This is a genomic window from Sporosarcina limicola (assembly GCF_014873855.1).
In the GTDB taxonomy this organism is placed as follows: Bacteria; Bacillota; Bacilli; order Bacillales_A; family Planococcaceae; genus Sporosarcina; species Sporosarcina limicola.
On sequence record NZ_JADBEL010000005.1, the window covers coordinates 92,603 to 150,273 of the forward strand.

Consider the following 57,671-nt stretch of genomic DNA (forward strand, 5'->3'; position numbering starts at 1 on the left):
CCTGAGCCTCGTACGAAAAATGAATAAAAGTCTAGTCAAACAGCTGTATTAAGTCCCGAGCCTCGTACAGAAAAACAAAAAAGGTTTAGTTAAATAGTCGTTTTAAGTTCCAGGCTTCGCAATTTGACCATTGAGCTTCTCACGGAGCGGGTTAAGCTTCGCACGAATACAGGTACTCATAATATTAATCCGATATTTTTGCTATGGGATACACTAACAATTTACCACTTGGCATTGGAGAAGAGCAGGATTAGACTGTATAATACTAAATTAGGGAAAAGCAAAGACAAAGATCTTATTGACGCTTCTCCGTGATATATTCACGAAAGATTGCGGCAAAATAGAGCAGTCTATACTTTACTCAATTCATTATTTGAACGAATTAAAAGATAGGCAAACGGGGACCTAATATTTGGAATTGATTATGCGTTATATATTTAGCGCTGGTAAATCCTTAACTAAGTGCAACATCAATAAAATGATTCGTCAAATTGAAATAACTTATCCTGAAGGGAGTGAAGTGACCATGACATTGGCAGAAATGTGGATGGAGGAAGGCAGAGAAGAAGGTAGAGCAGAAGGCAGGGAAGAAGGTGGAGTAACGGCTTTATCCGAAACTGCGATTCAACTGTTGATTGAAAAGTTTGGGAAAGTTCCTCAAGACATGAAAGACGGCATCATGAATTCCGACATGGCTACTTTGAAAGTCGTATTGCTCAATATTTTTAGATACGAAAGTGTAGAGGATGTTCGAAGATATATTCAATAAAGCAGTTTACGAATCCGCTGTCACCTAACTAAAAACACTTATGGAATCATAATCATCATTGATTCTATGAGTGTTTTTTGCGAAGCTAACCAGTTATACTTTTTGCATATGCAGAAAGAGATCCGGCACAAATTTTCAGCCTTTGTATTCCTTGTTTAAAGGAGAAGTTAGGTAGACGTATTACACGTCCAAAAATTACTTTGGCATATTCAGAAGAGATACCTACGCATTTTACGCGAACTATATTAAAACCGGTTTTTCCTATCCAGGGGAGTGATTTTTTTGCATTCAAAAAGATATCGAAGGAATTTGAAGTACCTATTATGCAACAATCTATCGTGAAAGTTCAAGCAATCATGATTGCATGCTATGCATGTCCTGAAAATCACTTTTCCTAAAATTATTAATATCGTGTAAAAACCATTTGAGTTTTGGTGCGATAATATAAGACTAGCCAATCTGTTTAAATGTTTTGCTTTAAATAAAGGAATATCACTACTGATTACCGAACGATAGTACTATATGGCACATAATACTATTGTTGGAGGTTAAAGAGATGGACTTAGTGGAAATAGTTCAAGAATATAATGTGAATGGGAAAACACTTAAAGAAATACTGGCAACTGAATTCGAAGGCTATGAACCACTTTGGATGCATAACGGAAACACAGTAACATTTGTGAATAATGCTATGCCATTGATAAAAACTGAACCATTATACATGTGAGCACCCTGCGTGTATAAATGGAAAGTTGTAGATGATAAGGTTACGGCGATGAATTTGCAGGCGATGCAACTCACTCCAAGCTTGGCAGAAGTTTATTTTAAATATGTATTTTATTTACATTCTTTCGAAAAAAGTGAGTGAGGTTATAACTTCTTTGATTCATTTTTTATGTGTTTCTATTATCACAACCCCTGTGTTTTGACAACCTATGATTACAGCCAATGAAATGTACCACTCATGACATATTTTTTACCGCCAAATGACAATAAATATACCAGGAAACGACAGGCTGTTTACCAACTCATACCATTGTATAATTGATACCTGCTTGCGAGAGATAAGGATACACAATGATTGGTGGAGGCTACCGATTCTTCCTCTTACAACTTTATACATTGAGGGGCGGGCATGATCGTCTTGGCGGGGCAAGTCAGCCGCGTAGTGCTGACTTCCTGGCTTGGGACTGATGCCCGTAGAGGCTCCGTGTCAAGTTGTTATCCAGCGCATTCCGCTTTAAGGTCGTACTGAAATTGCTTTATTCCCCAGCTGGTATGCGTCTCCACGTGTTGATACGTACAGTGGCATTACGTGGTAAGTTTCATGACGATAAATGGTGAAAAATTGTCTCGAGTGATGAAATCGAGTAGCCGTATTCATTCTAAAAAGAGAAGTTTAGATGTTAGAATATTTAAGTCGATGGAAGAAGTAGTGAATAGAGAGGAGTAAAAAAATGGCGCATGTAATTGATTTTCGTTCTGCTGACGCACTTTATCAATCTTTTGAAGAACTATGGGGCGTTATAAAATCGACCATCGAGATATATAGACATGAAAACAACAATGAGTGTTACATAAATGACTTTCTAGATGAGTGTGGTATCGACATTGAGGCTGTATTGGAACAAGATATTTGGTTAAAAGGGCTTCATGTTACAACAAGCTGTACCGACTGCCAAACGATTAGAGAAATGGGTTTGTTGAATTTAACAGAATCGGTGACACAAGAGACTGAACTGAAACAGTTCTTACAAGCGCATGGAATAGAAATTCACTTAGCAACGAAAACCGTTCGATGTGGCGACCACATCATTACGTTACAAGCAGAGCGTGGTGGGGATATGGAGCAAGAGTGGATACATCATAAGCTCTTTAAAGACTTTTATATCAATGCATTTTTATTTAAGGAAAATCCGCTTGATTATAGCAATATTCGAGAGTGTCCAGAATTTCTATCAAAGCTAGATGAACGAATCAAAGATGAACTAGGTATCCATCTTGATTTAAAGAAGAAATGGATGCGGTTATCCGATTGCTACATCTTAGAGATACAATTCCCTTCCGAGCAACTGCATGTCGAAAATATACAATGTTTTTTTCGTAAGTATCATGCTGACTTAAGCGACAGAGAGGAACAAATAGAGCGCTTAAAATGGATAATTAAAACGATGTTTTATGGTATTAAGTATAGTGGAGGTTCTGAAATTACAATTCTCCTTGAAGATGACTATGTAGTACCACCACAAGACATTACGATTCACAATGCCCAACAATAGTAAGTAACCGAACCAACTAATATTGCGGGATTAATTAGAATGCTCTGCAACTGAATTAAACAACTTTATTATCTCTAGACATGTACAGTATTATTTCATTTCCAGTATCTCGTACTCTTTAACCATCTTATAAAATGATGTTTTCTTCATACGGGCTTCTTCCATGGCTTTTACTGCCGTGATCTCTTTAGCTTTCCATTTATTATAGGCTTGTAAAAATTCTTCCGTTATTTGATGCGAAGGACGACCAAATCTAATACCATTGGACATGGCTGAATCAATACCTTCACGTTGCCGTTTACGAATACGTTCCCGTTCATCTTCTGCTATCCAAGACAAAACTTGAAGAATGAGGTCGGAAATAAATGTCCCAATACTGTCTTTGTGTTTTGTGGTTTCTAACAAAGGCATGTCCAAAACAACAATATCAACGCCAATTTCCTTTGTCAGTTCTCTCCACTCATTTAAAATGTATTCCTTGTTGCGTCCGAACCGGTCAAGTGAGTGAATATAGAGAAGTATCACTTTTCCTCATCATTCTCTTCATCAATTGATAATTCTCCCGGTCAAAGTTCTTCCCCGATTGTTTATCCACGAATATATCTCGATCACCAATTCCTATTTCTTTCATCGATTCAATCTGTCGATTCTCATTTTGATCTTTTGCGCTTACTCGGACATAGCCAAACTTTCGAGATTCCAAAATAGAACACCCCTTGAAGAACGTTTGTTTCTTATAGTTTACATATCCGTTCGGGAAGTCGCAAATAAATGGGTGAACGTTCGAAAATGGTTTTAATATGTCTACGAATGATATTTTGTTGTGTATTTCATTTTTAAAAGGGTGTTCGTAAAGGTGTACTTTTACGAACCGAAATATATTGATATTTCTTTTGCAGATTTAGTGAGAATGGTAAAGCATCTGTCTTTTTTTTCGATTGTTGAATAAAGGTTGTATAAAAAATCCATACTAAGATCAATTTAATTGATTAATAGTATAGGAGTGTGAAAATATGTTATTAACGGTAGCATGGGCAAAGTATCAGTCTGATAAAAGAATTGAAGGTTATTCCCCTCTTACACTGAAAACGTATGGATTTCAATGTAATCTTTTAAAGCGTTATTTCGGTGATATCAAGATGAGTGAGCTTACAACGGAAAACCTAAAACAATACCTTGGCGAATCTTGCGGACATTTGAAGCCTTCTAGTTTGGGGCATCGGATACGATTCATTAAGTCGTTGCTTAAATGGACACATGAGGAAGGTATTATCCTGAAAAATCCAGCCGCAAAATTAAAAGAGCCAAAGTTAGGCAAGCGGATTCCAAAGTTTCTTTCAAAACATGAAATCGAGCACTTACGAGAAGGGTGCCATACATCAATGGAAAAAGCCATATTTGAATTTTTTTATTCGACAGGCTGTCGTATTGGGGAAGTTGCGAAATTAAATAGAGATGATATTAATTTCATGGAAAACTCGGTAATTGTGCTTGGTAAAGGTGATAAGGAAAGAGAAGTTTATTTTAATATCCGCTGTGCGATTTGGTTGGAAAGGTACTTAGGGGAGGGTGACGATGACGAACCGGGCTTGTTTGTCACAGAGCGTAGACCCAAGAGGCGTATGAGCATAGATACCCTGAGATACATTGTTAAACGTATTTCAAACCGTGCTGGTATGAAAAAACCGATACACCCCCATCAATTACGTCACAGTTATGCGACGCATATGGTAGATAACGGAGCACCCCTTGAAGTAGTTCAAAGCCTTCTAGGTCATGAAAAAAGTGAGACAACAAGAATTTATGCTCATTTAAGCGGAAAGTTAAGACATGACTTTTATAGTAAGTATTTTTGAATCGTGCAAGGTCGTTGAATACTCGCAATGCGGTATCAATACAGAAACTTTTCTGTTAATATTTGAGTGAGGTAGAAAACCGTGAAAATTAAACAGTCTTGTGCAACAATCGGGCCAGATTGTGGAAGAGTCAAAGGGTATTGGCTATGGTTGAGTCCTATATAGTTGAAGATATAATAAATTAATCCGGGGGGGGAGTAATGATTGATATTTTAAAGCTTTTTGCGGCCTTAATTTTGGGATACCTTTTAGGGAGTCTTAATACAGCAGTGATTGTAGGAAAAATATATGGTAAAGACATAAGAAGCCACGGAAGCAAAAGCGCCGGTCTTACCAATACTTTGAGGGTTCTCGGTAAAACTGCAGCGATATTTGTACTTGTTGGAGATATATTAAAAGGGGTAATTGCTTGTCTAATAGGATTGTTACTTCCCGTATACTTTTATTCGGGAGTAGCTATGGATTCCGTAAGCCTTTTAGTAGCAGGCGCCGGGGCAGTTATAGGGCATAATTGGCCAATATATTTTAAGTTTAAAGGGGGAAAGGGCGCACTTACAGCAGTGACTGTCCTGTTTATGGCTGACTGGGTTATGGGCCTTCTATGCATTGGCTTTTTTGTGATAATAATAGCTTTAACACGTTATGTTTCTTTAGGTACTATATGCGCCATAATGCTTATTGTGGCTATTTCATTTATTCCTGTATTTGAGCATACCTTATATTTTAATATATTTGCCTGCGTAATGGCTCTTACAATTATTTTTAAGCATATGAAAAATATACAAAGGCTGCTTTCAGGAACCGAAAATAAACTTACTTTTTGATTTTTTTTGCTCGTTGAGCATCTCCCTTGCTCCTCAATCGGGCGCGGTTCTAGAGTAAGGGCCTGCGCCTATTCAGTATCAAGGCCAATTGGGGGAATAGGATATTTATAGATATATACCGTTATAGGGTATGGTGGAATTCAATTTAATGATAAAATCAAACTATTAAAACTTGTTTATGGTAATGTTATCGAAGATTCGCAAAGTAAAGCATCTTAAACGATGCTTTTTTATATGTGAAAATGTAATGGAAATTAATTGTCGCCAATAATAAAGAGCATCATTGTAAGTTTGATAATTATTTTTAACAAATTGAACCTATTGTGATTTGCTAATCGTCTAATAGGAGAATTTGAGTTAGGTTGAAAGAGAGGGTAGTAGAATGGACAAAACAGAAAAAGACTTTATTTTAGAAAATATGATGATCGAATATGGTAACGAGTTGGTACGATTGGCATATTCTTATGTGAAAGATACCGAGATTGCTAAGGATATGGTTCAAAATACGTTTATCAAATGCTACAAAAACTTGGATTCGTTTCGAAATGACGCACAATTTAAAACATGGCTCTATCGTATAACCATTAACGAATGTAAAGATTACTTAAAAAGTTGGAATTACAAAATGGTCCAAGTAAAAAGTTTTATGAATGAAACGGCAAGGTCCATATCTCCATCAGTAGAAAAAACTATTATTGATAAATACAATAGCGAAGAAATGAAAGACACAATCTTTTCTATTCCAAAAGTATATCGAGAAGTGGTTTTTCTATACTACTATGATTCATTAAATTCAGAAGAAATTGCTACTGTTTTAGATATTCCAGTTAATACAGTGAAAACCCGATTAAGAAGAGCAAAGCAAAAATTACAGTCGATGATAAAGGAGGAAGAATTCAATGGAAGATAAACGATTAGGAGTAAAGTTTACTAATAAGACCATTCAAGAACTAAGATTTACGAAAGAAGACCGTAATGAAGTATTTGAACAAATTCATAAACTGGAGAAAAAGAATAATACACAAAAGAAATCTTTTGTTTCTTCTTCAAAAAAATTCGCCCCACTTACAGTTTCTTTATTAGTGGTAGGCTTGTGTATATTTTTGTTTATTCCCTCGATTCTTCCTGGAAGCTTTATTAATGAAAATAAGGAAACTAATGCAAATAATTCAACTAATGTAAGTGGATCGGTATTTCAAGAAGACGAGTTTTTAACTACTCTATTAACGGTGAAAGATGATAATAATAGAATACCTATTAACCTTTTACTTACTTATAGTAAAGATAAAAGGATGATGAAAGCTCTATCGATCCCCCGTGATACTTATGTTCCTATATTGGATAAAAATGATAGAACTACTCCATATGATAAATTGTCACATGCTTATGTTAACGGTTCGGGAGGAGCTGAAGATGTAAGAACAGCACTTTCTAACCTATTTGACTTAACAATTGATTATTATGCTGTTATGGATTTAAAAACCTTTTCAACAATGATTGATTCAGTGAATGGTATCGATTACGACTTGCAAGAAGATATTCGAGTAAGAGCAATATCTACAGTGGCATTTGAATTCAAAAAGGGGACGCATCGTTTGAATGGAGAAGAGGTTGTGGCACTACTGATGGATGCTACAGTGGGAAGAAGCTTGGGTGAAGAGGACCAATTAAACCTCATCAATGCAGTTATAAATCAAACAATAAACGTATTACCACAAACACAATTAAAACAATTTACTACTAAAATAGAAGGAAATATTCCAATTGAACAATTGTTTGAGAATAAAATGGAACTTCCCTCGATACAATCGGTATCATTAATCGATGGAATGATAGGTGCAAGGATAGATGAGGCTTACTATATTAAATTTAAAAAGGAATTTTTAAATTCTGTTTCAGAAGAGTTAACCACATTTAACTAAATATAAAACGAGAAATTTTGTAAAGACATTAATGAAATACCAAAAACTGTTATGGATATAATTTTATACCTAATCGAGTAGGAGGCTAATCATTAATTAGCCGAGCTCTCACACCACTTATCCCGACTTCTGCATTATTGCGAGAGCTATATAAATGTGCTCAAGAAAAACTTTATGTTGGTTTTAATTGCATTGGTTTTGTTAATCCCAACTTTTTTCATTTGGGCTGGTATTCCATTCTTTATCATCGGTAGTACAGTTGCAAGTACAACCAATAGTAAAATCTTTGTTTATTTAGGTTTTATAGGTTTTATAAGCGGAAAACGAAAGTGTGTGAAAAGAAAGGATGGTTAGTCAGATGAAAACTTTATTGTTACACTTTACAAAGCCTATTTATACCATTGTCGGAATTATGTTTCTCGTCTTGTTGACAGCATGTAGCGCAACAGATGATGTTAGTGTATTAGCTGTACAACAAACTCAGACCGAAACAGTTGTACCGGAAAAATCGCAAACGACGGCACTTGAACCACCGTCGTTTGATGATTACGAGGGGTACATAAATTATATTTCCGATATACCTTCATTTGAGCCCTACTATAAAACCGTGTTTGCTTTTGAAGAGCTTTCAGATGGTGTAGCAAGTGTGCCGATTGAAGAAGTAAAGGCTATGTATGATGAAATGAAAACGGTTTTTGATTATGTTCTTGTGAGTGATAATCCTTTAGCCTATAGGGGATATTATGAGGGTGATACAAGTTTTGTGGATGGATATGAACGGTATCAAAACGCCGATGTTGACATGAAGATTTCAAACCCAGTTAATGTTGTTTACAGCGATCGGGGAGGCAGTGAAATTATGACAACGCCATTAAAGACGGTTTTATTAGGTGAGAGTATTTTCAATCGCTTCGATAGCAGTATTGAGGAGGGCAGAAACCTTCAGATGTCTGATTTTACACTTGCGGCACCGAACGAACCAATTAGTGTTGTGTTGGGAAATGCATATAAGGATATTTATGAACTCGGTGATATTTTTTCCTTGGAATTGATTTCTGAAGTAATGGATTTTAAAGTCGTTGGTTTTTATAAGTCAGGCATTGGTTTTTCAATGGATGTTGGTGCGCTAAAACATGTGAACTTTGATCACACCATCGTTATGCCGCATTTTATACCTGAATACGAACCTGTTGGCGAGGCAGCTGTTTTTCAACATGCTTTTCATATTGCCGAATTGACATCGGGCTATATTAGTATTCCAGAGTCGGTCGAGAAAATAAACGATGATACCTATGACCATACAGTGGCAATTATGGAAGAAATGGCGGAGCGGAATAATCTTTCCGGTCTCTATAAAATTCCACATTGGCCGGTGGGATTTGTTTGGTAAGACGGCGAAAGCGGCTATCAGTATAAAAAAGTTATTTGTAACTATATATGTTGAACTTATGATTTTCCCGTAATCTCCAGCGAAGGCATCCCCAAGCGCCGAGCGTTGTTAGTAGGGTTCTTTATTTCAACATATATAGCTGAAGAGCAATAATTGACAACCATATAAATCAATAAAAAAGACGGCACACAGGATTAGTTTACCCTGTATGCCGTCTTTTTTATATCATCAATCCTTAGAACTGTCCTTCATCGGTACAAAGTTAAAAATATCATGACTCTCAAATACATCAACAAGACGATCTAGCCATTCAAAATAATCTCGGATATAAACCAGTTTCGCGATGTCCAATTGTGCATCTTGTTTTACTTCCTCAATCACAGTAGGATCATTCACCAGACTTTCCAATTCCGCCAAGGACTTTCTAATCGAAACAGAGTGAAGTGAAATAGATCTTCGCCACTTAATTGAAAACAAATCGATGAAGCTTTGATACCAATCATCTGTCGCTTGGTAGAGATCTTTGCGGACGCCTTTTTTCCACGCACGCTCCACTAATTTCAAATCAGTTAATGCTCTGACTGATGTACTCATACTCGTTTTGCTCATTCCGAGTTCTTCGGTCATATCATCCAATGTCAACGGTTCATTATGAAAAAACATCGTGCCATACTGTCTGCCGACAGAAGGTGAGAGACCGTAAAGATGTATGTTTTGTGCAATAGTCTCTATAATTCGCTCACGGGTTTTATTTAGTTTTTCAGTACCGTCCATAAACGTGTTCCCTCCACTGCCATTAGCTAACTTTAGCGTTAACTAGCCACTTTCTTATAGCGTATTCTATCTAGTTTAAAAAAGCAATTTATAATTATTTTAGTTTGTACAGTTTTTTCCGTTCAAACGATTTAATTGGTTAAAACGGTTGTAATGCAAATTTGTTAGGGCTATACTAGTAGACATTCGCAAGTTTTGAAACTGTAAGGAGTGGACGCATGAGTGAGCAAATAGCCATTAAAAAAATTGAAGTGATCAATACGACGAAAATTTTCGGCAAGAATAGTAAGCGGGCGGCACAGCTACTAGGCGAAGGTAAAACAAAGAGTGAGATTTTGAAAGCAACTGGCGCAACTGTTGGTGTGAAAAATGCATCCTTCGATGTATATGAAGGTGAAATATTCGTCATCATGGGCTTGTCGGGAAGTGGGAAATCGACACTGGTTAGGTTATTAAACAGGTTGATTGATCCAACGATGGGCACGATCCTATTAGACGGTGAAAATATTGTCAGGATGAATAAAGAACAGCTTCGTGAAGTAAGACGTAAAAAAATCGGTATGGTCTTTCAAAACTTTGCACTCTTTCCCCACAAAACGATTCTTGAAAATGCAGAGTACGGCTTGGAAATCCAAGGGGTTGCGAAGGCAGAACGTCAAGCCAAAGCAAAAGAATCCTTAGCGTTAGTCGGACTTGCAGGGTATGAAGATCAGTTTCCAAGTCAATTGAGCGGAGGAATGCAGCAGCGCGTGGGTCTAGCTAGGGCGCTTGCCAATGGTCCGGATATTTTATTGATGGACGAAGCGTTCAGTGCACTTGACCCGCTCATTCGTAAAGATATGCAAGATGAGCTCTTACAACTTCATCATGATATGGGGAAAACAATAATTTTCATTACCCATGATCTGGACGAAGCGCTTCGTATTGGAGACCGTATCGCTTTGATGAAAGACGGGGATATCGTTCAAATTGGGACACCGGAAGAAATATTGATGAGTCCATCGAACGAATATGTAGAACGCTTTGTCGAAGACGTGGATCTTTCCAAAGTATTGACAGCGGGTCATATTATGAAAAAAGCGGATACGGTTCAGGTCGATCGTGGAGCGAGGGTAGCACTTCGTATGATGAAACAGCTCGGGATATCTTCAATTTATGTTGTTGACAAGGCAAACCGTCTTTTAGGTGCAGTCACTGCTCAAGATGCTGGTTCAGCTATTGAAACAGGGAAGTTACTTGAAGAAATAATGATTTCTGACCTTCCGATGATTCCTCCAGATACCGTACTGACTGATCTTTTTGATATCGTATCGACAGCTGTTATCCCAGTTGCAGTCGTAGATGAAAATAAAAGGCTACAGGGAATTATTATTCGTGGTGCACTGATTGGCGCATTATCAGGTGACAATCAGTTTATAAATAATAACGGAAATTTCGATTCTGATGAACAAACGGATACGGAGGTGAAGACAGATGGATAAACTTTTACCTCGATTGCCATTTGCAGAATGGATTGACGCTGGTGTCGATTGGCTTGTAGTGACTTTTGGTGCGTTGTTTGACGGGATTGCAGATTTCCTTAAAGGTATTGTTGAAGGGTCAGTGGAGTGGCTCGATATGGTGCCATCCATTTTACTTGCCGTGCTGTTTGCCTTGCTCGCGTGGTTCATTTCCACCCGGCGCATTGCTTTATTCACATTAATCGGCTTGCTGTTTATCGATTACTTGGGCTACTGGCACCCGATGTTGCAAATGCTTGCGCTTGTACTCACCTCTGTGTTCTTCGCGTTGGTGATTGGAATTCCGGTAGGCATATGGGGTTCGCAACAAGCGACAGCCCGTAAAATTATTAATCCGATATTGGATCTCATGCAAACCATGCCAGCATTTGTCTATTTGCTGCCAGCGATATTCTTTTTCAATATCGGTGTTGTTCCAGGTGTCGTGGCGTCAGTCATTTTTTCAATGCCGCCCACAATCCGTTTGACAATGCTTGGTATTCAGCAAGTACCAAAGGATTTGATTGAAGCAACGGAAGCATTCGGTTCGACGACTTGGCAAAGGTTGAGCAAGGTGCAAATTCCACTTGCCAAACCGACAATCATGGCAGGTGTCAATCAAAGCATCATGCTGGCCTTATCGATGGTAGTCATCGCTTCGATGGTTGGTGCACCAGGGCTTGGTCAAAAAGTGTATCAGGCTGTAACACAATTGAAAACGGGCGTTGGTTTTGAGACCGGACTGTCCATCGTAATCGTTGCCATCATCCTTGACCGGATTACGCAACATGCAGGAAAGAAAAAACAAGGGGGAACTACATTATGAAATTGACTAAAAAAGTTTTAGGACTTGGAGCTGTCGCTCTACTCGCAGTCGGACTTGCCGCATGTGGTAATGATGACAAGAAAGAAACAGGTAAAGAAGAGACGAAATCTGTCGGCGAATCACTTAATTATAAAATCACAGGTATTGACCCAGGCGCAGGTATTATGGAAGCAACTGAAAAAGTGATTGAAGAATACGAACTCAAGGATTGGGAACTTACAACGGGGTCAGGTTCTGCAATGACAGCATCTTTGAAAAAGGCTTATGATAAAGAACAACCGATCATCGTGACAGGTTGGACGCCGCATTGGAAATTTGCGAAGTACGATTTGAAGTATCTTGAAGATCCAAAAGGTGTGTATGGTGGGGAAGAACAGATTCGTACGATTGGTAGACTTGGATTAGCGGATGACCTACCAGAAGCACATAAGATCTTATCACAGTTCAAATGGACTGAAGAAGATATGGGTGAAATAATGGTAGCGATTCAAGACGGTGAAAAAGAGGATGTAGCAGCACAAAATTGGGTTGATGCAAACAAAGATAAAGTAGCTGAATGGACAAACGGCGTAGAAAAAGTGGACGGAGACAAAGTCAATCTTGCCTATGTTGCATGGGATAGTGAAATTGCTAGCCATAATGTTATGACAATCGTTTTAGAAGATATGGGTTTCAAAGTCACGTTAACACAGGTCGAAGCGGGTCCGCTGTGGACGGCTGTCGCTGATGGTAGTGTAGATGCTTCACTTGCAGCTTGGATGCCGGTGACACATAAAACATATGCCGATAAGTTCGAAGGTGAATTTGAGGAGCTCGGCGTCAATATGGAAGGTGTCAAAATTGGTCTTGTGGTACCGGAGTATATGGATATCAAGTCAATTGAAGATTTGAATAATAAGTAAAATTCTCTATGAGACTCAGTCCCGTTCAATCGGGCTGAGTCTTTTTTGATTTAATCAAAGAATTATGCTAACTTAAAATAGGTACGCATAAACATACTCTTCGGGGCAAGGTGAAATTCCTTACCGGCGGTGATCGAGCAATGCTCGTCAGTCCGTGACCCGTCCTTCCTTTTAATAGAAGGCGGTGGAGCTGGTGTAATTCCGGCGCCGACAGTTAGAGTCTGGATGGGAGAAGTTGTTTGGATATGCGTGCCATGCCCACATTGTTCTGCCCTCTAGTATTTTTGAAAGGGGGAATGGCAATGGACCATGAATTTTATATGAAACTAGCTCTTGACCTGGCAGGGACAGCAGAGGGACAAACCTCACCGAATCCACTAGTCGGCGCTGTATGTGTAAAAGATGGACAAATCATCGGGACAGGTGCGCATTTGAAAGCAGGGACTCCACATGCTGAAGTGCATGCACTAACGATGGCAGGCACGCAATCGGTCGGCGCGGATCTTTACATCACGCTTGAACCCTGTGCTCACATCGGGAAAACACCCCCGTGTACGGACCTCATTCGTAAGAGAGGAATCTGTCGTGTTTTCGTCGCGTCCATCGATCCGAACCCTTCCGTCAATGGAAAGGGCATCAGGCTTCTTCAAGATGCCGGGATTGAAGTAATAACCGGCCTATTACAGGAAGAGGCAGAGCAATTGAACAGGGCATTTTTTCATTTCATCAACTACGGAAAACCATACGTCACCTTGAAAGCAGCCACAACGCTCGATGGCCGCCTTTCAACGCAGACTGGGGACAGCAAATGGATTACATCGAATGCTTCAAGAAATGATGTCCATCACCTCCGCCATATCCATGACGCAATTTTGGTCGGCGTACAAACCGTTCTTCACGATAACCCTTTCCTCACCACCCGTTTGCCCCATGGTGGAAAGAACCCAATTCGTATTATTCTAGACCGGTATCTCAGGACGCCTAAAACAGCAAATATCGTCACAGACGGTGCTGTCGAAACAATTATTTTTACACTCGATTCAGACAAGTCCAGAACGGTCTTTTTTGAACATCCCTTCGTTTCGATTGAAAGGATTTCTGAAACAGCCCCTTTTTTGGAGGAAGTACTAAATCATCTTGCAAGGAGAGGAATCATGACGTTGTTCGTTGAGGGCGGCAGTCGTGTCCATTCAAGTTTCATTAACGCGGGACTCGCGGATGAACTGTATTTGTACATGGCTCCAAAATTGATTGGCAACGGCAGTTCTTTATTCATTGATGAAAAGCGGAATCTCATGGCGGACAGTGAATCACTCCGCTTATTGGATGTGCGACAAATCGGCGAGGACGTCCGGCTGCATGCCCGCTTTTTGAAGGAGGAATGATTGTTCTTGTTCACAGGAATCGTAGAAGAAATCGGTACAGTGGCAGCGGTTCAACAAGATTCGAACTCGTTTAAACTATCAATACGCTGCAAAAAAGTACTCGAAGATGTCAAAAAAGGGGACAGTATCGCAGTAAATGGTGTCTGTCTGACTGTCTCAGATTTTTCGACCCATCAATTCACAGCGGATGTCATGCCTGAAACAGTCAAAGCGACGACGCTTCACACGCTCCGTCTTGGAAACCGATTGAATCTGGAACGTGCAATGGCCGCAAATGGTCGTTTTGGCGGCCATTTTGTAAGTGGGCATGTTGATGGAACCGGAGAAATTATCGCAATCCGTCAAAAAGAGAACGCCATCTATATGGAAATTGATATTGTTAGCGAATACTTGAACTATTTCATTCCAAAAGGTTCCGTCACAGTGGATGGGACCTCACTTACAGTCTTTGGCGTAACTAAAAAAGGATTCATCATTTCACTAATCCCCGTTACGCAGGAAGATTCCATAATCGGACGAAAACGGATTGGCGAAAAAGTGAATGTCGAATGTGACATACTTGCAAAGTATATGGAACGATTGATAACGACCGATAAAGGGAAGCCCGCTGGCAGTCTGACGATGGATTCACTTGCTGCGAGTGGGTTTCTCGACTAAAGGAGGCGGCATAGTTGTTCACTACAGTGGAAAAAGCAGTTGAAGAACTAAAAAAAGGAAAAGCAATCATCGTCGTGGATGATGAAGACCGTGAAAACGAGGGAGACTTTGTTGCGCTGGGCGAATTTGCTACACCAGAAATGATTAACTTCATGGCGACGGAAGGACGCGGACTTATTTGCGTGCCAATCGAGGAAGAAAAAGCAAATCAGCTTGAGCTTGGACTTATGACGGAAAAAAATAGCGATGCACATGGAACTGCTTTTACAATCAGCATCGACCATTCGGATTGCCATACTGGGATCTCGGCATTTGAACGTTCTGAAACGATTTTGGCGATGCTTGCCAATGATGCCCGTCCGTCCGGTTTCAGAAGACCAGGTCACATATTTCCATTAATCTCGAAGTCAGGTGGTGTATTGAAACGGGCTGGACATACTGAAGCGGCTGTTGACTTGGCAAAACTGGCAGGTGCAGAACCTGTCGGCGTCATTTGTGAAATCATGAACGTCGACGGTACGATGGCGAGAACCGTGCAATTGAAAGAAATTGCGGAGCGCTTTGATCTTGTTATTTTGACAATCCAAGACTTGATTGCGTATCGCAGGAAAAATGAAAAGCTGATAGAACGCATTGTTGATGTGCATTTACCAACAGATTTTGGGGAGTTTAAAGCGGTCACCTATATTGAAAAACTGACCGAGCGGGAACATATCGCTTTGGTAAAAGGTGATATCCGCGATGGCGAAAACATACTTGTCCGAGTCCACTCGGAATGTCTGACAGGTGATGTCTTCGGTTCGTGTCGCTGTGATTGTGGCCCACAGTTGCATGCTGCGCTTGCCCAGATTGAAAAAACGGGCAGGGGCGTCCTGTTATATATGCGTCAGGAAGGGAGAGGTATAGGCCTTGTCAATAAAATGAAAGCCTATAAACTCCAAGAAGAAGGATACGATACAGTCGAAGCAAATCAGAAATTAGGATTTCCGGATGATCTTCGGGATTACGGGATTGGTGCACAAATCTTAAGGGATATAGGGTTGACATCCATTCATCTACTAACAAATAACCCACGGAAAATCGCAGGACTTGCTGGACATGGCTTAGAAGTAACAGAGCGTATTCAAATTGAAATGCCAGTTAAAGAAGAGAATAAAGTATACATGGAAACGAAAAAAGAAAAACTGGGGCATCTATTGCAAAGTTAAGGGGGATTTATAATGGGAACAGTTTTTGAAGGACATTTGGTGGGAACAGAATTAAAAATTGGGATTGTTGTTTCTAGGTTCAATGAATTTATTACAGGAAAGTTATTGAGTGGAGCTGAAGATGCGCTACGTCGCCATGGTGTCGATGATCGCAATGTTGACATCGCTTGGGTGCCTGGTGCTTATGAAATTCCACTTGTAGCGAAGAAAATGGCTGCAACAGGAAAGTATGACGCGGTCATTACACTAGGGACAGTAATCCGAGGAGCAACACCCCATTTTGACTATGTTTGCAGTGAAGTCGCCAAAGGGGTGGCTGCCATTACTATGCAAGAAGGCATTCCCGTCATCTTCGGTGTCCTGACAACAGATACAATTGAACAGGCGATTGAACGTGCCGGAACGAAGGCTGGCAATAAAGGCTGGGATGCGGGAACCGCGGCGATTGAAATGGCGAATTTACTGAAAACATTCTAAAGGCTTCACCCTTAATTGAACTACTTGGTTAGAATGCTCAGTAGAGTCACTCATTCAATCGTGAAAGTTTAAACTACCATATTTGTTTTAATTAACGTAATTGTTTGAGGTGCGTTGATTACTTTAAAAGGTTGGTGTCGTTCCGGGATCAATGAACGGCTTATTGACAACCGATAGTGAATATAATATGGTAATCTTAGTGATTAGGCTCATGTTCCTTACGAGGACTGGGCCATTTTTTTGTTTCGTTCTAGGCTTCACGTTTCTCGCAATTAGTTAGGGAAAGCGGTATGATAGAAGCAGAAGCTATTCTAAGAAATGGAGTGATTGATTTGACTGAATTCCCTAAAAAAACATGTTCGATTGAACGGCTTGTTACGATTCCCGCAGATGTGAAGAAAGTGTTGGATGGCCAAAAAACGGCGACAAGACGGAATGGTGTCTATGCGTATCCTGAAGAAATTATGGTTCTTGATGGCAAAGAGTTTAGAGTCGACGCGCTATATAAACAGACCCTTGGGGAAATGACGGACGAGCATGCGAAGCACGAAGGTTATGCGAATATGGAGGAGTACAAACAATCGATTCTTGCCATGCATGAAAAAATGCCTTGGTTGCCGACGATGAGTGTATGGGTACACGAATATAGTCCGGTCCAGAAATGATGTTCTGAATGATACTGGACATCTATGGTACAATCATATTTCTGCACGTCGTCAGTGCTGTACTTTCCATAGGTCCATTATTCATCCTGATGCCAATCATTAAACGGTTGCGTGGCGTTGAAACTGAAATTGAAAAAGTATATTTGTCTATTATCAATGTCATCATCCGTGCCGTGATGCATGCAGGCCATGTCCTCGTTTTCACAGGCGTGCTTCTAATCATTCTTGGGCCTTGGCCATGGTATACTTCCTGGGTTGTTATGACACTTGCTGTTATGTTGCTTTCCGCAGTTTTTCTTGCAAAAGGTTTTACATTTGTACTTCGTAGATTTCACGACCCTAAACAAGATAAAAATGCAATCCTTAATAGTTTGAACAGAACGTCTTGGATCTATATTGGTCTTATGCTCATAATGCTTTGGCTTATGGTGCAAAAACCGATGTTTTGGTGAAGCCCAATTGGTATACATAGAAAAAGATATGCATGTTTTTAGTGCATATCTTTTTTATTGTTGTCGATTCTTTTTGTTGAAATGAAAAAGTGCTACATACAATAAGCTCAATATACTGTAAAATTGATATAAATACAGAAATGGGGGTTTTTGAGACATGGAGTTTAAACTGTATGAAGATGTACATGAATTCGCTTTGAAGGCAGAGCCGATTTTAGCAGACAGAGAAGATGTATATAGTCTCTTCTTTGGTGTTTTGCAGGCGATTAAAGCAGGTCGATATGATAAGCCGTTTATGGCGACAATTGAAGAGCGTGGAGAAGTACTGGCTTTATGCCAAATGACGTCTCCACATCCGCTTAATCTAATTGTTGTCGATGAAAATCGCTTGGATGAAAGTGTGGATTTATTGATAAAAAGTTTAGTTGATTTTGAAATTAATTCTGTCATCAGTCTAAAACCATGGGTGTACCGCTTTGCAGAGAAATGGCAAGTGGAAACGGGCATGGATCATCAATTGCTAATGGATCAAGGATTGTATCGCTTGGATAGGGTCAATGAATCGCTTGAACAAAGTCCTGGTTCTTGGCGTTACGCGGGAGAAAGCGACTGTCCGCTAATTGAGAAATGGTTCAATTTGTTTGAAGAAGATTCAGGACTTCCGATTACTGCGGCGGAAGAAGTGACAAAGCGTATCGCGTTGTTCATCGCCGAACAGGAGGTATTTCTCTGGGAGCATGATGGGGAAGTCGTATCTATGATGAAAAAGGCACGACCTACAAAACAGGGCGTAACCGTTTCTCTTGTTTTCACGCCGAAAGAGAAACGTAGAAAAGGGTATGCCCGGACGATGGTTGCTGCCGGCACGAAGGAGCTTCTCAAAGCGTATGACTTTTGTGTGCTGTACACAGATTTATTGAATCAGACATCGAATAAGATCTACCAAGAAATAGGCTACGAACGGATTGCGGATTCTGTTCATCTGGGCTTTGTACAATCGAATGAGTAGAATAGAAAAACGGATGAATCTCTTTAATTAGTCAGTTTTTTTCTATACCGTCGAAGCCATTAAACAACAGGAGTTTTGATGGTTAGCCACGGACGTTCTTCTTCCCAGCGAACCTTCACAGGTACTTCAAACGTTTTGGATAATAAATCAGCATCCAAGACATCTACTTTTGGCCCGGCCGCAACTACTTTACCTTCATGGAGAAGGAGGACATGAGTAATTTCTTTGACAAGTTCTTCAATATGATGTGTCACAAAAATTAAGTGTCGGTCTTTTCCAATCACTTCCTTTGTTAAATGAAGGACTTCTTCTCGGGAAAGAATATCCAAACCCGTACACGGTTCATCTAAAATCAGAACTTTCGGGTCGCTCATTAAAGATCTAGCGATTAATACTCTTCTTTTTTCACCTTGTGATAATAAATGAAACAATTTACCTTTCAAATAACTGAGGCGAAAACTGTCCAGTAAAGAATCAGCTTTCGCCCAATCCATTGGGGAAACATTTTCGTATAAACCGAATGAGGCAAATTTGCCACTGACGATGATTTCTTCCACTTTTTCATTATTTGTAAGCTGTGAAAATCGGTCCAATGATGTACTAACAAATCCAATTTCTTTGCGAAGTTCCTGTAAGTTTGTCTTGCCGAAATTATTTCCGAGTACGGTTACCTCTCCATCTGATGGATAGTGGTACCCCATAATAACATTGAGAAGTGAAGTTTTTCCGGAGCCATTTAAGCCGAGTACCGCCCATTGTTCATTTTCACGAAATTTCCAGCTGATGTCGCTTAAAATCGTTCGTGCACCTTTTCGTAAAGAAACATTATTAAAAGATAGTATATTTTCCATAGATAAACACCTCGTATCCAAACTATTTTAATTAACAAATAATTAGTTCAATTACTAGTATACCTGTTGTTCGGTTCATCGTGCAATATCCTATTCGAAAATAAGAAAAACTCTCCAAGTAGAAATTGGGATGACACAAACGACTTTCATGATTATCATTTTAAAAAGTCTCATGAAAATAGACATATCAAGGAGCTATTTGAGGACTCCTTTTTGGGGAATCAGGTTTTTGGAGACGATAAAGCTACTTAAAGACCCAAAATGGAATCGAGGCGAAATCTTATAGTAGTGTGGGAATTCGACGGGAAGTATAGCTTGTAAACCCCGTTTTTAGAGGTGTGAAAGTTAAGTAATATAAAAGAGTAACAACATGAATCTCCATGTTGTTACTCTTTTTCAATTCATTCAGCGTCATTTTTCAATCTGTAACTGAAAATAGCCCAAGCTTCTCGATACGTACAATTGCTTCTCTTATGCGAATATGATTTTCTAATAGCCCGACTCGGACATAACCTTCTCCGTGTTTTCCGAAGCCGTTACCTGGTGATACGGCTACGTTCGCATTCGCTAACAGTAAGTCAGAGAATGACTCACTCGAATAGCCTTTTGGAACGGGTAGCCATGCGAAAAATGAACCTTTAGGTGCGACAACGTCCCAACCAATCCGTTTGCATTCAGTAATTAAGACATCACGGCGACTCTCGTAAAGAGAGACAAGGTCCGTGACGCATTGCTGGCTGTCCGTTAGCGCAACAACAGCAGCGCGCTGCACTGCGGGGAATACACTAGTGAATAGATGGTCTTGCAACAAATTGATAGCAGCAACAATCTTAGAATTCCCGACTGCAAATCCGACTCTCCAGCCAGCCATGTTAAACATTTTGGAAAGAGAAAGTGTTTCGATGCCGACTTCTTTTGCCCCATTCGCTTGCAGGAAGCTAATTGGTTTTTTTCCATCAAAACCGATAGCTCCATAAGCAAAGTCGTGCAAAACTGCGATAGCATTTTCTTTTGCAAATGCTACGGTTTCTTCATAAAATTGCAAATTAGCAGTAACGCCGGTTGGGTTACTTGGATAGTTCAAATACATCAGTTTCGCATCTCTTTTTTGCTTATCAGAAAGGGCATTATAGTCAGGTAGAAAGTTATTTTTTGCGAGTAATGGCATTAAGTCATACTCTATATTTGCCAAACTTATGCCAGACAAGTAATCGGGATATCCTGGGTCTGGAAGAAGTAATGATTCTCCTTCATTCATAATGGCAAGTGGTAATTCGACGACTCCGATTTTCGTTCCACCTAAAACTGCTACTTCCGAGTCAGGGTCGACTATTACGTTGTATTCACGCTTGTAAAATTCCGCTACGGCTTGCCGCAATTCAGAAATTCCTCTGAAAGGGGAGTAGCCATGTGTCGAAGGATCTTCAACAGCTTGCTGTAGCGCCTTGACGATATGTGGTGGTGTTGGCTGGTCGGGATTTCCACGTCCCAAATTAATTACATCGCGACCTTCTGCTATTGCCGAGTCAACTTTTTTTATAAGTGTTGTGAAGAAATGTGGAGGTAACGATTTTAATCGATTTGAAAGTTCCATTTAAAGCCCTCTTTTCTTAATAGTCTAAAACGAAAAAACGTAGAAAGTTTCTACATTCTTGTAAGTAAGTATACATGTCTTATTAATAATAATTCAATATTCTTGTATAAATATTGGTCGAAAAAGGTTGACAGTTCATCTTCAACAAACTATGATGTAAACTATACTTAAAACAATCGAATAACAGAACTTATCAAGAGTGACTGAGGGAAAGGCCCGATGACGTCCAGCAACCCCTTGTGTAAAGCGAGGAAGGTGCCAAGTCCTACAGAGTGAACTTCATTCTGAGAGATAAGCTGAACCTTTTTTCAGTGCTTCTTTCATTAATGAAAGAGGTGTTTTTTTATTGTTTAGGAAGAGGGGCATGACATGATTCAAATTAAAGATTTATCGAAAATATACACAACAAAAGAGCGGGTTGTTAAAGGGGTAGACAATGTATCACTCAACATCACTACGGGTGAAGTTTTTGGGATTGTAGGGTATTCGGGTGCTGGGAAAAGCTCGCTCATCCGCTGCTTGAATTTGTTGGAGAAACCAACGAGCGGCGAAATCAAAATAGATGGTTTGAATTTGATGAAGCTAAGAGGAAGAAAATTACGTCAGGCGCGTTTGAAAATTGGAATGATTTTTCAACATTTTCATTTAATCAGTCAGAAGACCATTTATGAAAACATCGCTTTTGCTTTACGAGCAGCAAAAACACCTGCCAGTCAAATTAATAAGCGCGTAACAGAGCTCCTAGAAATGGTGGGTCTGGCTGATAAGCGAGATGTTTACCCCGCACAATTGAGTGGTGGTCAAAAGCAACGAGTAGGAATTGCACGGGCACTTGCGAATAATCCGTCCGTCTTACTGTGCGATGAAGCAACATCTGCTTTAGACCCAAATACGACGCTGTCGATATTACGGCTGTTGAAAAAAATCAATAAGGAATTAAAAATCACAATTGTTTTGATCACGCATGAAATGAATGTGGTGAAAGAGATTTGTGATCGGATGGCCATTATGCAAGATGGGAAAGTGATTGAAGAAGGGGCTGTCTATGATATATTTTCTGGTCCGAAAGAAGAGTTAACGAAAGAATTTATAAGTAGTGTTGTATCATTTGATGTTCCGTCTGCGATTTTGAATAAGTGTACTGGGCGTATTGTTAAAGTAATGTATAAAGGTGATGTTGCCGGAGAGGGCATAATTTCCGATACAGTCCAACAGTACAATATCAAAGGAAACTTTCTACATGGCTCGATTGAATACATTCAAGAAATTCCGCTTGGCATATTTTTAATGGAACTCCAAGGAGACAATCAGGAAGTTGAAAAAGCCATTTCCTATATGTCGTCCCGTGCTTCGCTAGTGGAGGTGATTGATCATGGGAATTGACTTTCAACATGTTGTTGAGTTAATGCCTGATATTACGAAAGCGTTTGGTGAAACACTTTATATGATTAGTATTTCACTAGCTGTCGCATTGGTATTTGGGCTTCCACTAGGAATCTTACTATTTGTCACAGATAAAGGGCTGTTTCTTGAGAATATAGTCGTAAAATCAGTTCTCGGATTTATCGTCAATATGGTCAGATCCATACCGTACATCATTCTACTAGTAGCGCTCATTCCACTGACGAAATTGATTGTAGGAAATCCGTATGGACCAGCAGCAGCTAGTGTTTCATTGTCCGCAGCAGCGATTCCGTTCTTTGCCAGAATTGTAGAGACATCGCTACGTGAAATAGATAAAGGAGTTATTGAAGCGGCAATTGCGGTAGGCGCTACACCTTGGATGATTATTAAAGATGTGCTATTCCCTGAAGCAAAGTCGAGTATTATTCAAGGTGTGACGTTAACTGTCATTAGTTTAGTTGCGTATTCTGCGATGGCGGGTGTTGTCGGAGGCGGAGGAATCGGTGATTTAGCAATACGATTCGGTTATTACCGCTATGATAATACAATCATGATTGTGACGGTTGTGATATTAATTGTTTTTGTACAATTAATACAATTTGCAGGAGATTGGATTTCAAAAATAATAGACAAAAGATAATAGAGGAGAGAATGAAACATGAGAAAATTACTAGTAACAATCATCATCCTTGTACTTGCAACTGCACTTGCAGCATGTGGTGGGAAAGACAAAGCATCGGATGATAAGTCATTGAAATTTGGGGCAACTCCAGGCCCGTATAGTGATATGTTGAAAAAAGCAATCGTTCCAGGACTTGAAGAAAAGGGCTATAAAATAGAGATTGTTGAGTTTAGTGATTACATTCAGCCAAATAATGCGTTGGATAGTAGGGCGATTGATGCGAATCTATTTCAACATATCGTTTACTTGGAAAACTTCTCGAAAGAAAATAACATGGAATTATCGGATTTGATTGTCGTACCGACAGCACCACTCGGCATCTATTCGAGTAAATTTAAGTCATTGGATGAAATTACAGATGGCGCAACGATTACAATTCCGAATGATCCGGTCAATGCGGCCAGAACACTTCTCGTATTGGAATCGGTGGACCTAATTGAAATCGATCCAAACATCGATCCATTAAAAGCATCTGAGAAAGACATCGTGACCAATCCGAAAAATTTAGTTGTCCAACCTATAGAAGCAGGCCAATTACCACGCTCTGTGGATAGTTCCGATTTAGCAGCTGTTCCAGGAAACTTTGCAATCGCAGCGGATATGAATTTGCTCGATGCATTAGTTCTAGAAGATATGCCCGATCAGTTTCGGAATCTGGTTGCCGTAAGAACGGAAGACAAAGAGAAGCCATTTGCCAAAGATATTATAGAAATAATTGAATCAGAACAGTTTGAGAAAGTCATCGATTCCAATTTCAAGGGTTTCGGGAAACCAAAATGGATGAAATAAGAAAAAATGTTCTAAAAGGTATAATTTCCGAATGTCTAATGAGAAAAACCGTCCAAGTCATCATTCACTTGGACGGTTTTTACTGTTCTTATTGTTTAGATTCGATTTCTTCTGTCAACACAACCAGCTGATTGATCAATTCACCGATATAAGCGATTGTATCAAGTAAGGGTTGCTCAGTTGTGATATCGACACCAGCCATTTTAGCAAGTTCCGCAGGTGATTCTGTTCCTCCTGCTTTCAATACTTCCAACCATTCATCTACAGCGGGCTGTCCTTCCGCCAAGATGCGTTTAGACACTTGTGTTGAAATCGTTAGCCCGGCGCTGTATGTGTATGGATACAAGCCCATATAATAATGAGGCTGGCGCATCCAAGTCAATTCAGCACCGTCATTGATGTCAACATCTTCTCCCCAGAACTCTTCTAGGACACTACGTTTTAAGTTATTTAAAACGCCTGCATTGACACTGCCTCCAGCATCGATACGCTCATAGACTTTACGCTGATAAGCTGCTTCTAATAAGTGCGTGACGAAGTTATGGTAATACGTGCGTGCCACGATTGATGAAATAACCCAGCGTTTGAATTTCGGATCATCCGAGTTTTTCAATAGATGATTTGCTACAAGCATTTCATTCATCGTAGACGGGGCTTCGATGAAGTAAAGGGATGGCCGCGCATTAAATACATTCTGTTCACGGTTTGCGTTGTAGAAATGGCCTGCATGTCCAAGTTCATGTGCAAGAACGAATACATCCTCCATACTTCCAGTCCAGGAAATAAGAATATAGGGATGATTACCGTAAGGGCTAGAACAGAAAGCACCTGTTGATTTCCCTTTGTTTTGTGCGAAATCAATCCAACGTTCTTTGTAAGAGCGATCTACCATATTCAAGTAATCATCGCCCATAATGGCAAGCGATTCATTGATATACTTCTTGGATTCTTCTACTGAAATTTTCGGCTCATACGTCGGGTCAAGCGGAATTTTCAAGTCAGCAAACGTCATTTTATCCAACCCATGAACTTTCTGAATAAGTTTTGCGTATTTACGCATATGAGGTGCAAGCTCTTTTGTGATCAAGTCGATTTGGCGGTTGTACATCGAGCGGTCGACTTCCTGATTAAACAATAAATAATCGAAAACTGTATCATAGCCACGCACGTCGGAAGTTGTCTTCTCAGTTTGAAGATGCATGTCGTATGTTTTTGCAGTTGTATGTTGGTATTCTTTCAATTTCGCAGAGAAAGCATCAAATGCAGCTCGACGTTTGTCCGTGTCGGGCTCTGTTTCCCAAGCGCCTTCGAATGAAACATAGCTAAGCGGATACTTCTGGCCATCTACTTCGAAATCATCGAATGACATGTCCACCATTTTTGTCGTATTATATAAGCCATAAGCTCCATTGAATGTGGAAGAAAATGCTGCTAATGTTTTTTCAACTTCAGGATGTAGTTGATGATCTTTTTTGCGAATCAATTTGTCCAAGTAATTTTTGAAGTCTGTGGATTGCTGCTGTGCTTGTTCCAATACTTCTAAAGGTAACTCAGAAAGTTCACTGTTTACGAATGATAATTTACTATTGATTTTCGCGGCAGTTGAACCGTATTTGCTTGAACGCATTTGTGCTTCGTCATTTGTTTGGTCCACACTAGAAGCCAAACTTGTATAGGTGCCAACAGGAACCGTTTTTTCGTAAATGGCTGCATACCCTTTGAGTGCTTCATTGACAGACGGGGCATCGTTAATATTCCCTTTGAACTTCTCGACGAATGCAGCGACTGCTTTTTCTAATTCAGCTACTGCTGCATTGTAGTCATCCTCAGTTTTAAAAAGATCGTCTAGATTCCACGTTTCTTCAATCTTTACTTCTGAACGTATAGGTAAACTTTTAACCAATCTTATCTCTCCTTTATTATTACGGATATCGAACTAATGTATAGTATATAATAGAAAAGAAGAAATGTAAAAACGAATCGATTTTTTAGAAACTTTCAGTTATCCAATCCTTAATTTTCAGGGAGGCGGCTGATTTCATCTGAGAGTACGAATGCGAGATCATCATTTCCGAAAAGTTGCAGGACATCGAGCATCATCTCGTTATCGATGTCGATTTCGTCCTCAAATTCCGCATCTTCCATAACTTTTTTCATCGTGAGATTTTCCAGTTGTTCGGGATATGCGCGGCTGTATAATTCAATGGGGTTTAATTGGTTATTCTTGCACCACTGAACAAATAATCGAATCATCAGTTGTTCGTCCTCTTGGTATTTTTGAATGACTTGTTCATCGATGCTTTTAAAATCCATAATAAAATGCTCCTTTTCAGTACTTCTTTATTGTATTGTACCTGAAAGAGGAGAGATGAAGGGAATTCTAAATTGAGTCAAAGTTGATTGTTTAGAAAGAAATGGACGAGCCAATCCACATCGAGTGGACCGTCAACAATCTTGTAATAGAGCATGTTATTTTGGATGATTAAGTCTTCATTAATAAAAACGGTGATGCGATCGCCATTTTCGTCTTCTAGGCTGATTCCGAATTGTTGGATATCATCATAAACATCAATTTCTTCGGGTTTTAATTTTTGGACATGATAATTTTGAAGGAAATGCAAAAATTCATCGATTTCATTTTCATCATCGACCATCCATGTTTTAGCTTTTGAAGCGGGTGTAGGGGGCTTGGTGAAAATCAAGGAATTAAATGAACCATTCGTGAAGTTTAGTAGTTCGTTAAACTCTCTTTGACTAAAATCGTTAATGGATTGAACGATTTCATAGGTGCCGCCAATCAGTAATGCAATGATAAAAAGTGCTCTTATTTTCATTTTCTTTTTCATGTTTGATTCCTCCTGTATGTCGTTTCTGTAGTATACGCAGCCGGCTGTTTTTCGGTTTAGCGCGGTTAACTCCTAAGGTATGTTCGTAGTCGGTGGAAAATTAATGATTGGAGGGACTACAAATTGTTTTTGAATAAAATTAAGCTTCTCCGTGATGAAACGAAAACGGGCTACCCTTTCTCCATCCCCTCTATTCAAAGTATGACGGAGTTGGAATTGACGCGTAAAATCACGTTTTTTGTAGGGGAAAATGGTTCGGGAAAATCGACGTTGCTTGAAGGGATTGCCGACTTATGTGGGTTCAATTCGGCAGGCGGCGGGAGGAATAATACATATGAAGTGGATGCGTCGGAAAGTACGTTAAGTGATTATCTACGGCTGTCCTGGATGCCGAAAGTGACGAATGGTTTCTTCCTACGGGCGGAATCCTTTTATCAATTTGCGTCGCATATTGACCAGTTAGCAAGGCAACCTGGGGAATCTATAAAGGCTTTAAAGGATTACGGGGGTAAATCATTACATATTCAATCCCATGGTGAATCATTTTTGTCGTTGTTTTTGAACCGCTTTAATGGCAAGGCAATCTACCTTTTGGATGAGCCGGAAGCTGCTTTATCACCACAAAGACAGTTAACATTCATGCGAGTCATGCATGATTTGGTGCAGCATGAGGATTGTCAATTTATCATAGCAACGCACTCGCCAATTATTTTAGGTTATCCTGATGCGACAATCCTTAGTTTCGATGAAGGCGAAATTAAGGAAATCGACTATGAAATGACGGAGCATTACCAGATTACGAAGTATTTCCTTGATCATAAAGAGAAGTTTTTGAAAGATATTTTGGGGGATTAATTTGTTATCAGAATGTTATAATGAATGGGTTATAGTGTAAAAGGGGGAATGAGAAAATGCTTACAAAAGTGATGCATGCAATCCAAGATGAGTATCCGGATGATTTTGCATGGTGTTATGGTTGTGGGAAGTTGAACAAAGAGGGGAATCATTTCCGCACAGGATGGCAGGGGGAAGAAACGGTAACATTTTTTGAACCGGCTGAAAAATACACCGCTATTCCTGGATTTGTCTATGGGGGAGCGATTGCGTCCCTTGTTGATTGCCATGGAACGGGGTCTTGCTCACTTGCACTCCATCGTAAAAACGGTCATGAACCTGGAAGCGGTGAAGTTCCACCACGATTTGTTACGGCGTCATTAAACGTCGATTATTTAAAACCGACACCGCAAGGAACTGTATTGAAAGCGGTGGGCAAAGTGGAAGAAATTCATCCGAAGAAATGGAAAGTATCCATCGAAGTATTTGCGGGTGAAATCCTTTGCGCAACTGGAGAAGTCGTTGGCGTAGTCATGCCTGTCACTTTCACGCAGAAGTGATAAACACTAAAAGTTGATTGCCATGTGCAGTCGGCTTTTAGTGTCGTAAATATAACTCAATTGGAATTAAAATCGTGTACAATGGAATTAAATGAAATTTGTCTAAGGAGTGATCAGGTTGTTATATGTACTAGGAATTGTTGCGTGTGTCATGTGTGTTCCGATAACTGCGATTATTACAGACTATAAGCGAAAGACGATTAAAATTAGAGCAGATATGATTCGTGATGAAATTGAACTTGAGAAAATGAAACAGCAAAATTTTATGATTGAAACAGAAAAAATGAAAATCGAGTTGGAGAAAATGAAATTAGACTACACGCCAAATGTAAATAATTTATTGAAACTATAACTATGGAAAGGATGTGCACGGAAGTGAGTGATGATAAATTAAATCCACCATATAACGATTTGATTGGAGATATTCTGAAAAAATATACTGAACAAGGGGGTATGGACAATTTAAAAGGTCACGGGAAGCCGTTACCGGAAGAGTACTTTTCAGGTGACACATTCCAACACTTTCAACGGATTGCGATGGATGGGGGGCATAAGCCGCATTGGTTGAAGCTTCAGCATGAAGTTCGCGATGAGATAGAAGCGATTGCAGCCCTGTATACAGTTGACCCGATGCATGATTTGGAACAAAGGATTTCGGAATTGAATGAAAAAATTTCGGAACACAATAAATGTTGCCCACCTCCCATGTTGAAAGGTTCCGTGTACCTCAGTAATTTGGAAACTGCAATGGAGAGATGGAAATAATCAGGTACGCCTTCTGCAAATAAATCATGCAGAAGGCGTTTTTATCTTGCCAATTCTTGAAAAATAAAATACACTATAAATAGTAACAATTACGATTTAAGATGAAGGAGGAAGAATAATGCGTGTGAATATAACATTAGCTTGTACAGAAACAGGAGATCGCAATTATAGTACAACAAAAAACAAACGGAATAATCCTGAACGTCTAGAATTGAAAAAATATTGTCCGCGTTTGAGAAAAATGACACTTCATAAAGAAGTTAAATAAGCAAAGGATTGGATGGCGATTCAGCTGTCCAGTCTTTTTTGAATTTTTTTAGTTTTTTAGTGATAAAAGAAGATGTAATGAGGTTTTATGAATTAAGTTATAGTAGATAGTAGATAGTAGATAGTAGATAGTAGATAGTAGATAGTAGATAGTATTCTAATTTTAGAAAGTATGTGAACATGAAATGTCAGCGAAAAAAAAAGCTACTTCATTAGGAAATCCAGTTTATCCGATCATATTTGCCATCGGTGGCGTTCATTTACTAAATGATTCGCTGCAATCCGTTATTCCGGCGATGTTTCTAATACTTAAAGAGGCACGGGGTTTTACATTTACGCAGCTTGGGATGATTGCTTTCTGCCTAAATATGGTCGCGTCTGTATTACAACCGGTTGTCGGCTATTTAAGTGATCGAAAGCCTAAACCGTATGCCTTACCGTTCGGGATGATGTTCTCTCTTGTCGGTATAGGAGGCCTTGCTTTCGCTCCCGAATATTGGATGATTCTCATCTCCGTGATGTTACTAGGCTTTGGTTCCGCCGTTTTTCATCCGGAAGGCTCCCGCGTTTCTTATATGGCCGCCGGTTCAAAGAGGGGATTTGCCCAATCCATTTATCAAGTTGGCGGAAACTCGGGTCAGGCGCTCGCTCCGTTAATTGGCGCATATATCTTAGTTCCATATGGACAAAAAAGTGCTGCGATTTTTATGGTGGTTGCAGCTCTTGCAATCATTATCTTGATTAAAATTTCAACTTGGTATAAGGAACAATTGGAACAAGAAAAGTTGAATACGCGCAAAAAAGTACTTTTGTCATCTTTAGGGAATTTATCGAAGAGACAAGTGGGCATTGCGCTTGGTTTACTGCTCGTTATCATTTTTGCTCGCTCTTTTTACGTAACGAGTGTCACGAACTTTTATGTCTTTCATTTAAAGGAAATGTATAGCCTGACTGATAAAGAAGGATTATTGACTGTATTCCTTTTTCTTGCGCTGGGGGCGGTTGGGACATTTTTTGGCGGACCGATGGCAGATAAGATAGGTAGGAAAAATGTCATTGTCCTGTCGCTCATTGTACCGATTCCATTATGCCTCCTGTTGCCGTATGTCTCGTTATGGGCAGTACTTGTATTGCTTGCGTTCATAGGATTCTTCATCATGCTAAGCTTTTCAGTTACTGTCGTCTATGCGCAGGAGCTTGTGCCAAGTAAGATTGGTACGATGGCGGGACTGACTGTAGGACTTGCATTTGGTATGGGGGCAGTCGGTGCGGTGGTCATCGGAAATTTGATGGATGACATCGGCGTGTTTTCCACGATGGTGGTTATGTCGTATCTACCGATTATCGGGCTTGTCGGTTTAGCTTTACCGCGTGATCAGAAAATAACTGCTGTAACAAGTGACTAATGGATATGAAAAAATGCCAGCCTATTACTTTATGGATAGGCTGGCATTTCTATGGTGAAAAACGAGTAACGGTGATAACTGGGTTCTAGGCGGTGATAAAGTCTTTCGAGTCGGTGATAACCAACATCAAGGCGGTGATAACGAGCCCCAAGGCGGTGATAAACCCTCCCAAGGCGGTGATAACTCAGAAAGTACTACGAAATTTGAAGTGTAGCAGAGAAAAATGGTGACAAATCCGTCGGAAATTATTATAATGAAAGGTCTGTATGTAAAGAAAGAAGGTCGAACAACTTGTCACGTGAACAACGGAAGAAAATGATTATATTGATGATAAATATGTTTATTGCCGTCGGAAGTTTCGGCATCATTATCCCTATTTTACCTGCATACTTAAAATCGATTGGTCAAGCGGGGACAGCGGCAGGTTTGATGATTGCGATATTCGCAGGGGCACAGCTCGTCATGTCGCCGATTGCGGGGAAATGGGCGGATCGGTTTGGCCGCAGAATTATGATTATAGCTGGGCTTAGTTGTTTAGCTCTGTCGATGTTCGTTTTTTATTTCTCTGATTCAATTAGTGTTTTATATCTTTCACGTGTGATAGGAGGCGTCGGGGCAGCACTGTTGATACCTGCAATTTTTGCTTATGTTGCAGATATTACGACGATGGACCAACGTGCAAAGGGCAATAGTTTCATCTCGGCGGCAATGTCACTTGGAATTGTTATTGGGCCAGGAATTGGTGGGTTTCTAGCTGAATTTAGTTTAAAGATGCCACTTCTTATTTCAGCATTAGTAGGGCTTGTCGCCGTTATATTTTCGGCGTTTTTATTGGAAGAAAGTATGGAATCGAAAAGTGAAGTCCAGGATGAAAAGCAGCAACCGATGGTGAACGAAATTGCCCAATCCTTTAGAAAACCATATTTCATCCCACTTGTGATTACACTCGTCATGAGTTTTGGGTTAATGGCTTATGAATCTGTCCTTGGTCTTTTCATTGATAATGAATTCGGGGCGACGCCAAAAGACATCGCTATTATGGTGACGGCTACAGGAATAGTCAGTGTCGTCATCCAACTTTTTGCTGTCGATTGGATTGTGCGTAGATTTGGTGAAGCGAAGGTGTTGAATATCTTCCTTGGTGTTGCTGCGGTTGGGTTTTTGTTATCTATTTTTGCGCCTAGTTATAATATGTTTTTCATCATCACGATGATTATCTTTTTAGCTACATCTATTTTGAGACCTGTTCTAACGACGCTTATTTCAAAAATGGCGGGGAATGAGCAAGGGTTTGCAATGGGTATGAATAATTCATATATGAGTATCGGTAACGTACTAGGACCGCTACTTGCGGGACGGTTATATGATGTGCATATTTTATATCCCTTTATACTTGGATTGATTGTCCTTCTCGTTACGATGATTGTGTCAATCAAATGGAAAGCGCCGCAAATACAATGAAATAAATACAGGTCATCCTGATTAGAGGATGACCTGTATTTATTATGCTTTTTCACTTCTTATAAATTCGTTCCAAAGCGTCTTTGAATTGAGGTCTCGGGTTAATTTCTGGACGGATTTCTTTTGCCTTTTGCTCTGCTTCATCTACTGAATGGGCTAGTCCCAGTTCCAATAATGTTGCTGTTGCAATGGTTCCCCCACGTCCTCTTCCTGTATTGCAGTGAAAGTAGACATTTTTCCCGGCGTTGTAAGCATCAATCACTTCGTTGACTGCCGCTTTGATGGAAGCATCTTGTTGCTCTGCATCGTCGACAATCGGCTGGTGTACGCTAATGTCGCTGGAAAGTGGACCGTTCACTTCAGCACGTAAGTCATAGATGACATCAACTTTTTCATTCGCAAGCAGATCGTCAATTGCATCTATCCCACCAATGAATATCCGACCGGGAATTAGTTCTTCGTAATTACGAATCTTCATAGTCAATCACCTCAGGGTTCATTGTTTTTAAAAAGTATAATTATTTCACCGAAAAAACAGTCTTCGTGGGTAATTCCAAGCAATTCAATTGCCCGCCATAAACCGCACCACCATCGATTCCAATAATACGGTTTTCACCAAAAAAGATAGAGTTATTATTATGTTCTAAGTGAAGATTTTTCGTTGGTGTATGACCGAAGATAACCGTTTTATCTCCAGCATAGCCATTATGAAACTCTTCTCGAATCCACATGAGGACATATGGATCTGTATCAGCAATCGGGGTTGATGGATGGACGCCTGCATGAACGAAAATCGTTTCATCATGTTGGTAAATAGGGTCGAGGTTCTGAATGAAATCCAAATGCCTCAATAAGGTCTTGGAATGAATTTCGGGTTTACTAAATACATCATCCTCATTGAAGCTGATTTCGCTTTCATTGAAACCGTAGCTTGCTAAAGTTTGGCCACCACCACTTCGGGTAATCCAGTGTTTCCATGCTTTTTCGTCATTTGTCGTTAATGCTTTAATCATCATATCTTCGTGGTTGCCTTTTAAAACGATGGCTCCCTGTCCTTTTAACTGGATCACTTTCTCAAGGACAAGTTTCGCATTCGGGCCCCGATCCACATAGTCTCCCAAAAGAATAAGCTGATCATATTGGGGATTATAGTTCACATTATTCAATAGACGTTCAAACATCTCCAGTTCACCGTGGATGTCGCTCATCACTAGTGTTCTTTTCATCGTGCTACACTCCTTTCAATGACGCTTCCTCTTGATTCTAACCTACAATAACGGTGAAGTATTGTAAACAGAACTTCATTTCCTGGGGAATAAAGGATAGACGCGTAGTCTGATTGTCAGCTTTGACTTCTATATTCTGAAAGATGTGTAAATCTCGACCCAAGTAATCATATACCTAGAGATTATAGTCTTTAGAATAACTCCGCAAGTCTATACATACCCTGCTCGATTAATGCTTCGTCCACTTTTGCAAATCCCAATACCCATCCTTTTCTATCGCTATTCAAACAATAAGGTCGAAGTGGATAGACGCGTACGCCTTTGTGGAGTGCTTGAAGTGTCATTTCTTCTTCATCAAATGTGTCTCTAGCTTCAAGTAACATATGTAAACCCGTTTCGACACCACTTAACTTGAAATGCTTTCTTAAACCACTGGATGCGATTGCTTTTGTCATTGCCTCGTGTCTCCGCTGGTACACATTTCTTGTACGTCTCATATGTCGCATAAAATGACCATGTTCAATGAAATGCGTAAGCGTTAATTGCTCCATAATGGGCAGGTGTCGGTACGTCAATTTTTGAACTCGGGCTATTTGTGAGATAGCATCAGCGGGACCGACGATGGCTGATATGCGGATGCCAGTAGCAATCATTTTAGAAAAACTTTTTAGGTACAACGTGTTACTTGGATTTTGACTGAATAATGTTGGAAGGGGCTCGCCGCGGTACCGAAATTCACTGTCATAATCGTCTTCTACAATCCATGTCTGATTGTGAATAGCATTGTGTATTAACTGTTGTCTGCGTGGTGCTGATAGGATGACGCCGGTAGCACACTGGTGTGAAGGTGTTATATAAATTAATTTGGATGACGGATGAATCTGTTCGACTTGAAGTCCGTGCTCATCGACAGGTATAGGTACAACCTTCATATTTCGATAAGTCATCGCCAACCAGGCAGCCGGAAATCCGGGGTCTTCGACAGAGATGGTATCGCCTTCGTGCAAAAGTGCTTGCGCAATTAAATCAATACTATGCTGGGCGCCAGATGTCAACAAAATTTGCTCCATTTTAACATGGATACCTCTTTCAAGGGAAAGGTAGCGCTGGATTTGTTGTCGTAAAGGTTCAAAGCCATATGCATCGACAGTACCCCAGATGGATAAATCAACTACTGCTGAAGCATGATTAAACGATTGCCGCCAGTTTTTATGTAAATGACTATCATAGTAAGGTTCATGCGGACTAAAGTCGATTTCAACATCCGCATCCTCTTTCCCGCCGAACCAATCATGCAATCGATTGATAGCCGAATCTAATAGAAAAAGCGAGGGGAGAACCGGTCCTTTTATATCCTCTTCCTCGTTAGTAATAATAGCTGGATTCCAGTCGTTAACACGTGTTCCTCCGCGGCCCGCCGTAACGGTATACCCTCGACTGACTAATTCCTCATAAACAATTTGCACCGTGGAGCGAGAAACGCCTATCATATGCGCAAGTTCACGAGAAGGGATTAGCAGTTGCCCAGGAGGCCAATTACCAGTTGTAATATTATGAATCGCTTGATCGAGCAGTTGTTGCCAAATGGGCTTATGATCATCACGATCTACCTTCATCATTATGCAAACCACCTATCCTATGGATTGTATCTATTAAATCATTTTTACGCTATAGTTGCAATCCAATAGGTATGAACAATAGCTTTATCAAGTGATTTGGTTAAATACGGACTTATGGATTGCGCTAATATGCAGTTATGGAAGTTTAAATGCAATCCAGGAGTTGCTACAATCAATACCTATACAGGAGTGATGCTACTAGCTTAGGGGTTGGATTGCATGTACGCCAACTTGAGCTTATGTTACAACGATATTTTGATCATCTATATGTCGATATGAAGTGTGCACTCAATCGTATAGAAAGGACCATTTAAATGACATCCAAATTGAAGGAGCTACAGGCTCGCGATTTTATGTTCCCGACAATAGCCGCTTTAGTATCCGTTATTGTTAATTATGGCGGGACGTTTGTAATTGTATTCCAAGCGGCTAAAGTAGCTAATCTAAGTCCCGAACTAACTGCCTCGTGGGTTTGCTCGCTTTCCATCGGGGTTGGTATAACAGGTATCTGGCTGAGCTACAAATATAAGGAACCGATTATTACAGCATGGTCGACTCCAGGCGTAGCATTTTTAGCATCGGCGTTACTGTTTACCCCCTATAACGAAGCAATAGGTGCCTATATAATTTCTGCAATTGGATTTATTGTTTTAGGGCTGTCTGGCATGTTTGATCGTCTTATCACATATATTCCACCTGGTATTGCATCTGGCTTATTGGCTGGTATATTGCTCCAATTTGGAATTGCAGCTTTTGGGGGCGCCAAAGTAGACCCAGCGCTTGTTATTGTTTTGTTTTTCACATATATCATTTTAAAACGGCTTATTTCCAGATTTGCAGTAGTAGGTATTTTAATTGCTGGGCTATTTTATCTTATTGTATTAAAAAAAGTGGACTTTCAAGGAATCGAGCTTAGTTTTGCAACACCAATCTTAACTGTTCCGGAATTTACTATGACATCTTTATTGGGTGTTGCTTTACCTTTATTTATCATCACTTTAACGGGACAATATATACCAGGTATGCTGATATTAAGGTCTGACGGATTTAAAACAAGTGCGAATCCGATAGTGACGATAACCGGTTTAGGCTCATTACTTATGGCCCCTTTTGGATCACATGCTTTCAATATTGCAGCCATTACATCTGCAATATGTACAGGACCAGATGCTCATGAAGACAAATCTAAACGTTATATAGCAGGGATAGTATGTGGCGTTCTCTATATAATGGTAGGTATTTTCGGCGTCACACTTGTTACGCTATTTTTAATACTACCTCCAACCTTTATTGCTACTCTAGCCGGTTTAGCGTTATTGGGAACTATCGGAAGTAGTCTTTCGGGAGCATTAAGTGATCCAAAGAATCGTGAAACAGCATTAATTACTTTCCTAGCAACAGCAGCAAATGTAACCCTATTAGGAATCGGTGGCGCATTTTGGGGATTAGTTGCGGGGATGTTAGCACATTTAATTATGAATTTTCGATCTTTTGGAAAACCAAAGGGGTACCAAAATACGCTATAAGTGTTAGAAATAAAGGCTATACAATCCGTGGGAGTTACATGTAAAACTGAAGGTGGATATTGTGGCTTCACCGCAAACTCATTTATTTCAGTATCGTTAGACAGGAGAATAACAAGTATAAAAGATTTGTATACTAAAAAACGCACTGCTTTTAAATAAGCAGTGCGTTTTTCGTTTGACTTTTAATAATTCTGATTTCGTTAAAAATTACTTTGTGGCGATTTCGACCACCACATCGAGGCTGTCTATTTTGAAAGTTTCGACGTCACTCTTTCAGTGTTTTTCAGGTCTAATCAAGCCATTTTGACTTTCGTTCATCCAAGTAGTTGTTTCTTCATGGCCTTTATAAATAAGATACATGGTGAGATTTTGAAAGTTCATGACTAATCTGCTCGGCTGTTTGCAGAAGTAGTGGTAAAAAAGAATTATATATTGTGTCATTGTTAAATCTACCGGCGTGTGTTGATATATTGATTGCGGCAATAACCTTTCCTTCGGCATTTTTAATTGGAGCCGCAATCGAACTAAGTCCCTCCTCTAATTGTTGTTCAATGAATCCCCATCCCTTTGCTCGAATTTCATTAAGCTGTTCTAGTAAATCTGATTTATCGATGATTGTTTTTTCTGTTAAATAGTTCAAGTTAACTTTATGGAGATAATCTTCGAGCTCAGAAGGTGGAAGATGTGCTAGCAACACTTGACCCATGGATGTAGCGTATGCAGGCAAACGAGATCCAACATCTAAAGAAATCGTCATAATTCTTTTTGTAGGAATTCGAGCTACATATATTATTTCGGTGCCATCTAAAACTGAAATAGATGTGGATTCATCTGTTTTCTCGACTAAACTTTTCATATGATGATGGGCGCCTTCCCAAATTTTTTTAGAAGAAATATATGCATAGCCAAGAGAGAGGACTCGTGCAGTTAATGAAAAACGTCCGTTGATTGACTTTACATAACCTAAGCTTTCTAGCGTTAGGAGTATTCTGCGTACAGCAGGTCTACTAAGATGTGTGATTGTAGCAGCCTCACTGACAGTTAGATTTGGATATTCTTGAGAAAAGGCTTGAATAACAGATAAGCCACGTTCTAATGATTGTATAAAATCTACATTTTTAATAGAATTATTAGAATTCTCCATTGACAATCGCCCTACTTTCATGGTTATAATATAGTTGTACGATATACAATCTATCGTACGTTTATCGTACAATATCAATTAGAATTATGCAACAGTTGTCCAGAAGATTTATTTCAAATAATTTACTTATTAAAAAAGTTATTATAAGGAGAATGAAATGATGAAATCTACTATTAAGCAACTTAACACAGTTATTGTAGACGTTCCTATTAAAAGGCCACACCAGTTTTCAACTGAAATTGTTTCTACTAAAAGTTTTTTATTAATTCAGCTGGAATTGAAGAGTGGGTTAATCGGAATAGGCGAAGGAACGACACCGGGAATTTGGTGGAATGGTGAAAGTGTAGAAACAATGCAGCTTGTCATTGAGCACTATTTAAAACCCATCTTAATTGGACAAGATCCAAGGAATATTGAGCAAATACTTCAAACGTTCGATCGTCACGTACGTGCAAATCCTTTTGCGAAGGCGACGGTCGAAATGGCTCTTTACGATGTGGTTGGTAAAATCTACAATGCCCCAGTTCATCAGTTATTAGGCGGCTTATTCCAAGATTCGATAGATGTAAAATGGGCGCTGGCAACAGGCGGCGCAGATGGAGATATTAAAGAGGCGAAAGAACTTGTTGGAAACAAACAATATAAAGACTTTAAAATTAAAGCCGGTCAATTGAAGACAACAGAAGATATGAAAAAGGCAATCAAAATTGCTAACGGTATAAATGGTATTTCAACGACGGGTATCGATCCGAACGGTTCTTGGGATAGATTGACAGCGGCGCGGTGGATGGATCGTTTAGATGAGGCGGGAATTGATTTTTTGGAACAGCCACTAGCGCCAATAGATATTGCAGGTGCCGCAGAATTAGCATCTATGAAAAAGGTTCCTATTATGGCAGATGAAAGTGTAGCTACAGTACAAGATGCCCAGCGGCTTGTACAAGAGAAAGCAGCAAATATTTTTTCTTTAAAAATCCATAAGTCGGGCGGAATGAGGAATACATTGAAAATCGCTGCGATTGCTGAATCAGCAGGAATTTCTTGTTTTGGGGGTACTTCTTTGGAAAGCTCTATCGGGACGGCAGCGTGTCTTCATGCATACGGGGCTATCCGTAATTTAGATTATGGTAGTGAATTATTTGGTCCACAGTGGCTTGCAGATGACTTAGTTAAGAATCCGGTTGAATTTAAAGAAGGTAAAATCAATGTCCCTTCTGGAGTAGGATTAGGTGTTGAATTAGATGAACAGAAAGTAGAAAAATACAGAAGAATTCAAGGAGGGAAATGAGTCATGGCTTATTTTGAAGCACCTAACTTAACTTTTACGTTTGATTTAGAATTGGTTGTTGAAAAAGCGCATTTACCTGGAAAAACACCAATGGGGAACCGACGAATTATAAGAATTGAAAGCGGTCATTTCAATGGTGAGCATGTGAAAGGGAAAGTTATACCAGGGGGAGACGACTGGATCACAGTTCGCGAAGACGGAACAATTATTCAAGATGTCCGAATATTACTATGTACGGATGACAATGACCTCATTATGATGTCTTACCGTGGGATTCGTACAGGAAGTAAAGGTGTCTTAGCACGTTTGGACAATAATGAAGACGTTAATCGGGAAGAGTACTATTTTCGAACAAATCCGATCTTCGAAACGGCGTCTGAAAAATATGATTGGATGAATAAGAAAGTATTCGTTTCTACAGGTAAACGTTTAGATGGAAAAGTGCAATATTCCGTTTATCAAGTTAATTAATAATTGGGAGGTCTTAACGTGGTAAAGGAATTTGTACTCGATATAAATAAGAAGTTAGCATTCCAAGAAACACAGGGAAGTAAAGGTACAATCATTGCTGTACATGGACTTACGGGTAATCATAAAACCTTTTACCATTATCAGAAATTGCTTGGAAATGATTATAATTTCATAAGCTTTGATCTTCGTGGTAGAGGAAATAGTAGCCCGGCAGATGAAAACACATCAATTTTTAAACATGCAGAAGATTTGAAGACATTCATTAATCAGAAGGAAATTGAAAAACCGATCTTAATGGGTTATTCCATGGGTGCCTATATTTGTGCGCTTGTTGCAAGTGAACTGGAAGTGTCAGGGTTGATTTTACTAGATGGCGCAGGTACTACAGAAGAAAGACAACGTGAATTAATTATTCCATCTCTCAGCCGATTAAGGAAAGCATATTGTTCAGCTGAGGATTATGTAACGCAAACGAGGGGAATTTATAGTTCGTTGAACGTTAAATGGGATGAAGCCGTTGAAGAAATCACCCACTATGAAGTGAGAGAAACACCAGATGGTTGGAAACATAAATCAGAAGCAAGTGCAATGGAAAAAGATTTTAATAGCTTTTATGACTTCCAACCCGAACCCATATTTAAAAAGATTATTTGTCCAATATTACTTGTCATAGCCTATGGATCATTAGGAAAAAGAGATCCCCTATTTACAAAAGAGACTTATATAGAAACGATTGTAAGCGCAAAAGACATAAAAACAATTGAAATTCCTGCAAATCATTACACACTAATGTTTGAAAAACAGGAAAAGGTTGAAGAAAGTATGCTTGAATCTCTAAAGAAAATGAGGAAGGTGAAGGCATGAGTTTAAATAAACAGACAACCATCCCTGCTGCTCTTGAAAATATAAAATCTGGGCAGACAATTATGGTAGGTGGATTTGGATTAATCGGAAGTCCGTTATCAATCATTCATTACTTAACGGAACATGATGTATCAGAACTTACGGTAATTAGTAATAATGTAGGCGAAAAAGGAGAAGGATTGGGACTTTTATTAAGGCAGGGGAAATTGAAAAAAGCAATTGGATCCTACTTCACGAGTAACCGAGATGTTGCAAAATATTATAATGAAGGAAAACTTGAACTAGAACTTTTACCCCAAGGCACGCTGGCGGAAGCAATTAGAGCTGGTGGAGCGGGCATTGGAGGATTTTATACGAAAACAGCGGTAGGAACTGATTTAGCTATAGGGAAAGAAGTTAAAGAAATTGATGGTGAAAAATACTTATTGCAAAAAGGTCTGAAAGCAGATGTTGCGATTATTAAGGCATGGAAAGCAGATCCGTTGGGGAACCTTGTCTATTATAAAACCGCTCAAAACTTCAATCCTAACATGGCTACAGCAGCTTCTTATGTCATTGCCGAAGTAGATGAAATTGTAGAGCTAGGGGAGTTATTACCAGACGAAATCATTACCCCACATTTATATGTAGATGCGATAGTGAAAAGTGAATGGATATTAACTAAAGATGGAGTGAAGACAAAATGAGAGAGCTAATTGCAGAGCGAGCAGCTAAAGAGCTTGCTCCTTATTCCATTATAAATCTTGGTATCGGTATTCCTACATTAGTAGCAGATTATATAGACGATGATTTGCATATTCTTCATACCGAGAATGGAATGCTGGGCGTTACCTCTGTAGATGAAGAACATATTGATCCATTAGTAGTGAATGCTGGAAAGTTACCCGTCGGAGAAGCGATAGCTGCATCTTATTTTAGCAGTGCCGATTCTTTCGCAATGATTCGCGGCGGTCACATAGATGTTGCAATTCTCGGTGCCTTACAAATAGATTCAAGTGGGAAAATTGCTAACTGGGCCATTCCTGGTAGAGACATCATCGGGGTTGGTGGAGCGATGGATTTACTAGAAGGTGCAAAAAAAATTATTATTACGACAAGCCACACATCAAATGACGGTTCGCCAAAAATTGTAGACAAATGTACATTTCCTATTACATCACAACGTGTAGCAGAGATAATCATAACTGAATTAGCCGTATTTAATTGGAAAGGGGGCAGGTACGAACTAACTGAACTAATGGGGGATGCTACATTAGAAGAGGTTAAATCAAAGACAACTGCAAACTATTCAATAAATGAGGGCTTATTATTGGAGGGTGAAAAAGTTTGACTAGAGAAGTTGTCATTATTGATGCGGTTCGAACGCCAATCGGTAGATATAAAGGACAGTTAAAAAATGTACGACCAGATGATTTAGGTGCAATTGTCTTAAAAGCATTAATCGAACGAAATCCAGAACTACCACCAGAATTGATAGATGATGTACTATTAGGAAATGCGAATGGTGCTGGAGAAGATAATCGTAATGTAGCGAGAATGTCGTTATTATTAGCGGGGTTACCACAGTCAGTAAGTGGTACAACCATTAATCGGCTATGTGGTTCAAGTTTAGATGCTGTTAGTCTAGGCGCTCGTTCCATTTTATCTGGCGAATGTGACGTTATCATCGCGGGCGGAACAGAAAGTATGACAAGAGCCCCATTTGTAATGAAAAAACCAGAAAGTGACTATCCTCGTGGTGATTTTGAAATGCTTGATACAACAATGGGCTGGCGTTTTAAAAATCCCGAACTGGATCGAATGTATGGAACTGAAATGATGCCAAAAACAGCCGAAAATGTAGCTTCTCGATTTGATATTTCGCGAGAAGACCAAGATGCTTTCGCATATAGAAGCCAGCAATTAACGAAAGTAGCAATGGGATCAGGTCGATTTGCAGATGAAATTATACCTGTTGTCGTAAAGGATAGAAAAGGTAATGAAACAGTCATTACTACGGATGAACATCCACGACCTGAAATGACGCTTGATAAGTTAAGTGCACTACGACCTATTTTTGAGGGCGGAACTGTAACTGCAGGAAATGCATCAGGAATAAATGACGGTGCTTCAGGCGTCATTTTAATGTGTGCAAAACTCGCGGAAAAATTGAATTTGAAACCATTGGTTAAATTCGTTGGTTCTGCAACTGCAGGATTGGAACCAGCCGTAATGGGTCTTGGACCAATTTATTCGACACAAAAAGTAATGAAAAAATATGGATTGACTTCTAATGATTTCGACTTAGTAGAGATTAACGAAGCCTTTGCCTCCCAATCACTAGAATGCGTGAAACAGCTTAAGCTAGATATTGATAGGGTAAATGTTAACGGTGGTGCAATTGCCCTCGGACATCCTTTAGGAGCGAGTGGAACCCGGATTTTAACGACACTTATTTATGAAATGAAGAAAAGGAATGCAAAATTAGGGTTAGCTTCTATGTGCATAGGAGTAGGTCAAGGAATCTCCGTAGTGGTAGAAAATATAGATTAAACGTGATAGGAACGGCTTTTTAGTGAAAAACAAACTTCAAAATGATGATGCATAAAAATAATTATATGATTAGCACCCAAAAAGTTTGGGTTTTAAAACACTTTAAAAATTAATCGTTTAGCTTTTTGGGTGTGAATCATTATATGTATCATCATTTTTCTGGATTCCAATTGTAAGCGCTTGCAAATGTTTGATCGTCTGGAGAGACAACTCGGAGAAAAGATAATATTGAAGTTAAAAACTTTTTTGTGATTAGTTTGACTCGCTTTTTGGATTACTAAGCTTAAGCGATATTCATTTGTGTGATTCTCTTTGCAAAAAAATAATATTTAGTAAAAACGATTTTTAGGAAAGTCGACAAAGTAAAGTAAGTAACTGATGAAGAGGAGGAGAAAAAATGGTGATGAAAGCGAACGAGTTAATGTTGCAAAATTTGCTTGATATCAATCCTCGCACAGGAACAATTACGCTACATGATGAAAGAATGGTATTGCTGTCTGTAGAATCGTTAGGGATTTTGCGTTCCGATTTAATTAATACGCTTGGCTATGAACGTGCAAAAGGATTTCTTATGCGCTATGGCTGGTCCTGCGGGTATAAAGAAGCCGAGACTTTAAAGAATGAGTACGAATGGAAATCATTAGAAGAATTACTGTTAGCTGGTCCGGCGATGCATACACTAGCAGGAGTTGTAACTGTAGAGCCCGATGTTTTAGAAATTGAAGAAGATAAATTATATTTCTCAGGTTACTGGAAAAACTCCTTTGAAGCAGATGAACATATCTCCAAGCACGGGATTAATAACGAAGCAGCCTGTTGGTCACTTTTGGGTTATGCAAGTGGCTATCTCACGAAAATTTTTGGTCAAGAAGTTGTTGCCAATGAAAAGTATTGCCGGGCTAAAGGTGATTCAGCCTGTTATTTTGTTGCGAAAACAGTCGCTCACTCTGAAAAGGAGCATTTGAAGGATTTGCGTTATTACCAAACGGAATCTTTGCAGTCAGTCTTGGAAGATGTATATATGGAAATGGAGCAGTTGAATGAAGATATCATTGAATCAGAGAAAGTGCAAAATGAATTAACAGAACTTTTTCTTGAAGACAAAGATATCAACGAGATAACAGAAATGATTGGAAAACTACTAAAACGTAGTATAGTTATTAATCATTTTAGCGAAGTTTATTCATCTTATTTTGAGTGTGATAAGGATAAAGAGGACTATGATAAATGGTTAAAGAGCAGGGGCGTTACGAATGTGGAAGATTATAGAGGTTTTGAATCGTTCAGTATTAAAAGCCATAAAATTGTATTAGGTAGAATGATTGTCATTGGTCATACAAAACTTGATAAAAGAGAACAGTTAATCATAAACCGTGCATTAATGGTATTTACGATTCAAATGTATCATCAACGGAAAATGACAGAATCTTTATGGAAAAAAAGAGAGGATTTTTTTGATGAAATCATCGACAATAAAATAGTAGATGATTTTTCATTAAAAAGGCAGGCGGCAATTTTCGGTTTTAAACCGAATGAGCGACATCAAATTATGGCAATTAAATTTTTACCGAAAGAAATGAAAGAGGAAGTATTGAATTTCCTTACGAAAAGGTATTCCAATCTGGATTTATTTATGAAAGACGGCTACATCGTCATGATTATTGCCGAAAATCAAGAACAAGATATTGAAAGATTATCTTCGACTATTCTTGATACAATCCAACGAAATTTACCCGATGGAAAGATCTATATTGGTTCTGGACGCTGTGTGGAGACGATTCAAATGATGAATAAAAGTTACATGGATGCAACCCGGATTTGCGACTTTGTCCAATTGACCTATCCAATAAGCAGTCGACAGGCTTCGTTTAAAGAGTTGGAACCAATTATGATGTTCCTAAAAGGATCTGATCAAAAAGAACTAATCAAGTTTTATTCGGAAACGATTGGAAGTTTGGTGAAATATGACACCGAAAACCAAGGAAGCTTGCTTATTACTTTAAAATCATATTTAGATAACAATGGAAATCTTCAGCAAACGGCAGATGAATTGCACTTGTCAATCGCTGGATTACGTTACCGGATTGAAAGAATAGAATCATTAAGCGACATAGATTTGAAAACGGGGTCGGGTCGATTTAAATGTCAGCTTGCAACTAGGATTTATTTTGTGTTAAAAGTAATGAATATGTAGTAAATTCGGTGTCTATTTAATTTTTTCCACCAATTAGAATATCCCTGTTTTTCGAGAAAGCCTGAACGTCCATAAAGCTTGTCTATGATGAAAATCAAATAAGAGCGGCGTCGATGCTACGTTGTTTTTTATAGAGGGAGGGAATTGGATTATGGATTCGAAAACATTAACTAACAATAATATGCTCGATTATTTGATTAAACTTGCGCCTGCAATACAAGAGGCGATTCCTTTTGAGGCAATGATTGGGGTGACTGACACAAAGAACTTTTTGTTATACCTTCCTACAAAAGACTTAAACCTTGGTGGAATTACAGGAATGACTATTCCTGAAGGAGATGCTATTTATGAAGCAATTAAGAAAAAAAGCACACAAATGATTAGTGTACCGAGAGAAGCTTTTGGCATTCCATTTAAAGCTAAAGGTGTACCTATTAAAGATGGAAATGGAAACGTCATTGGTGGTTTAGGAATTGGTATCAGTCTGGATAATCAGGAAAAGTTAAGCGATGTTGCACAACAATTTGCCTCTGCTTCCGAAGAAATATCTGCATCTACAGAAGAACTATCTTCTACTGCTCAAAAATTAGCTAATTTCATGAAGGATTTAAAAATATCTCAGCATGAAATGATAGAGCAGGTTGGCAAAACGGAGAAAATGCTAGAATCGATTAGTACTATTGGAAGAAATTCTAGAATCCTTGGTTTGAATGCTGGAATTGAGGCTGCTAGATCAGGTGAACACGGTCGTGGTTTTAGTGTTGTTGCCCAAGAAATAACGAAACTAGCCGATATTAGTGCTACATCAGTAGATGAAATCCGTAGTTTACTGAGGTCATTAAAAGAAAAAGTTGAGTATATTACGGAGACAGTTAATAAAACAACAAAAATCTCCAACGAACAATTTGCTTCATCAGACAATATATCCACCGCAATTAACCATTTAATCGTTTCGGTAGAGGAAATTGACAAATTATCCAAAATAATATAAAAGTAAGCAAGACATGAATGACGTGCTTACTTTTAAAAACGGATGAACAAACAAAAAAGGGCGAATCATTAATAGTTTTGTCCGTTACTTGTTGCAGAAGCGATTTCAAGAACATGATAAGTAACGATTAGTAAATTGTGCTAGTGTAAACACGCTTATTAGTATACTTTTACAGTTCCTAAAATTCAGATAACAAAGTAATATAATAGTTAGTAAGCGATTACATTAAAACAAGGAGGTACAAAATGACAACAAAACAAGCAGTTAAACTTCCTATGACGGGTGAAGAATATTTAGAAAGTATAAGGGATGGACGGGAAGTTTGGCTCCATGGAAAAAAGATTGATGACGTTACGACTCATCCAGCATTTCGAAATAGTGCTCGTTCAATTGCAAGACTATACGATGCACTACATGACCCAGAATATAAGGATATTTTAACGAGAGAAACCGATACTGGAAATGGTGGATTCACACAGCGTTTCTTCCAACCGGATACTTCTCCAGCAGAATTATTAAAGACGCGTGACGCGATTGCTCAATGGTCAAAAATGACATACGGTCAAATGGGAAGATCTCCAGATTACAAAGCTTCATTTTTAGCGACACTCGGAGCTAACCCAGAATATTACGGCGAATATGAAGACAATGCAAGAAGATGGTATAAAGAAGCGCAAGAGAAGAACTGGTATTTCAATCATGCAATCATTAATCCCCCGGTTGACCGGGACAAGCCGATTAATGAAGTGAAAGATGTCTTTATTCACAAGGTTGGTGAAACGGAAGAAGGTATTTTAGTAAGCGGTGCGAAGATGGTTGCAACAGGTTCGGCATTGACAAACTATAATTTTATTGCGCATTACGGTGCTTTACCGATTCCGAGTGAAGAATACGCGCTTGTATTTATTGCGGATATGGCAACACCAGGTATCAAATTGATTAGTCGACCTTCCTATGAGTTGAATGCTGCAGTTACGGGCAGCCCGTTTGATTATCCATTGAGTAGCCGTTTTGATGAAAATGATACTGTAATCGTTTTTGATAATGCCCTTATTCCATGGGAAAACATACTTGTTAATGGAGATATTGAGAAAGCGAATAGCTTCTTTGCAGAAAGTGGATTCCTTCATCGTTTTACATTCCACGGTGTTATACGACTTGCTGTAAAACTTGATTTCATATCGGGTTTATTAATTAAAGCTTTAAGGGCAAATGGGACAGATAAATTCCGTGGTGTTCAGGCAAATATTGGTGAGGTGTTAGCTTATCGTAATATGTTCTGGGCAATGAGTGATGCGATGGCATTGAATCCAAATAAAGGAGCAAATGGTACCGTTTTACCGAACATTGACTATGGGCTTGCTTACCGTGTATTTATGTCGGATGGTTGGCCGAAAGTAAAAGATATTATTGAGACAGTCGTCGCAGGGAGTCTTATTGTACATCCATCTAGTACGGCAGATTTTAAAAATCCAGAACTACGCCCGTACATTGATAAGCTCTATCGCGGTTCAAATGGTATTGAAGCAGAAGAGAAAATTAAAGTGATTAAATTACTCTGGGATGCGATTGGTACAGAATTCGGCGGAAGACATGAATTATATGAACGTAACTATTCTGGTAACAATGAAAATATTCGTTTGGAGAATTTGGTGATGGCACAGATGACTGGACAAGCACAGGAATATGAAGACTTCGCTCAGCAGTGTATGGATGATTATGATATGGATGGTTGGGTAAATCCAACTTGGATCAATCCAGACGATGTTAATGTAACATCTAAAATGTGAATTACCTATTCATGGATGTGTGTTGGTATTATATCTGAACTTTCCTGAAACTATCAATGTCTAGGAAGAGATTTAAGCAGAAGTGATCCAGAATTCCAACAGTTCTTATTACCGTACTTTTTTGCGGTATTCCAATTAAAAAAATGATGTCAACAATTAATTAGGAGGAGTTTAATGATGAAACAGCAGACTATTCAAAAAAACGAGCGTGTAGAAGAGGTATTTGGTCTATTTATCAAACATATCCAAAGCTTTTTAAAAGAAGCCAATCTGAACCACGAAGAATATACAAACTTTGTAAATTGGGCTGATCGACTTGGAAACACAGGGGAGCTTCCACTTTTCGCGGATGTATTCCTTGAGAGTCATGTGTTAAGAGCGATGTACACAGATAAGCCAGGAACACAACCTTCACTCTTAGGTCCTTATTTCATTGATGGAACACCTTTGATAGAAGCAAAAGCAGGGGAACCATTAGTTTTGACACAACGTCCTGACGAAGCGGGAGAAGTCATGTATTTTAAAGGAAACGTAAGTAGCACTAATGGCCAGCCACTTGCAAAAGCGCGAATAGAAATGTGGCAAAACGATGCTACCAGAAAATATTCTGCATTTGATTCTGACGCACCACGATATAATTTCAGAGGTCATTTCTATACGCAGGAAAATGGAGACTTTGAGGTGAAGTCAATTGTACCGCTTCCTTATTCAATTCCAACGGATGGTCCCACAGGAGAATTCTTAGAATATACTGATCAACACCCGATGCGTCCAGCTCACCTCCATTTCATGTTTGAAGCAGAAGGTCATGAAACCCTGATTACTCAAGTGTTTTTCGAGGGTGATGAATGGCTCGAAACTGATGTAGCAGATGGTGTTCGTTTAGATCTTATGACGAAGCTTGAAGAAAAAAATGGCCGTACAGAAGCTGCTTTAAACTTTGTAATGCGCCCAGAATAAGAAAAAATAAAAATCAGGGACATTGCACAATGTCCCTGATTTTTTACGCTGTGGAAATTATGATTTTGAAGTAATAAAAAAGCACAAAAAAAACTATGAATTTATCTTTTTAAGGCAATATTTCTCCGTAAATCATGCTAGTTAAAGCATATATATCAGTGTTTATTTACAGTTAAAAATATTCCGAACAATGGTAATATGTATATAGTAAGTGATTACTTTAAAAGCAAAAAAGAGGTTACATAATCAACATAGAGTATCAATCTGTAAGTATTTATCCTGCATTTACCAATAATATGGCGCCTGTGGATTGAAGTATCACTTTATTCATATTTTCGATATGTAGAGTGAAAAGTCATGAGCTTATTATCTCTTGTTGTGACTTTTATAAAAGATTTAATAGACTTAATGAAAAGTGAGGTGCTTCAAATGAGGGTTTTTCGAAACAATCAACTAAAACTGGAACAGTCAGTTGTCACGATAGGGGCCTTCGATGGCATTCACCGTGGACATCAAGCATTAATTAAAAAAGCAAAATCACAAGCGGAACTTTACGGGATTCCTCTCGTTGTTTATACATTTGATCCGCCACCTAAAGTCTATTTTCAAAATCAATCAATTTTAACTTCATTACCAGAAAAGAAATATTTTCTGGAGGCATTGGGTGTTTCTTATTCGGTTTTCGCTTCCTTTGATGAGGAGTATGCATTAAGGGGTGTACAAGATTTCATCGATGAACTAAGTGATGTGAACCCGAAGGAGGTATGGGTAGGACCTGGGTTCAACTTTGGTAAAGGGAAAAGCGGTACGATCGAGGACTTGAACAATGCGTTCAAAGCGTATCAGCATCCCATAGTGACTTGTCCGAAGGGGGAGGTTATTTCATCAACACGGATTCGACAGCTTTTTCAGCACAAAGAAGCGGAACAGGCCTACTATTTGTTAGGTAGAAATCAATTTGTTTTATCTGGCATTAATGGGCAGTAAGTTCCAGTAAATTCAAGTTTACTTTAAAAGATGCTTAACTCAGATTAACAATTAGACATACAAAAGATAAATAGGAGGGTTATTTATGGACATTAGAGAATATAGAAATTGCATGGGGCGTTTTGCGACGGGGGTAACGGTTGTTACGTGTAAAACTGATGATGGATATCATGGCTTCACCGCAAACTCATTTACTTCGGTATCGTTAGATCCACCTCTCGTCTTGGTATCAGTCGATCGAAAAACAAAAGCATTTGAACACCTAAGCAATAATTCATTTACAATTAATATTTTAAACGAAAAACAAGAGGATACCGCAATGCATTTCGCTGGTCGTCCGAAAGAAAAAGAACCGTTTACCTGGGTTGAAGGAGAACATACAGTACGTCTTGAAGAGTCTCTTGCTCATATCGAATGTGTTCCATGGGCTGAGTATGATGGCGGTGATCACGTTCTTTTTGTAGGAGAAGTTAAAAACTTTGACTATACTAATGGCAATGCACTAACATATTTTTCAGGGAAATTTTCAACTTTATCTTTAGGAGAATAACAAGTATAAAAGATTTCTATACTAAAAAACGCACTGCTTTTAAATAAGCAGTGCATTTTTTATTCGACTTTTAATAATTCTGATCTTTTTTAAAATTACTTTGAGGCAATTTCTATCACTATATCGGGACTGTCTATTTTGAAAATTCCAGGGGCTCGCTTTATTTTTCAGTTAGTACACATCAAGTGAATGACATCATTCGATCCAGAGGTCCTTTTGGTCTAATGATATCAGCAAGATCCAATATCGGAATTGGGAAGTAAGGGAAACCAGAGGAATGTGGTGAGATTTCATAAAGTTGGAAATAGATGACGAGTGATGTATCCGCTATATAGAAATCCTGATCGCTGCGGATTCCTTTGAATGGTTCTAACAACACAGTGTCCCACTCCTTGATACGCTTTCTGATAATGTCGGATATTCTTTTTTTATAATCACTGCCCGGTTTGAATAAATCTTTCAAATTGTATTGTTTACCGGTTTTTGTATCGAATGTAAGTGATTTGATGATTGTCATACCATGGGCGGCATGGTGCATATAGGAGTAGACAATGAGATTTAAACTGAGGATTCCACGTTGATTGTTCTTTAATTCAAAGTTGGCCAGTAGTTCTTGCAGATTAGCGTCGTAAAAGTTCTGTTCAATAAGAATTTTGTTTAGAGCCGTGACAATGGCGTGATTAATCGTATTTTGAACACTTGCATTTTGTAAATTTATAACGACAGGATAATACACATTCACATTAGTTGAAGCATGCGGTAATTTCTTCGTGATAATCGATACAGGTAAATCCATATTAAACGTCCTTCCCATCTCAATAGAGTCGTACATCATATGTTAGTTGTGATAGAGAAATACTTCTTTAAGAATGACAGTTGAAGAAATTCCATGTACTATTTAAGTTAAGAGAACCACTAGGGGGGGATTTATATGGGAAGACAACGTAAAGGTTTTGAAGATGAATTCAATGACATTGATTTGGAATCCGGCATACAGAATGTGGAAAAACGATATTCAGATAAGAGGTTTTGGAGCAAGGTGAAGAGATACGGGAAACGAGCGGGGAAGAAAACAGTCTATTATAGCTTGCTGTTATTTTATGCCGCTAAAAGTCCAGCAGTACCAAAATCTTCAAAAATGATAATCGTTGGTGCACTTAGTTATCTTATATTCCCGGTAGATCTGATACCCGATTTCATTCCTATAGTAGGGCTTGCAGATGATTCAGCTGTCATTGCAACCGCGGTCTATAAGGTTATTTCCCATATCGATGATGATGTGAAATATAATGCGAAGAAAAGACTTGGGAAGTTCTTTGGTGATAGAGATATAGATGAAAAGATGTTGAAATGATTTCATTTCTGGACTCAAGAATACCCGTTTTTTTATAGAAAAAGCACTCGTGGAAATTTACTCCTGAGTGCTTTTTGTATTTATTCAACTAAATGGATTATAAAACCGGCCGTTATTCAAAAACATAAATACAATCATCATGCCGAAAATAATAAGTGACATGGAAATTGCGATCATATCTCTTCTTGCAAATTTTCTATAGCTATACCAAGTTCTTTTCTTGCGCTTACCAAATCCGCGTAGTTCCATGACATTGCTAATCGTTTCGATTCGGTCAAGGCTCGATAAGATAAGTGGCAACAAGATAGAACTGGCATTTTTAATGCGCTTACCTAATTTTTCATTCCGAGACATATCAATTCCTCTTGCTTGCTGTGATTTTGCAATCGTTTTATAGTCCCGTTGGATATCGGGAATGTACCGAAGTGCAATTGACACGGAATAGGACAAGCGGTAACTGATACCTATGCGATTCAAGGAAGCCGCAAACTCGCTAGGATGTGTCGTCACGATGAACAGTAGGGCGGGCGGGATGACAGCGATATATTTCAACGTAATATTGAGCTGATAGAAAAGTTGTTCCCAAGTGAGTGAATAGCGTCCAATGCCCTCTATTATCTGATGGGACGCTCCGTAAATGAGCGTGCCGTGCTGAGGCGCAAAAAGGTAAATCGCGATGTTATTCAAAATCAAGAAAAAGAGAATGAACCCTAGAATGAACCCAATTTCTCTAATTTTCACTTTGGAAAGAATAAAAATAATAACGCTTACAAATACGATGAACAGCAGCACGCGTGTATCATAGGAAAGCATTGCAGCACTTGATAATAATATAAAACATATTAACTTTGTTGCACCGTTCAATCGGTGGATAACAGAATCTCGTTCAATAAAGCTAAGTAGCTCATTGCTCATTGAGGCGTACCTCCCGATCAAACTGGATGAACTTTTCAACGAATCGTTCATGGTCTGTAATATGGAGTGTTGTTGCTAAAGCATGCAAGGAAGATTGTTTTAAATTCGCTCGCTCAATTAACTCTGTATTGGCAAGAATTTTTGCGGGGGAGTCATCCGCGATGATTTGACCGCCACTTAAGACGATTGCCCTTTTTGTGTATTCTGTCATAAGATGCATATCATGGGTAATCAAAATAATAGTAATTCCTTGTGTTTGCAAGCTTTCTAAAAATGTCATTAGTTCCGTCGTATGTTTATAATCCTGCCCAGCAGTAGGCTCGTCCAATAAGAGTATAGAAGGCTCCATCACAAGAATTGCCGCGATGGATAATCGTTTTTTCTGACCATAACTTAGTGCGGAAATCGGCCAATTTCTAAATGGGTAAAGTCCGCATACTTTCAATGTTTGCTCCACCCGTAATTTCACTTCGTCAGGGGAAACCTCTTTGTGCAACAGACCGAGACCCACTTCTTCTTGGACGATATGTTTGGAAAACATCTGATTCGGATTTTGTAAAACGAAACCAACTTGTTCGCCACGCATCTTTAAGGAATCGTTGTTGCCATTCTTACCATTAAAAAGAAGGGTACCCGATATTGGTTTTTCAAAACCACAAATCAGTTTACCAAGTGTAGATTTTCCAGTTCCGTTTGCACCGACAATACTCACCATTTCGCCTCGGTGTATTGTCAAATTCACGTTGTTTAGTGTAGCTTGTTTGTCAGGATAACCGAAGGAAACGTTTTGAATTTCAAGTATAGGCGAATGAATTGGCTGTTCATATTTCGCGACAGGGATATCATTGAGCCACGCCTTTTTTCGTTCTAGTTTTCGCATATATCACTATACCATTATTCGTAAACAATTCGCGGTGCTTTTCGAATAATTACTTCCCAATTCGTACCGGTTCCGACACGGTAGGCATCCGCAAAAGATCCTTGGTTGATGGCGATGCCGATGTTATCGAGTGAATTCACGTAAACAAGCGGTTCACCAATATGCAAATCGGCAAAAGAACGACCGTATGTCATGATGTTTTTATAGATGGTGCGGCTATCTGTCGAAATCGTTACTTCGAATGAATCGCCGAACTGCTCAGCAATCTCTTTGAATTGCGCTCTGCTAATATTGGTCCAAAGGTTTCCGAAAGGTCGATCGATAATATCCACAATACCGGTAATCACTTCATTGTTAATGCTTGAGTTTCTAAGTGGTAATCTAACGATAGTGGAAGTATCCACTGCTGGACCGATATCTTCAAATTGAATATCACCAGAAGCAAGGCGTGCACCTGTATAAGCGAAAATATCTCTTCCATGGAACGTATGGGATTCGCCGGAGTTAGGAAGCCGATTTTTTGATTCATCGATTAGTCGGACGTCTGTAATATCAACAAATTGTTTCAGATGCGTGAGAGTTCCGTTGTCCGGTGTAATGACGTAGTGATTATCAATTGTTTTTGCAACGACGCCGCGGCGATCGGAACCGACACCTGGATCGACAATTGAAACGAAAACAGTTCCACTCGGCCAATAGCGTATGGCTTGCAACAGGCGGTAAGATGCTTCCCATATATTATATTGCGGAATCTGATGCGTTATTTCATAAATGGAGATATCGCGATTCACTGTGTTTGCAACTCCATGCATTGCGCTGACTGCCCCGTCACTGCTCCCAAAATCTGATTGGAAAACCAATAATCCTTTTGTCATTGTAAATCCGCTCCTCATTCATTTTTACTTAAAATAACGCGAAATCAGCCTTCGTTGAGAAAAAAAGAGAATAAAAAAATCCCGTCCTCATCAATCTTTAAACGATTGAAAAGGACGAGACTAGCTCTCGCGTACCACCTTTTTTCGTTACTTACTCACATAAGCAACCTCAACAAGTGCAGAATCCTATCGTGATAGATTCTAGACTGTGGTTCGGATAACGGGTACCAACTCCCGCTGCCATCTACTGATGCAAAATTGCTGCACGTTCAATACAGAGCTTAGAGGCCATTTTTCAAGTGAAAGTTTTCTGCTTCTTCTCAGCTACCGAAGCTTTCTGTTAAGAACACCCTACACCTTACTTTTCTCTTCAACGCTTTTAAGTATTAATGAATAATTTACAGGATTCTAAATAAGATGTCAATGTTTTGATGTTATTTTTTTCATGACTGTTCCCCTTGCGGAAATTTCAAATCTGATTGATACTAATCACAAGTTGGCGAGGGAAATGGACAACAAGATAACTCTTTTTCATGAAAATCTTGTTGAAACGCGTACCGACGTACGCGAACTACAGCGCGCAAAAAAAAATGCCTGCCACTTTCGTAAGTGTGGCAGGCATTTTACTGTATTAAGCTGCTTTTTTATTCTTACGGAACTTCCCTAAAAACTCATAGACGATTGGAACGAAGATAAGCGTAAGCAATGTCGAGCTTGTTAATCCGCCGATAACCGTAACGCCGAGTCCTTTTGAAATAAGTCCGCTACCTTCCGCTCCAATTGCTAATGGAATCAATGCACCAATCGTAGCGAGTGCTGTCATAAGGATTGGACGGAGTCTCGTAGAACCCGCTTCCAAAATGGCATCCCTTGTTGTAAGTCCTTCTTTTTCTTTATTAATAACACGGTCGATTAATACAATCGCATTTGTCACGACGATACCGATAAGCATTAGTAGACCAATCATTGCCGAAACGCTGATTGTTTCGCCAGCAATCCATAAACCAACCAATGCCCCAATCACAATGAAGGGTAGGGAGAATAAGATTGCTAATGGTGCAAGTCCGCCACCAAACGTAACAACCAAGATTAAGTACACAATGGCGACTGCGGCAACCATTGCGAGTCCGAGCTGTGTAAATGCTTCCGCGATGTCTTCTGTTACTCCAGCAGTACTGACGGTTACATTCGATGGAATATCAAGTTCGTCAACCTTACTCTGAATAGCTGACGACGTTTTTGCGACATCTTTCGTCGTTATCTCTGCCGAAACACTCGCGAATAATTTACCGTCTTTACGGGAAATCGTATCTGACGTTGTTCCATCTTTTACATCTACCAATTCGGAAATGGCTATTTCAATACCCAGTGGTGACTGTACTTTTTCTTTTAGTAAGTCATCGATTGTTTTATGTTCTTTCTTTTCTTCGTTAATCAAAACTTCAATTACTTTATTGTCTTCTTCGATTTTTGTTAATACTTCTTGCTTGTTATTCGGATAGAGAACCATTCCCACTTGTGCAGCCGTCAAGCCATACTGTGTTAACTTCTTTTGGTTGGCAACGAGTGTATATTCTTTATAATTTGTCGCCAAGCTTGTTTTAACATTTTTCAAATCGTTGTTGTTATTCATGACTTTTTCGATGTCTTCAACAATAGGTTGAATGTCGTTTAAGTTATTTCCGTAAACGTAATAATTCACTGCATTACTCGACCCGCTTGCCGAAAAATCCTGCGATTTCCATTCACCTTTTGTAGATAGTTTTTTGAGTTCGATGACTGTTTCTTCTTTGACCTTTGTAAACTCAACTGTATCATCATCGAATGTTACAAATAGGAGGGCTCCATTTGAAGCACCAGGCGCCATTGGGTTTTCTCCGCCAACGGAAGCCTGCACGACGTCAACATCTTTCAAATCCAATAAATACTCTTCTGCTAATTCAACAGTGCTGTTTACAGTACTGAGCGTTTCCCCAGGTTCAGGCGTGTACGTAATGTACATTGTTTTCTGCTCTTCATCTGGAAGGAAACTTACACCGACGATAGGTGCTAGGAATAGGCTACCGACAAGAAGTACGATTGAAATGATAGTTGTGATCAATTTGTGATCTAATGTCCAATTCAATGCCTTCTTATAGAAATTGGCCATTTTACTAGTTTTTTCTTTATGACTACTGGTAGTTGAGTAAAGCTGTTTGTTGAATAATGAATGTGCAAGCATCGGCACAATCGTAATCGCAACAACAAGTGAAGCGAGCAATGCAAATACAATTGTTAAAGCGAATGGCAGGAATAATTCGCCGACCATGCCGCTTACTAAACCGATTGGCAGGAAGACTGCAATCGTAACAAGTGTAGACGACATGATAGGTTTAAACATTTCTTTTGTTGCTTCACGTACAAGTTCCTTACCTTTTAACTTTTCAGTGGAAAGGTTCATTCTTCTAAATATATTTTCAACGACAACAATTGAATCATCTATAACACGAGCAATTGCGACGGTCATTGCACCAAGTGTCATCATATTCAATGTAATATCCATCTGCTTCAATAGCATGATTGCAATTAGCAGTGACATTGGAATCGACACAATGGATATAAGTGTAGATTTAAAGTTACGTAGGAACAGCATAATGATAATTACGGCAAAGAGCGCACCGAATAATGCTTTATTAATCATAGTATCAACTGATTGTTGAATGGGTTTACCTTGGTCGAGCGTTGTAGAAATTTTGACGCCATCGTTTTCTTTTTCAAATTGTGTCATCAATTCTTTAACTTCATCGACAACAGTTACCGTATTGGCGTTCTGTGATTTTACAACTTGAACAGCGATGGCTTCATTACCGTTCATCCTTGAAATGGATTCGGCTTTTCCAACATGCTCAATTGTTGCAATTTCACCAAGCTTGACGGAAGGCAATTGGAGGGCTGCGGAATTATTTTCCACGTGCGGTCCTGGTGGAACTGTAGAACCGGCATTCATAGCCGGCATCACAGGGATCAATATGTTTTTCAAATCTTCAACAGTCGTGATATTGCCATCGATGACGACGGACTGTTCTTCTTCATTGAATTGGAACAAGCCAAGTGGCATCGTCACGTCTGAACCTTTTACAATTTGCTTTACTGTGTTTTCATCTAAATTATGT

At 39.2% G+C, this 57,671-nt stretch carries 57 protein-coding genes, 1 pseudogene and 2 riboswitches (1 of these 60 cut by a window edge); of the genes and pseudogenes, 42 read left to right on the forward strand and 16 right to left on the reverse strand.

Annotated elements, in window-relative coordinates:
- The first annotated feature begins 412 nt into the window (after positions 1 to 412).
- The 3 genes from H4683_RS06615 (at position 413) to H4683_RS06625 (ending at position 3,048) form a co-directional block, all read left to right on the forward strand.
- A complete protein-coding gene (locus tag H4683_RS06615) occupies positions 413 to 769 on the forward strand; it encodes a hypothetical protein (RefSeq protein WP_192598055.1) in 357 nt (118 codons plus the stop codon).
- 556 nt (positions 770 to 1,325) lie between these two features.
- Positions 1,326 to 1,496 carry a hypothetical protein gene (locus H4683_RS06620; RefSeq protein WP_192598056.1) on the forward strand — a complete coding sequence of 57 codons (171 nt, stop codon included), beginning with the start codon at positions 1,326 to 1,328 and terminating at the stop codon, positions 1,494 to 1,496.
- Between the two features lie 730 nt (positions 1,497 to 2,226).
- Complete coding sequence (locus H4683_RS06625) at positions 2,227 to 3,048, forward strand: hypothetical protein (protein WP_192598057.1); 822 nt, start codon at positions 2,227 to 2,229, stop codon at positions 3,046 to 3,048.
- Between the two features lie 90 nt (positions 3,049 to 3,138).
- Here the strand turns inward: H4683_RS06625 and H4683_RS06630 are convergent.
- A pseudogene (locus H4683_RS06630) lies at positions 3,139 to 3,751 on the reverse strand (recombinase family protein).
- Between the two features lie 310 nt (positions 3,752 to 4,061).
- On the opposite strand from H4683_RS06630, the gene H4683_RS06635 reads away from it, so the two are divergent.
- The 5 genes from H4683_RS06635 (at position 4,062) to H4683_RS06655 (ending at position 9,040) form a co-directional block, all read left to right on the forward strand.
- Entirely contained in the window at positions 4,062 to 4,904 is an 843-nt protein-coding gene (locus tag H4683_RS06635; protein WP_192598058.1) for a tyrosine-type recombinase/integrase, read from the forward strand.
- A 200-nt stretch (positions 4,905 to 5,104) separates the two neighbouring features.
- The gene (gene plsY / locus H4683_RS06640) at positions 5,105 to 5,728 is read left to right on the forward strand and encodes a glycerol-3-phosphate 1-O-acyltransferase PlsY (protein WP_192598059.1); all 624 of its coding nucleotides are present in this window, start codon (positions 5,105 to 5,107) and stop codon (positions 5,726 to 5,728) included.
- A 382-nt stretch (positions 5,729 to 6,110) separates the two neighbouring features.
- Complete coding sequence (locus H4683_RS06645; RefSeq protein WP_192598060.1) at positions 6,111 to 6,638, forward strand: sigma-70 family RNA polymerase sigma factor; 528 nt, start codon at positions 6,111 to 6,113, stop codon at positions 6,636 to 6,638.
- Positions 6,628 to 7,650 (forward strand): LCP family protein, encoded by a 1,023-nt coding sequence (locus tag H4683_RS06650; protein ID WP_192598061.1) that lies wholly within the window; start codon positions 6,628 to 6,630, stop codon positions 7,648 to 7,650. The genes H4683_RS06645 and H4683_RS06650 overlap by 11 nt, the downstream gene beginning before the upstream one ends.
- A 358-nt stretch (positions 7,651 to 8,008) precedes the next feature.
- Positions 8,009 to 9,040 (forward strand): hypothetical protein, encoded by a 1,032-nt coding sequence (locus H4683_RS06655; protein ID WP_192598062.1) that lies wholly within the window; start codon positions 8,009 to 8,011, stop codon positions 9,038 to 9,040.
- Positions 9,041 to 9,268: 228 nt separating this feature from the next.
- Here H4683_RS06655 and H4683_RS06660 read toward each other — a convergent pair whose 3' ends face one another.
- Positions 9,269 to 9,814, reverse strand: a complete 546-nt coding sequence (locus tag H4683_RS06660) for a GbsR/MarR family transcriptional regulator (RefSeq protein ID WP_192598063.1) — start codon at positions 9,812 to 9,814, stop codon at positions 9,269 to 9,271.
- Positions 9,815 to 10,032: 218 nt separating this feature from the next.
- Between H4683_RS06660 and H4683_RS06665 the strand changes: the two genes are divergently transcribed.
- From H4683_RS06665 to H4683_RS06710, 10 genes are all read left to right on the forward strand, one after another.
- The gene (locus H4683_RS06665; RefSeq protein WP_192598064.1) at positions 10,033 to 11,295 is read left to right on the forward strand and encodes a quaternary amine ABC transporter ATP-binding protein; all 1,263 of its coding nucleotides are present in this window, start codon (positions 10,033 to 10,035) and stop codon (positions 11,293 to 11,295) included.
- Entirely contained in the window at positions 11,288 to 12,139 is an 852-nt protein-coding gene (locus tag H4683_RS06670) for an ABC transporter permease (RefSeq protein ID WP_192598065.1), read from the forward strand. The genes H4683_RS06665 and H4683_RS06670 overlap by 8 nt, the downstream gene beginning before the upstream one ends.
- Positions 12,136 to 13,041: a glycine betaine ABC transporter substrate-binding protein gene (locus H4683_RS06675; protein ID WP_275403065.1), complete on the forward strand. Its 906-nt coding sequence runs from the start codon at positions 12,136 to 12,138 to the stop codon at positions 13,039 to 13,041. Before H4683_RS06670 ends, H4683_RS06675 begins: the two co-directional genes overlap by 4 nt.
- A gap of 93 nt (positions 13,042 to 13,134) precedes the next feature.
- Positions 13,135 to 13,282: riboswitch (FMN riboswitch) on the forward strand.
- Between the two features lie 61 nt (positions 13,283 to 13,343).
- A complete protein-coding gene (ribD, locus tag H4683_RS06680) occupies positions 13,344 to 14,426 on the forward strand; it encodes a bifunctional diaminohydroxyphosphoribosylaminopyrimidine deaminase/5-amino-6-(5-phosphoribosylamino)uracil reductase RibD (RefSeq protein ID WP_192598066.1) in 1,083 nt (360 codons plus the stop codon).
- 6 nt (positions 14,427 to 14,432) lie between these two features.
- Positions 14,433 to 15,083, forward strand: coding sequence for a riboflavin synthase (gene ribE, locus H4683_RS06685; RefSeq protein ID WP_192598159.1), 651 nt, complete (start codon positions 14,433 to 14,435; stop codon positions 15,081 to 15,083).
- Between the two features lie 14 nt (positions 15,084 to 15,097).
- The gene (locus H4683_RS06690) at positions 15,098 to 16,291 is read left to right on the forward strand and encodes a bifunctional 3,4-dihydroxy-2-butanone-4-phosphate synthase/GTP cyclohydrolase II (RefSeq protein WP_192598067.1); all 1,194 of its coding nucleotides are present in this window, start codon (positions 15,098 to 15,100) and stop codon (positions 16,289 to 16,291) included.
- Positions 16,292 to 16,303: 12 nt separating this feature from the next.
- Positions 16,304 to 16,768, forward strand: coding sequence for a 6,7-dimethyl-8-ribityllumazine synthase (gene ribH / locus H4683_RS06695; RefSeq protein WP_192598068.1), 465 nt, complete (start codon positions 16,304 to 16,306; stop codon positions 16,766 to 16,768).
- A gap of 290 nt (positions 16,769 to 17,058) precedes the next feature.
- Positions 17,059 to 17,433, forward strand: coding sequence for an ASCH domain-containing protein (locus tag H4683_RS06700; protein WP_192598069.1), 375 nt, complete (start codon positions 17,059 to 17,061; stop codon positions 17,431 to 17,433).
- An 8-nt stretch (positions 17,434 to 17,441) separates the two neighbouring features.
- Positions 17,442 to 17,885 (forward strand): hypothetical protein, encoded by a 444-nt coding sequence (locus H4683_RS06705; protein WP_192598070.1) that lies wholly within the window; start codon positions 17,442 to 17,444, stop codon positions 17,883 to 17,885.
- A 157-nt stretch (positions 17,886 to 18,042) separates the two neighbouring features.
- On the forward strand, positions 18,043 to 18,894 hold the full coding sequence (locus H4683_RS06710; protein ID WP_192598071.1) for a GNAT family N-acetyltransferase: 852 nt from the start codon (positions 18,043 to 18,045) through the stop codon (positions 18,892 to 18,894).
- 59 nt (positions 18,895 to 18,953) lie between these two features.
- On the opposite strand, the gene H4683_RS06715 is transcribed toward H4683_RS06710, so the two are convergent.
- Both H4683_RS06715 and H4683_RS06720 read right to left on the reverse strand, forming a co-directional pair.
- Complete coding sequence (locus H4683_RS06715; RefSeq protein ID WP_192598072.1) at positions 18,954 to 19,745, reverse strand: ABC transporter ATP-binding protein; 792 nt, start codon at positions 19,743 to 19,745, stop codon at positions 18,954 to 18,956.
- 418 nt (positions 19,746 to 20,163) lie between these two features.
- Entirely contained in the window at positions 20,164 to 21,339 is a 1,176-nt protein-coding gene (locus H4683_RS06720) for a pyridoxal phosphate-dependent aminotransferase (RefSeq protein WP_192598073.1), read from the reverse strand.
- Between the two features lie 187 nt (positions 21,340 to 21,526).
- A riboswitch (SAM riboswitch) is annotated at positions 21,527 to 21,637 on the forward strand.
- 71 nt (positions 21,638 to 21,708) lie between these two features.
- Here H4683_RS06720 and H4683_RS06725 point away from each other — a divergent pair.
- The 3 genes from H4683_RS06725 to H4683_RS06735 are packed head-to-tail and all read left to right on the forward strand — an operon-like array spanning position 21,709 to position 24,214.
- Positions 21,709 to 22,722: a methionine ABC transporter ATP-binding protein gene (locus tag H4683_RS06725; protein WP_192598074.1), complete on the forward strand. Its 1,014-nt coding sequence runs from the start codon at positions 21,709 to 21,711 to the stop codon at positions 22,720 to 22,722.
- On the forward strand, positions 22,712 to 23,383 hold the full coding sequence (locus H4683_RS06730; RefSeq protein WP_192598075.1) for a methionine ABC transporter permease: 672 nt from the start codon (positions 22,712 to 22,714) through the stop codon (positions 23,381 to 23,383). The genes H4683_RS06725 and H4683_RS06730 overlap by 11 nt, the downstream gene beginning before the upstream one ends.
- A gap of 18 nt (positions 23,384 to 23,401) precedes the next feature.
- The gene (locus H4683_RS06735; protein WP_192598076.1) at positions 23,402 to 24,214 is read left to right on the forward strand and encodes a MetQ/NlpA family ABC transporter substrate-binding protein; all 813 of its coding nucleotides are present in this window, start codon (positions 23,402 to 23,404) and stop codon (positions 24,212 to 24,214) included.
- 88 nt (positions 24,215 to 24,302) lie between these two features.
- On the opposite strand, the gene pepF is transcribed toward H4683_RS06735, so the two are convergent.
- The 3 genes from pepF to H4683_RS06750 form a co-directional block, all read right to left on the reverse strand.
- Positions 24,303 to 26,117 (reverse strand): oligoendopeptidase F, encoded by a 1,815-nt coding sequence (gene pepF / locus H4683_RS06740; protein WP_192598077.1) that lies wholly within the window; start codon positions 26,115 to 26,117, stop codon positions 24,303 to 24,305.
- Between the two features lie 110 nt (positions 26,118 to 26,227).
- A complete protein-coding gene (locus H4683_RS06745) occupies positions 26,228 to 26,527 on the reverse strand; it encodes a hypothetical protein (protein ID WP_192598078.1) in 300 nt (99 codons plus the stop codon).
- A 77-nt stretch (positions 26,528 to 26,604) separates the two neighbouring features.
- Positions 26,605 to 27,060 carry a hypothetical protein gene (locus tag H4683_RS06750; protein WP_192598079.1) on the reverse strand — a complete coding sequence of 152 codons (456 nt, stop codon included), beginning with the start codon at positions 27,058 to 27,060 and terminating at the stop codon, positions 26,605 to 26,607.
- 123 nt (positions 27,061 to 27,183) lie between these two features.
- On the opposite strand from H4683_RS06750, the gene H4683_RS06755 reads away from it, so the two are divergent.
- From H4683_RS06755 to H4683_RS06785, 7 genes are all read left to right on the forward strand, one after another.
- Complete coding sequence (locus H4683_RS06755) at positions 27,184 to 27,915, forward strand: AAA family ATPase (RefSeq protein WP_192598080.1); 732 nt, start codon at positions 27,184 to 27,186, stop codon at positions 27,913 to 27,915.
- Between the two features lie 56 nt (positions 27,916 to 27,971).
- The gene (locus tag H4683_RS06760; RefSeq protein ID WP_192598081.1) at positions 27,972 to 28,454 is read left to right on the forward strand and encodes a PaaI family thioesterase; all 483 of its coding nucleotides are present in this window, start codon (positions 27,972 to 27,974) and stop codon (positions 28,452 to 28,454) included.
- A 118-nt stretch (positions 28,455 to 28,572) separates the two neighbouring features.
- A complete protein-coding gene (locus tag H4683_RS06765) occupies positions 28,573 to 28,806 on the forward strand; it encodes a hypothetical protein (protein ID WP_225941938.1) in 234 nt (77 codons plus the stop codon).
- 23 nt (positions 28,807 to 28,829) lie between these two features.
- Entirely contained in the window at positions 28,830 to 29,219 is a 390-nt protein-coding gene (locus H4683_RS06770) for a DnaJ family domain-containing protein (RefSeq protein WP_338062410.1), read from the forward strand.
- A gap of 118 nt (positions 29,220 to 29,337) precedes the next feature.
- Positions 29,338 to 29,487 (forward strand): 50S ribosomal protein L33, encoded by a 150-nt coding sequence (gene rpmG, locus H4683_RS06775; RefSeq protein ID WP_192598082.1) that lies wholly within the window; start codon positions 29,338 to 29,340, stop codon positions 29,485 to 29,487.
- A gap of 184 nt (positions 29,488 to 29,671) precedes the next feature.
- Entirely contained in the window at positions 29,672 to 30,892 is a 1,221-nt protein-coding gene (locus H4683_RS06780) for an MFS transporter (protein ID WP_192598083.1), read from the forward strand.
- Between the two features lie 291 nt (positions 30,893 to 31,183).
- A complete protein-coding gene (locus H4683_RS06785) occupies positions 31,184 to 32,353 on the forward strand; it encodes an MFS transporter (protein WP_192598084.1) in 1,170 nt (389 codons plus the stop codon).
- Positions 32,354 to 32,405: 52 nt separating this feature from the next.
- Here the strand turns inward: H4683_RS06785 and H4683_RS06790 are convergent, their stop codons facing one another.
- From H4683_RS06790 to pdxR, 3 genes are all read right to left on the reverse strand, one after another.
- On the reverse strand, positions 32,406 to 32,831 hold the full coding sequence (locus H4683_RS06790) for a protein-tyrosine phosphatase family protein (RefSeq protein ID WP_192598085.1): 426 nt from the start codon (positions 32,829 to 32,831) through the stop codon (positions 32,406 to 32,408).
- Between the two features lie 40 nt (positions 32,832 to 32,871).
- A complete protein-coding gene (locus H4683_RS06795; RefSeq protein ID WP_192598086.1) occupies positions 32,872 to 33,579 on the reverse strand; it encodes a metallophosphoesterase family protein in 708 nt (235 codons plus the stop codon).
- Positions 33,580 to 33,770: 191 nt separating this feature from the next.
- Positions 33,771 to 35,198, reverse strand: coding sequence for a MocR-like pyridoxine biosynthesis transcription factor PdxR (gene pdxR / locus H4683_RS06800; protein WP_192598087.1), 1,428 nt, complete (start codon positions 35,196 to 35,198; stop codon positions 33,771 to 33,773).
- Between the two features lie 314 nt (positions 35,199 to 35,512).
- Here pdxR and H4683_RS06805 point away from each other — a divergent pair, with 314 nt between their 5' ends.
- A complete protein-coding gene (locus tag H4683_RS06805) occupies positions 35,513 to 36,724 on the forward strand; it encodes a benzoate/H(+) symporter BenE family transporter (protein ID WP_192598088.1) in 1,212 nt (403 codons plus the stop codon).
- Between the two features lie 343 nt (positions 36,725 to 37,067).
- Here H4683_RS06805 and H4683_RS06810 read toward each other — a convergent pair whose 3' ends face one another.
- Entirely contained in the window at positions 37,068 to 37,868 is an 801-nt protein-coding gene (locus H4683_RS06810; RefSeq protein WP_192598089.1) for an IclR family transcriptional regulator domain-containing protein, read from the reverse strand.
- 160 nt (positions 37,869 to 38,028) lie between these two features.
- On the opposite strand from H4683_RS06810, the gene H4683_RS06815 reads away from it, so the two are divergent.
- The 12 genes from H4683_RS06815 to H4683_RS06870 all read left to right on the forward strand — a co-directional run bounded on the left by H4683_RS06815 (position 38,029) and on the right by H4683_RS06870 (position 50,495).
- Positions 38,029 to 39,156, forward strand: coding sequence for a muconate/chloromuconate family cycloisomerase (locus H4683_RS06815; protein ID WP_192598090.1), 1,128 nt, complete (start codon positions 38,029 to 38,031; stop codon positions 39,154 to 39,156).
- Positions 39,157 to 39,159: 3 nt separating this feature from the next.
- Positions 39,160 to 39,627 carry a DUF3237 domain-containing protein gene (locus H4683_RS06820; RefSeq protein WP_192598091.1) on the forward strand — a complete coding sequence of 156 codons (468 nt, stop codon included), beginning with the start codon at positions 39,160 to 39,162 and terminating at the stop codon, positions 39,625 to 39,627.
- An 18-nt stretch (positions 39,628 to 39,645) separates the two neighbouring features.
- On the forward strand, positions 39,646 to 40,491 hold the full coding sequence (locus H4683_RS06825; RefSeq protein WP_192598092.1) for an alpha/beta fold hydrolase: 846 nt from the start codon (positions 39,646 to 39,648) through the stop codon (positions 40,489 to 40,491).
- A complete protein-coding gene (locus H4683_RS06830; protein WP_192598093.1) occupies positions 40,488 to 41,177 on the forward strand; it encodes a CoA transferase subunit A in 690 nt (229 codons plus the stop codon). Before H4683_RS06825 ends, H4683_RS06830 begins: the two co-directional genes overlap by 4 nt.
- Complete coding sequence (locus tag H4683_RS06835) at positions 41,174 to 41,821, forward strand: 3-oxoacid CoA-transferase subunit B (protein WP_192598094.1); 648 nt, start codon at positions 41,174 to 41,176, stop codon at positions 41,819 to 41,821. The genes H4683_RS06830 and H4683_RS06835 overlap by 4 nt, the downstream gene beginning before the upstream one ends.
- Positions 41,818 to 43,023 (forward strand): acetyl-CoA C-acyltransferase, encoded by a 1,206-nt coding sequence (locus H4683_RS06840; RefSeq protein ID WP_192598095.1) that lies wholly within the window; start codon positions 41,818 to 41,820, stop codon positions 43,021 to 43,023. The genes H4683_RS06835 and H4683_RS06840 overlap by 4 nt, the downstream gene beginning before the upstream one ends.
- A gap of 397 nt (positions 43,024 to 43,420) precedes the next feature.
- Positions 43,421 to 45,217 carry a XylR N-terminal domain-containing protein gene (locus H4683_RS06845; RefSeq protein WP_225941940.1) on the forward strand — a complete coding sequence of 599 codons (1,797 nt, stop codon included), beginning with the start codon at positions 43,421 to 43,423 and terminating at the stop codon, positions 45,215 to 45,217.
- 151 nt (positions 45,218 to 45,368) lie between these two features.
- Positions 45,369 to 46,208, forward strand: a complete 840-nt coding sequence (locus H4683_RS06850) for a methyl-accepting chemotaxis protein (RefSeq protein ID WP_192598096.1) — start codon at positions 45,369 to 45,371, stop codon at positions 46,206 to 46,208.
- Between the two features lie 245 nt (positions 46,209 to 46,453).
- Positions 46,454 to 47,998 carry a 4-hydroxyphenylacetate 3-hydroxylase family protein gene (locus tag H4683_RS06855; protein ID WP_192598097.1) on the forward strand — a complete coding sequence of 515 codons (1,545 nt, stop codon included), beginning with the start codon at positions 46,454 to 46,456 and terminating at the stop codon, positions 47,996 to 47,998.
- A gap of 174 nt (positions 47,999 to 48,172) precedes the next feature.
- On the forward strand, positions 48,173 to 48,958 hold the full coding sequence (locus H4683_RS06860; protein ID WP_225941941.1) for a dioxygenase family protein: 786 nt from the start codon (positions 48,173 to 48,175) through the stop codon (positions 48,956 to 48,958).
- 357 nt (positions 48,959 to 49,315) lie between these two features.
- On the forward strand, positions 49,316 to 49,945 hold the full coding sequence (locus H4683_RS06865) for an FAD synthetase family protein (protein ID WP_225941942.1): 630 nt from the start codon (positions 49,316 to 49,318) through the stop codon (positions 49,943 to 49,945).
- An 85-nt stretch (positions 49,946 to 50,030) separates the two neighbouring features.
- On the forward strand, positions 50,031 to 50,495 hold the full coding sequence (locus H4683_RS06870) for a flavin reductase family protein (protein WP_192598098.1): 465 nt from the start codon (positions 50,031 to 50,033) through the stop codon (positions 50,493 to 50,495).
- Positions 50,496 to 50,676: 181 nt separating this feature from the next.
- Here H4683_RS06870 and H4683_RS06875 read toward each other — a convergent pair whose 3' ends face one another.
- Entirely contained in the window at positions 50,677 to 51,291 is a 615-nt protein-coding gene (locus H4683_RS06875; protein WP_192598099.1) for a DUF3298 and DUF4163 domain-containing protein, read from the reverse strand.
- Positions 51,292 to 51,426: 135 nt separating this feature from the next.
- On the opposite strand from H4683_RS06875, the gene H4683_RS06880 reads away from it, so the two are divergent.
- Positions 51,427 to 51,849 carry a YkvA family protein gene (locus H4683_RS06880; protein WP_192598100.1) on the forward strand — a complete coding sequence of 141 codons (423 nt, stop codon included), beginning with the start codon at positions 51,427 to 51,429 and terminating at the stop codon, positions 51,847 to 51,849.
- Positions 51,850 to 51,933: 84 nt separating this feature from the next.
- Here the strand turns inward: H4683_RS06880 and H4683_RS06885 are convergent, their stop codons facing one another.
- From H4683_RS06885 to H4683_RS06900, 4 genes are all read right to left on the reverse strand, one after another.
- Positions 51,934 to 52,764 carry an energy-coupling factor transporter transmembrane component T family protein gene (locus tag H4683_RS06885; RefSeq protein ID WP_192598101.1) on the reverse strand — a complete coding sequence of 277 codons (831 nt, stop codon included), beginning with the start codon at positions 52,762 to 52,764 and terminating at the stop codon, positions 51,934 to 51,936.
- Positions 52,754 to 53,644, reverse strand: coding sequence for an energy-coupling factor ABC transporter ATP-binding protein (locus tag H4683_RS06890; protein ID WP_192598102.1), 891 nt, complete (start codon positions 53,642 to 53,644; stop codon positions 52,754 to 52,756). Before H4683_RS06890 ends, H4683_RS06885 begins: the two co-directional genes overlap by 11 nt.
- Positions 53,645 to 53,658: 14 nt before the next feature.
- Positions 53,659 to 54,519 (reverse strand): SAM hydrolase/SAM-dependent halogenase family protein, encoded by an 861-nt coding sequence (locus tag H4683_RS06895; protein ID WP_192598103.1) that lies wholly within the window; start codon positions 54,517 to 54,519, stop codon positions 53,659 to 53,661.
- A gap of 631 nt (positions 54,520 to 55,150) precedes the next feature.
- Positions 55,151 to 57,671: the 3' portion of an efflux RND transporter permease subunit gene (locus H4683_RS06900; RefSeq protein ID WP_192598104.1), read on the reverse strand. It continues 581 nt past the right edge of the window; only the last 2,521 of its 3,102 coding nucleotides appear in the window; its start codon lies beyond the right edge, outside the window — the gene reads right to left on this strand; the stop codon is at positions 55,151 to 55,153.

Coding starts and splice junctions, on each gene's coding strand:
- H4683_RS06620 (WP_192598056.1), top strand. CDS start 1,326: ATGGACTTAGTGGAAATAGTTCAAGAATATAATGTGAATGGGAAAACA.
- H4683_RS06625 (WP_192598057.1), top strand. CDS start 2,227: ATGGCGCATGTAATTGATTTTCGTTCTGCTGACGCACTTTATCAATCT.
- H4683_RS06635 (WP_192598058.1), top strand. CDS start 4,062: ATGTTATTAACGGTAGCATGGGCAAAGTATCAGTCTGATAAAAGAATT.
- plsY (WP_192598059.1), top strand. CDS start 5,105: ATGATTGATATTTTAAAGCTTTTTGCGGCCTTAATTTTGGGATACCTT.
- H4683_RS06645 (WP_192598060.1), top strand. CDS start 6,111: ATGGACAAAACAGAAAAAGACTTTATTTTAGAAAATATGATGATCGAA.
- H4683_RS06650 (WP_192598061.1), top strand. CDS start 6,628: ATGGAAGATAAACGATTAGGAGTAAAGTTTACTAATAAGACCATTCAA.
- H4683_RS06655 (WP_192598062.1), top strand. CDS start 8,009: ATGAAAACTTTATTGTTACACTTTACAAAGCCTATTTATACCATTGTC.
- H4683_RS06660 (WP_192598063.1), bottom strand. CDS start 9,814: ATGGACGGTACTGAAAAACTAAATAAAACCCGTGAGCGAATTATAGAG.
- H4683_RS06665 (WP_192598064.1), top strand. CDS start 10,033: ATGAGTGAGCAAATAGCCATTAAAAAAATTGAAGTGATCAATACGACG.
- H4683_RS06670 (WP_192598065.1), top strand. CDS start 11,288: ATGGATAAACTTTTACCTCGATTGCCATTTGCAGAATGGATTGACGCT.
- H4683_RS06675 (WP_275403065.1), top strand. CDS start 12,136: ATGAAATTGACTAAAAAAGTTTTAGGACTTGGAGCTGTCGCTCTACTC.
- ribD (WP_192598066.1), top strand. CDS start 13,344: ATGGACCATGAATTTTATATGAAACTAGCTCTTGACCTGGCAGGGACA.
- ribH (WP_192598068.1), top strand. CDS start 16,304: ATGGGAACAGTTTTTGAAGGACATTTGGTGGGAACAGAATTAAAAATT.
- H4683_RS06700 (WP_192598069.1), top strand. CDS start 17,059: ATGATAGAAGCAGAAGCTATTCTAAGAAATGGAGTGATTGATTTGACT.
- H4683_RS06705 (WP_192598070.1), top strand. CDS start 17,442: ATGATACTGGACATCTATGGTACAATCATATTTCTGCACGTCGTCAGT.
- H4683_RS06710 (WP_192598071.1), top strand. CDS start 18,043: ATGGAGTTTAAACTGTATGAAGATGTACATGAATTCGCTTTGAAGGCA.
- H4683_RS06715 (WP_192598072.1), bottom strand. CDS start 19,745: ATGGAAAATATACTATCTTTTAATAATGTTTCTTTACGAAAAGGTGCA.
- H4683_RS06720 (WP_192598073.1), bottom strand. CDS start 21,339: ATGGAACTTTCAAATCGATTAAAATCGTTACCTCCACATTTCTTCACA.
- H4683_RS06725 (WP_192598074.1), top strand. CDS start 21,709: ATGATTCAAATTAAAGATTTATCGAAAATATACACAACAAAAGAGCGG.
- H4683_RS06730 (WP_192598075.1), top strand. CDS start 22,712: ATGGGAATTGACTTTCAACATGTTGTTGAGTTAATGCCTGATATTACG.
- H4683_RS06735 (WP_192598076.1), top strand. CDS start 23,402: ATGAGAAAATTACTAGTAACAATCATCATCCTTGTACTTGCAACTGCA.
- H4683_RS06745 (WP_192598078.1), bottom strand. CDS start 26,527: ATGGATTTTAAAAGCATCGATGAACAAGTCATTCAAAAATACCAAGAG.
- H4683_RS06750 (WP_192598079.1), bottom strand. CDS start 27,060: ATGAAAAAGAAAATGAAAATAAGAGCACTTTTTATCATTGCATTACTG.
- H4683_RS06760 (WP_192598081.1), top strand. CDS start 27,972: ATGCTTACAAAAGTGATGCATGCAATCCAAGATGAGTATCCGGATGAT.
- rpmG (WP_192598082.1), top strand. CDS start 29,338: ATGCGTGTGAATATAACATTAGCTTGTACAGAAACAGGAGATCGCAAT.
- H4683_RS06780 (WP_192598083.1), top strand. CDS start 29,672: ATGTCAGCGAAAAAAAAAGCTACTTCATTAGGAAATCCAGTTTATCCG.
- H4683_RS06790 (WP_192598085.1), bottom strand. CDS start 32,831: ATGAAGATTCGTAATTACGAAGAACTAATTCCCGGTCGGATATTCATT.
- H4683_RS06795 (WP_192598086.1), bottom strand. CDS start 33,579: ATGAAAAGAACACTAGTGATGAGCGACATCCACGGTGAACTGGAGATG.
- pdxR (WP_192598087.1), bottom strand. CDS start 35,198: ATGATGAAGGTAGATCGTGATGATCATAAGCCCATTTGGCAACAACTG.
- H4683_RS06805 (WP_192598088.1), top strand. CDS start 35,513: ATGACATCCAAATTGAAGGAGCTACAGGCTCGCGATTTTATGTTCCCG.
- H4683_RS06810 (WP_192598089.1), bottom strand. CDS start 37,868: ATGGAGAATTCTAATAATTCTATTAAAAATGTAGATTTTATACAATCA.
- H4683_RS06815 (WP_192598090.1), top strand. CDS start 38,029: ATGAAATCTACTATTAAGCAACTTAACACAGTTATTGTAGACGTTCCT.
- H4683_RS06820 (WP_192598091.1), top strand. CDS start 39,160: ATGGCTTATTTTGAAGCACCTAACTTAACTTTTACGTTTGATTTAGAA.
- H4683_RS06830 (WP_192598093.1), top strand. CDS start 40,488: ATGAGTTTAAATAAACAGACAACCATCCCTGCTGCTCTTGAAAATATA.
- H4683_RS06835 (WP_192598094.1), top strand. CDS start 41,174: ATGAGAGAGCTAATTGCAGAGCGAGCAGCTAAAGAGCTTGCTCCTTAT.
- H4683_RS06845 (WP_225941940.1), top strand. CDS start 43,421: ATGGTGATGAAAGCGAACGAGTTAATGTTGCAAAATTTGCTTGATATC.
- H4683_RS06850 (WP_192598096.1), top strand. CDS start 45,369: ATGGATTCGAAAACATTAACTAACAATAATATGCTCGATTATTTGATT.
- H4683_RS06855 (WP_192598097.1), top strand. CDS start 46,454: ATGACAACAAAACAAGCAGTTAAACTTCCTATGACGGGTGAAGAATAT.
- H4683_RS06860 (WP_225941941.1), top strand. CDS start 48,173: ATGATGAAACAGCAGACTATTCAAAAAAACGAGCGTGTAGAAGAGGTA.
- H4683_RS06865 (WP_225941942.1), top strand. CDS start 49,316: ATGAGCTTATTATCTCTTGTTGTGACTTTTATAAAAGATTTAATAGAC.
- H4683_RS06870 (WP_192598098.1), top strand. CDS start 50,031: ATGGACATTAGAGAATATAGAAATTGCATGGGGCGTTTTGCGACGGGG.
- H4683_RS06875 (WP_192598099.1), bottom strand. CDS start 51,291: ATGGATTTACCTGTATCGATTATCACGAAGAAATTACCGCATGCTTCA.
- H4683_RS06880 (WP_192598100.1), top strand. CDS start 51,427: ATGGGAAGACAACGTAAAGGTTTTGAAGATGAATTCAATGACATTGAT.
- H4683_RS06885 (WP_192598101.1), bottom strand. CDS start 52,764: ATGAGCAATGAGCTACTTAGCTTTATTGAACGAGATTCTGTTATCCAC.
- H4683_RS06890 (WP_192598102.1), bottom strand. CDS start 53,644: ATGCGAAAACTAGAACGAAAAAAGGCGTGGCTCAATGATATCCCTGTC.
- H4683_RS06895 (WP_192598103.1), bottom strand. CDS start 54,519: ATGACAAAAGGATTATTGGTTTTCCAATCAGATTTTGGGAGCAGTGAC.